This is a genomic window from Pseudomonas sp. SAS7 (assembly GCF_052112345.1).
Lineage (GTDB): Bacteria > Pseudomonadota > Gammaproteobacteria > Pseudomonadales > Pseudomonadaceae > Aquipseudomonas > Aquipseudomonas putida_Q.
The window spans coordinates 166,544-221,800 of the sequence record NZ_JBEGGO010000009.1 but is presented as its reverse complement, the minus strand read 5'-3'; the positions used below and the strand labels follow the sequence as shown (position 1 = coordinate 221,800).

58 protein-coding genes, 1 tRNA gene and 3 pseudogenes (2 of these 62 only partly in view) are annotated in these 55,257 nt (G+C 60.0%); 35 read left to right on the top strand and 27 right to left on the bottom strand.

All coding sequences use genetic code 11. From position 1 onward, the window contains the following. The 8 genes from ABI582_RS16650 to ABI582_RS16615 form a co-directional block, all read right to left on the bottom strand. Window positions 1-829 carry the 5' portion of a glutathione S-transferase family protein gene (locus tag ABI582_RS16650; protein ID WP_442119730.1) on the bottom strand. The gene continues 131 nt to the left of window position 1, outside the view, so 829 of the gene's 960 nt are visible here — the first part of the coding sequence; it begins with the start codon at window positions 827-829; its stop codon lies off the left edge, out of view. Between the two features lie 94 nt (window positions 830-923). Further along, window positions 924-1,925: a glycosyl transferase family protein gene (locus tag ABI582_RS16645; RefSeq protein WP_442119769.1), complete on the bottom strand. Its 1,002-nt coding sequence runs from the start codon at window positions 1,923-1,925 to the stop codon at window positions 924-926. Window positions 1,926-1,936: 11 nt separating this feature from the next. Further along, window positions 1,937-2,272 (bottom strand): TusE/DsrC/DsvC family sulfur relay protein, encoded by a 336-nt coding sequence (locus ABI582_RS16640; RefSeq protein WP_016488112.1) that lies wholly within the window; start codon window positions 2,270-2,272, stop codon window positions 1,937-1,939. After that, on the bottom strand, window positions 2,269-2,565 hold the full coding sequence (tusB, locus tag ABI582_RS16635) for a sulfurtransferase complex subunit TusB (RefSeq protein ID WP_258653270.1): 297 nt from the start codon (window positions 2,563-2,565) through the stop codon (window positions 2,269-2,271). Before tusB ends, ABI582_RS16640 begins: the two co-directional genes overlap by 4 nt. Next, complete coding sequence (gene tusC, locus ABI582_RS16630; RefSeq protein ID WP_442119729.1) at window positions 2,565-2,924, bottom strand: sulfurtransferase complex subunit TusC; 360 nt, start codon at window positions 2,922-2,924, stop codon at window positions 2,565-2,567. Before tusC ends, tusB begins: the two co-directional genes overlap by 1 nt. A gap of 1 nt (window position 2,925) precedes the next feature. After that, the gene (gene tusD, locus ABI582_RS16625) at window positions 2,926-3,318 is read right to left on the bottom strand and encodes a sulfurtransferase complex subunit TusD (RefSeq protein WP_368977754.1); all 393 of its coding nucleotides are present in this window, start codon (window positions 3,316-3,318) and stop codon (window positions 2,926-2,928) included. 175 nt (window positions 3,319-3,493) lie between these two features. After that, window positions 3,494-4,873, bottom strand: coding sequence for a nucleobase:cation symporter-2 family protein (locus ABI582_RS16620; RefSeq protein ID WP_023047266.1), 1,380 nt, complete (start codon window positions 4,871-4,873; stop codon window positions 3,494-3,496). 436 nt (window positions 4,874-5,309) lie between these two features. Then, window positions 5,310-5,981, bottom strand: a complete 672-nt coding sequence (locus ABI582_RS16615; RefSeq protein WP_003251184.1) for a Bax inhibitor-1/YccA family protein — start codon at window positions 5,979-5,981, stop codon at window positions 5,310-5,312. Between the two features lie 134 nt (window positions 5,982-6,115). Here ABI582_RS16615 and ABI582_RS16610 point away from each other — a divergent pair. Next, window positions 6,116-6,203, top strand: a tRNA-Ser gene (locus ABI582_RS16610). A gap of 90 nt (window positions 6,204-6,293) precedes the next feature. Next, window positions 6,294-6,542 (top strand): entry exclusion lipoprotein TrbK, encoded by a 249-nt coding sequence (gene trbK / locus ABI582_RS16605; protein WP_442119728.1) that lies wholly within the window; start codon window positions 6,294-6,296, stop codon window positions 6,540-6,542. A 365-nt stretch (window positions 6,543-6,907) separates the two neighbouring features. Here trbK and ABI582_RS16600 read toward each other — a convergent pair whose 3' ends face one another. From ABI582_RS16600 to ABI582_RS16590, 3 genes are read right to left on the bottom strand one after another with little or no spacing between them, the layout of a single operon-like run. Next, window positions 6,908-8,218 carry an MFS transporter gene (locus ABI582_RS16600; RefSeq protein WP_258653266.1) on the bottom strand — a complete coding sequence of 437 codons (1,311 nt, stop codon included), beginning with the start codon at window positions 8,216-8,218 and terminating at the stop codon, window positions 6,908-6,910. A 38-nt stretch (window positions 8,219-8,256) separates the two neighbouring features. Continuing rightward, a complete protein-coding gene (locus ABI582_RS16595; RefSeq protein ID WP_191086766.1) occupies window positions 8,257-9,036 on the bottom strand; it encodes an SDR family NAD(P)-dependent oxidoreductase in 780 nt (259 codons plus the stop codon). Then, window positions 9,033-9,926 carry a sugar phosphate isomerase/epimerase family protein gene (locus tag ABI582_RS16590; protein WP_442119727.1) on the bottom strand — a complete coding sequence of 298 codons (894 nt, stop codon included), beginning with the start codon at window positions 9,924-9,926 and terminating at the stop codon, window positions 9,033-9,035. The genes ABI582_RS16595 and ABI582_RS16590 overlap by 4 nt, the downstream gene beginning before the upstream one ends. 126 nt (window positions 9,927-10,052) lie before the next feature. Between ABI582_RS16590 and ABI582_RS16585 the strand changes: the two genes are divergently transcribed. After that, complete coding sequence (locus ABI582_RS16585) at window positions 10,053-10,973, top strand: LysR substrate-binding domain-containing protein (RefSeq protein ID WP_442119726.1); 921 nt, start codon at window positions 10,053-10,055, stop codon at window positions 10,971-10,973. Window positions 10,974-11,169: 196 nt separating this feature from the next. On the opposite strand, the gene ABI582_RS16580 is transcribed toward ABI582_RS16585, so the two are convergent. After that, complete coding sequence (locus ABI582_RS16580) at window positions 11,170-11,439, bottom strand: DUF3077 domain-containing protein (RefSeq protein ID WP_019471965.1); 270 nt, start codon at window positions 11,437-11,439, stop codon at window positions 11,170-11,172. A gap of 21 nt (window positions 11,440-11,460) precedes the next feature. Further along, on the bottom strand, window positions 11,461-11,703 hold the full coding sequence (locus ABI582_RS16575) for a hypothetical protein (RefSeq protein ID WP_016488005.1): 243 nt from the start codon (window positions 11,701-11,703) through the stop codon (window positions 11,461-11,463). A gap of 404 nt (window positions 11,704-12,107) precedes the next feature. Here ABI582_RS16575 and arfB point away from each other — a divergent pair, with 404 nt between their 5' ends. Continuing rightward, window positions 12,108-12,521 (top strand): alternative ribosome rescue aminoacyl-tRNA hydrolase ArfB, encoded by a 414-nt coding sequence (gene arfB / locus ABI582_RS16570; RefSeq protein ID WP_026034508.1) that lies wholly within the window; start codon window positions 12,108-12,110, stop codon window positions 12,519-12,521. Between the two features lie 68 nt (window positions 12,522-12,589). Here the strand turns inward: arfB and ABI582_RS16565 are convergent. Further along, window positions 12,590-12,664 (bottom strand): annotated as a pseudogene (locus tag ABI582_RS16565) (DUF3077 domain-containing protein); the annotation flags it as partial. A 200-nt stretch (window positions 12,665-12,864) separates the two neighbouring features. On the opposite strand from ABI582_RS16565, the gene ABI582_RS16560 reads away from it, so the two are divergent. The 4 genes and pseudogenes from ABI582_RS16560 to ABI582_RS16545 all read left to right on the top strand — a co-directional run bounded on the left by ABI582_RS16560 (window position 12,865) and on the right by ABI582_RS16545 (window position 14,198). Continuing rightward, complete coding sequence (locus tag ABI582_RS16560; protein WP_019471967.1) at window positions 12,865-13,023, top strand: hypothetical protein; 159 nt, start codon at window positions 12,865-12,867, stop codon at window positions 13,021-13,023. Between the two features lie 17 nt (window positions 13,024-13,040). Continuing rightward, window positions 13,041-13,265: a DUF2188 domain-containing protein gene (locus ABI582_RS16555; protein ID WP_019471968.1), complete on the top strand. Its 225-nt coding sequence runs from the start codon at window positions 13,041-13,043 to the stop codon at window positions 13,263-13,265. Continuing rightward, window positions 13,262-13,690, top strand: a complete 429-nt coding sequence (locus ABI582_RS16550; protein ID WP_442119725.1) for a DNA methylase — start codon at window positions 13,262-13,264, stop codon at window positions 13,688-13,690. The genes ABI582_RS16555 and ABI582_RS16550 overlap by 4 nt, the downstream gene beginning before the upstream one ends. 309 nt (window positions 13,691-13,999) lie before the next feature. Continuing rightward, window positions 14,000-14,198: pseudogene (locus ABI582_RS16545) on the top strand (hypothetical protein). 27 nt (window positions 14,199-14,225) lie between these two features. Here the strand turns inward: ABI582_RS16545 and ABI582_RS16540 are convergent. The 4 genes from ABI582_RS16540 to ABI582_RS16525 all read right to left on the bottom strand — a co-directional run bounded on the left by ABI582_RS16540 (window position 14,226) and on the right by ABI582_RS16525 (window position 16,208). Further along, window positions 14,226-14,462, bottom strand: a complete 237-nt coding sequence (locus tag ABI582_RS16540) for a hypothetical protein (RefSeq protein ID WP_019471971.1) — start codon at window positions 14,460-14,462, stop codon at window positions 14,226-14,228. Then, entirely contained in the window at window positions 14,437-14,778 is a 342-nt protein-coding gene (locus tag ABI582_RS16535; protein WP_442119724.1) for a hypothetical protein, read from the bottom strand. Before ABI582_RS16535 ends, ABI582_RS16540 begins: the two co-directional genes overlap by 26 nt. Before the next feature lie 198 nt (window positions 14,779-14,976). Further along, entirely contained in the window at window positions 14,977-15,357 is a 381-nt protein-coding gene (locus ABI582_RS16530; RefSeq protein ID WP_019471972.1) for a helix-turn-helix domain-containing protein, read from the bottom strand. Between the two features lie 164 nt (window positions 15,358-15,521). Beyond that, window positions 15,522-16,208: a hydrolase gene (locus ABI582_RS16525; RefSeq protein WP_132841735.1), complete on the bottom strand. Its 687-nt coding sequence runs from the start codon at window positions 16,206-16,208 to the stop codon at window positions 15,522-15,524. 207 nt (window positions 16,209-16,415) lie between these two features. On the opposite strand from ABI582_RS16525, the gene ABI582_RS16520 reads away from it, so the two are divergent. Further along, complete coding sequence (locus ABI582_RS16520; RefSeq protein WP_019471974.1) at window positions 16,416-16,877, top strand: RidA family protein; 462 nt, start codon at window positions 16,416-16,418, stop codon at window positions 16,875-16,877. A 19-nt stretch (window positions 16,878-16,896) separates the two neighbouring features. Here ABI582_RS16520 and ABI582_RS16515 read toward each other — a convergent pair whose 3' ends face one another. Beyond that, the gene (locus tag ABI582_RS16515) at window positions 16,897-17,883 is read right to left on the bottom strand and encodes a LysR family transcriptional regulator (protein WP_442119723.1); all 987 of its coding nucleotides are present in this window, start codon (window positions 17,881-17,883) and stop codon (window positions 16,897-16,899) included. A gap of 381 nt (window positions 17,884-18,264) precedes the next feature. On the opposite strand from ABI582_RS16515, the gene ABI582_RS16510 reads away from it, so the two are divergent. The 3 genes from ABI582_RS16510 to ABI582_RS16500 all read left to right on the top strand — a co-directional run bounded on the left by ABI582_RS16510 (window position 18,265) and on the right by ABI582_RS16500 (window position 20,046). Next, entirely contained in the window at window positions 18,265-18,843 is a 579-nt protein-coding gene (locus ABI582_RS16510; RefSeq protein ID WP_442119768.1) for a TetR/AcrR family transcriptional regulator, read from the top strand. A 53-nt stretch (window positions 18,844-18,896) separates the two neighbouring features. Continuing rightward, a complete protein-coding gene (locus ABI582_RS16505) occupies window positions 18,897-19,373 on the top strand; it encodes a nuclear transport factor 2 family protein (RefSeq protein WP_132841733.1) in 477 nt (158 codons plus the stop codon). Window positions 19,374-19,569: 196 nt separating this feature from the next. Continuing rightward, window positions 19,570-20,046, top strand: coding sequence for a nuclear transport factor 2 family protein (locus ABI582_RS16500; protein WP_019471978.1), 477 nt, complete (start codon window positions 19,570-19,572; stop codon window positions 20,044-20,046). A 146-nt stretch (window positions 20,047-20,192) separates the two neighbouring features. On the opposite strand, the gene cynR is transcribed toward ABI582_RS16500, so the two are convergent. Continuing rightward, entirely contained in the window at window positions 20,193-21,080 is an 888-nt protein-coding gene (gene cynR / locus ABI582_RS16495) for a transcriptional regulator CynR (RefSeq protein WP_019471979.1), read from the bottom strand. Between the two features lie 110 nt (window positions 21,081-21,190). Between cynR and ABI582_RS16490 the strand changes: the two genes are divergently transcribed. From ABI582_RS16490 to ABI582_RS16440, 11 genes and pseudogenes are all read left to right on the top strand, one after another. Further along, on the top strand, window positions 21,191-21,850 hold the full coding sequence (locus ABI582_RS16490; protein WP_442119722.1) for a carbonic anhydrase: 660 nt from the start codon (window positions 21,191-21,193) through the stop codon (window positions 21,848-21,850). Between the two features lie 39 nt (window positions 21,851-21,889). Continuing rightward, window positions 21,890-22,360 carry a cyanase gene (gene cynS / locus ABI582_RS16485; RefSeq protein WP_019471981.1) on the top strand — a complete coding sequence of 157 codons (471 nt, stop codon included), beginning with the start codon at window positions 21,890-21,892 and terminating at the stop codon, window positions 22,358-22,360. A 111-nt stretch (window positions 22,361-22,471) separates the two neighbouring features. Next, window positions 22,472-22,729, top strand: coding sequence for a DUF2790 domain-containing protein (locus ABI582_RS16480; protein WP_132841725.1), 258 nt, complete (start codon window positions 22,472-22,474; stop codon window positions 22,727-22,729). 45 nt (window positions 22,730-22,774) lie between these two features. Next, window positions 22,775-23,791 carry an alpha/beta hydrolase gene (locus ABI582_RS16475; RefSeq protein WP_442119721.1) on the top strand — a complete coding sequence of 339 codons (1,017 nt, stop codon included), beginning with the start codon at window positions 22,775-22,777 and terminating at the stop codon, window positions 23,789-23,791. Between the two features lie 286 nt (window positions 23,792-24,077). Further along, a pseudogene (locus tag ABI582_RS16470) lies at window positions 24,078-24,508 on the top strand (hypothetical protein). 44 nt (window positions 24,509-24,552) lie between these two features. After that, window positions 24,553-25,440 (top strand): LysR substrate-binding domain-containing protein, encoded by an 888-nt coding sequence (locus tag ABI582_RS16465; protein WP_403007510.1) that lies wholly within the window; start codon window positions 24,553-24,555, stop codon window positions 25,438-25,440. A 150-nt stretch (window positions 25,441-25,590) separates the two neighbouring features. Further along, the gene (acnA, locus tag ABI582_RS16460; RefSeq protein ID WP_442119720.1) at window positions 25,591-28,269 is read left to right on the top strand and encodes an aconitate hydratase AcnA; all 2,679 of its coding nucleotides are present in this window, start codon (window positions 25,591-25,593) and stop codon (window positions 28,267-28,269) included. 255 nt (window positions 28,270-28,524) lie between these two features. After that, the gene (locus ABI582_RS16455; protein ID WP_442119767.1) at window positions 28,525-29,577 is read left to right on the top strand and encodes a lactonase family protein; all 1,053 of its coding nucleotides are present in this window, start codon (window positions 28,525-28,527) and stop codon (window positions 29,575-29,577) included. Window positions 29,578-29,637: 60 nt separating this feature from the next. After that, the gene (locus ABI582_RS16450; RefSeq protein WP_019472011.1) at window positions 29,638-30,954 is read left to right on the top strand and encodes an MFS transporter; all 1,317 of its coding nucleotides are present in this window, start codon (window positions 29,638-29,640) and stop codon (window positions 30,952-30,954) included. Window positions 30,955-31,105: 151 nt separating this feature from the next. Continuing rightward, window positions 31,106-32,359, top strand: a complete 1,254-nt coding sequence (locus ABI582_RS16445; protein ID WP_442119719.1) for an OprD family porin — start codon at window positions 31,106-31,108, stop codon at window positions 32,357-32,359. A 20-nt stretch (window positions 32,360-32,379) separates the two neighbouring features. After that, the gene (locus tag ABI582_RS16440) at window positions 32,380-33,105 is read left to right on the top strand and encodes a transporter substrate-binding domain-containing protein (protein ID WP_019472013.1); all 726 of its coding nucleotides are present in this window, start codon (window positions 32,380-32,382) and stop codon (window positions 33,103-33,105) included. 308 nt (window positions 33,106-33,413) lie between these two features. On the opposite strand, the gene ABI582_RS16435 is transcribed toward ABI582_RS16440, so the two are convergent. Both ABI582_RS16435 and ABI582_RS16430 read right to left on the bottom strand, forming a co-directional pair. After that, a complete protein-coding gene (locus tag ABI582_RS16435; protein ID WP_003251131.1) occupies window positions 33,414-34,055 on the bottom strand; it encodes a 3-oxoacid CoA-transferase subunit B in 642 nt (213 codons plus the stop codon). 8 nt (window positions 34,056-34,063) lie between these two features. Further along, entirely contained in the window at window positions 34,064-34,759 is a 696-nt protein-coding gene (locus ABI582_RS16430) for a 3-oxoacid CoA-transferase subunit A (protein ID WP_010954768.1), read from the bottom strand. 368 nt (window positions 34,760-35,127) lie between these two features. Here ABI582_RS16430 and ABI582_RS16425 point away from each other — a divergent pair, with 368 nt between their 5' ends. After that, window positions 35,128-37,314, top strand: a complete 2,187-nt coding sequence (locus tag ABI582_RS16425) for a methyl-accepting chemotaxis protein (protein WP_442119718.1) — start codon at window positions 35,128-35,130, stop codon at window positions 37,312-37,314. Between the two features lie 129 nt (window positions 37,315-37,443). Further along, window positions 37,444-38,322, top strand: a complete 879-nt coding sequence (locus ABI582_RS16420; protein ID WP_016487999.1) for a LysR substrate-binding domain-containing protein — start codon at window positions 37,444-37,446, stop codon at window positions 38,320-38,322. Between the two features lie 188 nt (window positions 38,323-38,510). Here the strand turns inward: ABI582_RS16420 and ABI582_RS16415 are convergent, their stop codons facing one another. Continuing rightward, complete coding sequence (locus ABI582_RS16415) at window positions 38,511-39,728, bottom strand: amidohydrolase family protein (RefSeq protein ID WP_442119717.1); 1,218 nt, start codon at window positions 39,726-39,728, stop codon at window positions 38,511-38,513. Window positions 39,729-40,010: 282 nt separating this feature from the next. On the opposite strand from ABI582_RS16415, the gene ABI582_RS16410 reads away from it, so the two are divergent. Beyond that, complete coding sequence (locus tag ABI582_RS16410; protein WP_019472017.1) at window positions 40,011-41,165, top strand: MFS transporter; 1,155 nt, start codon at window positions 40,011-40,013, stop codon at window positions 41,163-41,165. A 36-nt stretch (window positions 41,166-41,201) separates the two neighbouring features. Here the strand turns inward: ABI582_RS16410 and ABI582_RS16405 are convergent, their stop codons facing one another. From ABI582_RS16405 to ABI582_RS16395, 3 genes are all read right to left on the bottom strand, one after another. After that, window positions 41,202-42,095, bottom strand: a complete 894-nt coding sequence (locus ABI582_RS16405; RefSeq protein WP_442119716.1) for an SMP-30/gluconolactonase/LRE family protein — start codon at window positions 42,093-42,095, stop codon at window positions 41,202-41,204. Window positions 42,096-42,121: 26 nt separating this feature from the next. Further along, on the bottom strand, window positions 42,122-42,940 hold the full coding sequence (locus ABI582_RS16400) for an NAD-dependent epimerase/dehydratase family protein (protein ID WP_442119715.1): 819 nt from the start codon (window positions 42,938-42,940) through the stop codon (window positions 42,122-42,124). A 74-nt stretch (window positions 42,941-43,014) separates the two neighbouring features. Continuing rightward, a complete protein-coding gene (locus ABI582_RS16395; protein WP_258908933.1) occupies window positions 43,015-43,740 on the bottom strand; it encodes an oligogalacturonate-specific porin KdgM family protein in 726 nt (241 codons plus the stop codon). 342 nt (window positions 43,741-44,082) lie between these two features. Here ABI582_RS16395 and ABI582_RS16390 point away from each other — a divergent pair, with 342 nt between their 5' ends. The 9 genes from ABI582_RS16390 to ABI582_RS16350 all read left to right on the top strand — a co-directional run bounded on the left by ABI582_RS16390 (window position 44,083) and on the right by ABI582_RS16350 (window position 54,621). Further along, window positions 44,083-45,237, top strand: a complete 1,155-nt coding sequence (locus tag ABI582_RS16390; RefSeq protein WP_442119714.1) for a mandelate racemase family protein — start codon at window positions 44,083-44,085, stop codon at window positions 45,235-45,237. Window positions 45,238-45,306: 69 nt separating this feature from the next. Beyond that, window positions 45,307-46,917: an ABC transporter substrate-binding protein gene (locus ABI582_RS16385; RefSeq protein WP_442119713.1), complete on the top strand. Its 1,611-nt coding sequence runs from the start codon at window positions 45,307-45,309 to the stop codon at window positions 46,915-46,917. A 66-nt stretch (window positions 46,918-46,983) separates the two neighbouring features. Beyond that, entirely contained in the window at window positions 46,984-48,021 is a 1,038-nt protein-coding gene (locus ABI582_RS16380) for an ABC transporter permease (protein WP_442119712.1), read from the top strand. Window positions 48,022-48,076: 55 nt separating this feature from the next. After that, complete coding sequence (locus ABI582_RS16375) at window positions 48,077-49,687, top strand: ABC transporter substrate-binding protein (RefSeq protein ID WP_016487990.1); 1,611 nt, start codon at window positions 48,077-48,079, stop codon at window positions 49,685-49,687. A gap of 62 nt (window positions 49,688-49,749) precedes the next feature. Beyond that, window positions 49,750-50,667 carry an ABC transporter permease gene (locus ABI582_RS16370; RefSeq protein ID WP_023047280.1) on the top strand — a complete coding sequence of 306 codons (918 nt, stop codon included), beginning with the start codon at window positions 49,750-49,752 and terminating at the stop codon, window positions 50,665-50,667. Between the two features lie 11 nt (window positions 50,668-50,678). Then, window positions 50,679-51,518: an ABC transporter ATP-binding protein gene (locus ABI582_RS16365; protein WP_024717435.1), complete on the top strand. Its 840-nt coding sequence runs from the start codon at window positions 50,679-50,681 to the stop codon at window positions 51,516-51,518. A 10-nt stretch (window positions 51,519-51,528) separates the two neighbouring features. Then, entirely contained in the window at window positions 51,529-52,305 is a 777-nt protein-coding gene (locus tag ABI582_RS16360; protein ID WP_063422694.1) for an ABC transporter ATP-binding protein, read from the top strand. Between the two features lie 69 nt (window positions 52,306-52,374). Next, window positions 52,375-52,743 (top strand): 5-carboxymethyl-2-hydroxymuconate Delta-isomerase, encoded by a 369-nt coding sequence (locus tag ABI582_RS16355; RefSeq protein ID WP_442119711.1) that lies wholly within the window; start codon window positions 52,375-52,377, stop codon window positions 52,741-52,743. Between the two features lie 63 nt (window positions 52,744-52,806). Then, window positions 52,807-54,621 (top strand): glycosyl hydrolase family 28 protein, encoded by a 1,815-nt coding sequence (locus ABI582_RS16350; protein ID WP_442119710.1) that lies wholly within the window; start codon window positions 52,807-52,809, stop codon window positions 54,619-54,621. Between the two features lie 2 nt (window positions 54,622-54,623). On the opposite strand, the gene ABI582_RS16345 is transcribed toward ABI582_RS16350, so the two are convergent. After that, on the bottom strand, window positions 54,624-55,257 hold the 3' portion of the coding sequence (locus ABI582_RS16345; protein ID WP_016487986.1) for a FadR/GntR family transcriptional regulator. The gene runs 113 nt beyond the window's last position; 634 of the gene's 747 nt are visible here — the last part of the coding sequence; its start codon lies off the right edge, out of view — the gene reads right to left on this strand; its stop codon occupies window positions 54,624-54,626.

The following is a 55,257-nucleotide window of genomic DNA, read 5'->3' as shown; positions in this document are numbered from 1 at the left end:
TATGCTCCATATCCACCGTGCCCGCCACCCCAGGCCACTGGTACAGCTCACGCAGCCAGTTCGACAGGTTGTGGTAGTCGCTGAGGCGGCGCAGGTTGCACTTGAAGTGCCCGTGGTACACCGCATCGAAGCGCACCAGCGTGGTAAACAGGCGTACATCGGCCTCGGTCAGGTACTCACCGGCCAGGTAGCGATTGCGGCTTAGCAAGTCTTCCAGGTAATCCAGCTCGTTGAACACATCGTCGAACGCTGCCTCGTAGGCGTCTTGCGTGGTGGCAAAGCCTGCGCGGTACACGCCATTGTTCACCGCCGGGTAAATGCGCTCGTTCAATGCCTCGATGGTCGGCCGCAGTGGCTCGGGGTAGAGGTCTAGCGTATTGCCGGTCAGCTCGTTGAACGCGCTGTTGAAGATGCGGATGATCTCCGACGACTCGTTGTTGACGATGCGTTTCTCTTGCTTGTCCCACAACACAGGCACGGTCACGCGGCCCGTGTAATGCGGGTCATCCTGGGTATAGCGCTGGTGCAGGTACTGCAGGCCGTCGAGGTGGTCACCGCTGGAGCCTTGCTGTTGGTCGAAGGTCCAGCCATTGTCTTGCATCAGCCAGCTGACCACCGACACATTGATCAATGGCTCAAGGCCTTTGAGGGCGCGCAAGATCAGGGTGCGGTGGGCCCATGGGCAGGCCAGCGAGACGTACAGGTGGTAACGGCCGGCCTCGGGGGCGGGCAGCTGATTGCGGCGCTGGGCGTTTTCGCGTTTGAACGTGCCGTCCTTGCCGTTTTCATACCACTGGTCGTGCCAGCGGCCGTCGATCAAAAGGCCCATGGTGAGCTCCTGAAACAAAGTTGTTTGTCGTTGGAGCCCAGTCTAGGCCAAATCGTTCGAACAAATAGCGCAAAGATCGGGGTGCTATTATCGGCTAAATCGATCTATTGCGCGTATCCCAATAGCCTTGCGCTGTCGCGAACGCCTGCTCGCGGTCTTGCCCCAGGCCACGCAGGGCCAGGGCCATGGTCGCGATCAGGGCTTTTTCGCCATAACTGTCTTCCACTTCACCGCGCCAAAACGCCAGCAAGTGCTCGGCCTGCAGGCTGGCCGGTTTGACATGGCGGCGCTCGCTCAGCGCTGGCCACTCTTCGTCCCACGCTTCGCCCGTCGTGGTGCCGTAGAGGTGGCTGATGACATCAGGGTTGACCTCGATCTCGCCGCCATCGCCCTTGATCACCACGGCATGGTCGCCCAGCAGGCGGCTGGCCTCACGGTGCACAGCCTGGTAACCGGGATGGAAGATGCTTTGCAGGCCACAGCGGGCGCCCAGCGGGTTGAGCACCCGGGCCAGCGAGTGGATGGGCGAGCGCAGGCCCAAGGTGTTGCGCAGGTCGATCATGCGCTGCAACTGCGGCGCCCAGTCGTGCAGCGGGAAGAACGCCAACTGGTGCTGGTCGAGGGCGTTGCCGACGGCGGCCCAGTCGCGGCACAGCGGGATCTGCAACAGGTCGAGCAACTGCTCGCTGTACATGCGCCCGGCGGTGTGTGCGCCGCCGCCGTGCATCAGGATGCGCACGCCATTGCCAGCCAGGCACTTGGCCGCCAGCAGGTACCAGGGCAGGTGGCGCTTCTTGCCGGCATAGGTGGGCCAGTCCAGGTCCACCGCAATGCTCGGTGCCTGCAGGTGGGCGCGCAGGGCCTCGGTGAAGCCGGCGAGCTCTTCGGCGCTTTCTTCCTTGTGGCGCAGCAGCATGAGGAAGGCACCCAGCTGGGTGTCTTCGACCTTGCCCTCCAGCAGCAGGGTCATGGCCGCGCGGGCCTCTTCACGGGTCAGGCCGCGCGCGCCGCGCTTGCCTTTGCCTAAAATACGCACGAATTCGGCGAACGGGTGTTCGGCCGGGGTTTCAAGCGTTAGCGGGCGAGCTTCTTTCAAGAGGGGCTGGGTCATATGCAGTTGGTCGGCTTCGGCAGGCCCGCCAGCTTGGCGGCAAGTTTGGCGGGGGTGCCATTGAACAGGCGGTTCAGGTGCGGGCTGTTGCCCTTTTCCGGGCCCAGTTTCAGGGCCGTGTACTTGATCAGCGGGCGCGTGGCCGGGGACAGCTGGTATTCCTGGTAGAACTGGCGTAGCAGTTCGAGGATTTCCCAATGGTCCGCCGTCAACGGGATACCCTCGCGCTCGGCCAAAGCCTCGGCGGCGGCGCGGGACCAGTCTTGCAGGTCGACCAGAAAGCCGTCCTTGTCCAGGGCGATCGCTTGATCGCCAACGTTGAGCGTACTCATAGCCAGCTGTTGACCTTGTCGTAATGCAGCGACAGTTCGACGAACCCGGCGTAGTCCACGGCCTTGGCCAGGCCGTTGTCGACCGCGCGGGCTTGCACATCCTCGTCCAGGGCGAACAGGCGCCGGGCCAGGCCGGCAGCTTGCAGCTGGCGGTGCGGCTCGCTGCCGCTGCGCAGGGCATACACCGCATCGCCGCACAGCAGCAATGCGTCGTCGGTGCCGAGCAGGCGCAGGCAGCTGGCCAGGCGCTCGTCGCCAAACGGGGAGTGGGCAATTACATGCAGGGTTGTCATCAGAGCGTTACCACCTGGTCGAAACGGGCGATCAGCGCGGTCAGTGCCGCGTCATCGAGCACTTGCACCGGCAGCGCCAGGGTATCGGCTGCCAGGCCGCGGCGGGTGAGGCTGTGGCTGCAGGCGAACAGCTCCTCGACACCGAACATTGGCAGCGCCTGCAGGTTGGCGGCCAGGTTCTTCTGTTGCACGGCGGTGGGTTGCTGGCCGGGAGCAAGCTGGAACACCCCGTCGTCCAGAAACAGCATGCCCAGCGGCAGGTCGAAGGCCCCGCCGGCCAGGGCAATGTCCAGTGCTTCGCGGGCCGATGGGCCGTTCCACGGGGCCTGGCGGCTGATGATCAATAACGATTTGGCCATTTCAGTCGCCTCCGAAGCAGACAAGGCGGTCGGCAACCTGCGCCGCTTCATGCAGCTGGCCAAGCCCCGACAGTTCCCAAGGCTTGGGCAGGTTCACGGCCGGGCGCTGGTAACGGTTGGCTTCGGCCTCGTCGAGCACGCCACGGCGCAGGGCGGCGGCGATGCACACCACCGCATCCAGCTTGTGGGTCTGGATAAAGGTACGCCATTGGCCTGCCACGTCCAGTTCGTCCTGGGGCGCGACCACGTTGGCCGAGGCACTGTGCACCCCGTCCTGATAAAAGAACAGCCGGGCAATCTCATGCCCGCCAGCCAGCACCGCCTCTGCGTAGCGCAAGGCGCGCCGCGAGGAGGGCGCATGGGCTGGGGAGAACACCGCGATAGCGAATTTCATGGCTAACTCATGCAAAGGAATGCCGCCATGATAAAGCAAAAAAGCCCGCGCCCGCTTGTGCAAGCGGCGCGGGCTTTCTATGTATCCGTGTGTCCTACGCGACCCCTGTAGGAGCGGCCTTGTGTCGCGATGGGCTGCAAAGCAGCCCCATGCCCCTGTCAGAAGGACACAAGACTCAACCCTGCTCCTTGCTCTCCGGCAAGAACCAGTTCAGCACCAGCGCACAGATCCCCCCAGTAGCCACACCCGATTCCAGCACATTGCGAATCGCCGCCGGCATATGCGCCAGGAACTCCGGCACCTGCGCCACGCCCAGGCCCAGCGCCAACGACACGGCAATGATCAGCAGCGCACGGCGGTCCAGCCGGGTGCTGGCCAGAATGTTGATACCCGAAGCCGCAACCGCCCCGAACATTACCATGGCCGCGCCACCCAGCACCGGCTCCGGCACAGCCTGGATCACCCCGGCAACGCTCGGGAACAGCCCCAGCAGCACCAGCATCACGGCAATCCACATACCAATGTGACGGCTGGCAATGCCGGTCAGCTGAATCACCCCGTTGTTCTGGGCAAAGATCGAGCTGGGGAAGGTGTTGAACACACCGGCCAGCAGCGAGTTGGCACCGTTGACCAGCACGCCACCCTTGATTCGTTGCATCCATACCGGCCCTTCGACCGGTTGGCGCGACACCTTGCTGGTGGCGGTAACGTCACCGATGGCTTCCAGCGAAGTCACCAGGTAGATCACCAACATTGGAATGAACAGCGCCCACGAGAAGCCCAGGCCGAAGTGCAGCGGCGTCGGCACCTGGAACAGCGCGGCTTCGTGCATGCCGGTAAAGTCCAAGCGGCCCATGTAGCCGGCCAGTGCATAGCCAACCGCCAGGGCAATTACGATGGCGCAGCTGCGCATCCACACCACCGGTACGCGGTTGAGGATCACGATGATCGCCAGCACCACGCCCGACAGCAGCAGGTTATCGCCATTGGCAAAGGTGCCATTGGCCATGGCGCCAAAGCCACCGCCCATGCTGATCAGGCCGACCTTGATCAAGGTCAGGCCGATCATCAGCACCACGATACCGGTCACCAGCGGGGTGATCAGGCGTTTGACGAACGGCAGGATGCGCGACACGCCCATCTCCACGAACGAGCCTGCAATCACCACGCCAAAGATGGCTGCCATCACACCCTCTACCGGCGTGCCTTGCTTGACCATCAGCGCGCCGCCCGCAATCAGCGGGCCGACAAAGTTGAAGCTGGTGCCCTGCACGATCAGCAGCCCGGCGCCGAATGGGCCAAAGCGCTTGCACTGGACGAAGGTGGCGATACCCGAGATCACCAGCGACATGGAAACGATCAGGTTGGTATCACGCGCAGAAACGCCCAGCGCCTGGCAGATCAGCAGGCCAGGGGTAACGATCGGCACGATGATCGCCAGCAGGTGCTGCAGGGCAGCCAGCAGGCCGATCAGCAGCCGTGGCTTGTCCTCCAGGCCAAGCACCAGTTCATTGGCAGGCGCCGCTGCGCCTGGGCTGTGTTCGTGTGAGCTCATCGCTGAAAGCTGCCCCGGAAGAAAAAGGAGCGCATTCTACGGGGTGAAGAGGGATTGCGGTAGAGAAAAGCACGATGGCGGCATGATCGGCGAGCATTCGCTTGTTTATCTGACTTTTTGGTCAGTTATTTGATGCTGACTTATCAGGGAAAACAAAGTCCCAGCCTACACCGTTGCCCTTTGTGGGAGCGGGTTCACCCGCGAAGAATGCGACGCGGTGCTTGGCACCGGCGTTGCCGGTGTTCGCGGCTAAAGCCGCTCCCACAGGTACAGCCATAGCCTGGAAGTTGCGCAATACCTGTGGGAGCGGGCAAGCCCGCGAAGAATCCACCGCGGCGCGTGGCAATGGCTAAACTGGCGTTCGCGACCAGGCGCCCCCAATTCCCCGCGCCCACAAAAAAGCCCGCCGAAGCGGGCTTTCTCACTCGGCAATCAATCAGTCATCGCGACCCATGATGCCAAACAGCTGCAGCAGGCTGACAAACAAGTTGTAGATCGACACATACAGGCTGATGGTCGCCATGATGTAGTTACGCTCGCCACCATGAATGATCGCGCTGGTCTGGAACAGGATGCAGACCGACGAGAACAGCACGAAGCCAGCGCTGATCGCCAGTTGCAGGCCGCTGATCTGGAAGAAGAAGCTGGCAACGACAGCACCCAGCAACACGAAGAAGCCAGCAGTGATGAAGCCACTGAGGAAGCTCATGTCCTTGCGGGTGATCAGCACATAAGCCGACAGGCCACCAAACACCAGCGCAGTCATGGCAAACGCCGAGCTGACCACTTCAGCGCCACCGGCCATGCCCAGGTAGCGGTTCAGGATTGGGCCGAGAATGAAGCCCATGAAGCCGGTGAGGGCGAAGGTGGACACCAGACCCCAAGCCGAATCACGCAGCTTGTTGGTCAGGAAGAACAACCCGTAGAAACCGATCAGCACCACGAACACGTTCGGGTAGCCGACGCGCATTTGCTGGGCAACGAATGCCATGACACCGCTGAAGGCGAGGGTAAGCGCCAGCAGGCTGTACGTGTTGCGCAGGACCTTGCTGATCTCCTGCTGCTCGACCTGCTGGCCGTGGTGGACGGCGTAATCCTGTTCGCGCATGGCGACACTCCTTGGTAAAACCTGTGGTTTCAGACGTTCAGATGCTAGGAGTCTATCAGAGCTCCTGCAACCCGCGACACAGAGAGTTTGACAGCGTGTTTCATTACGGTATTATGGCGGCCGCAAAACGAGCTGGAAGCGTGGCCGAGTGGTTTAAGGCAACGGTCTTGAAAACCGTCGATGGGCAACTATCCTAGAGTTCGAATCTCTACGCTTCCGCCATATTCAAAGCCCTGATTATTCAGGGCTTTTTGCGTTTTTGGGGCCTGTAAAACGGGCTTCTGGAGCGGGTCAATTCAAAGGAGTGAGTGAATGTCCATTGTGCCTTTTGCACGTCTGGTTGCAGCGCTTGGCGTTGCCGTGAGCCTTACAGCCATTGCCGAAGACAGGGTGCCTGAACCCAACGAAGCGAATTGCTCGGGTGAAACCTATGAGCAAATCCTGGTGAGCCTCTCCAAGGAGTGGGACCGCAATGAGTTCATCGCCAACTGCAAAAGCTTCCATGCTGCCAAAAAGATGACCAAGTGGAAGTTCGAAAAGAGCCCACCTGACAGCTTCTGAGCCCAGCCAAAGCCCCGGCAGAGATGCTGGGGTTTTTTGCATTAGATTGGGGCATTCGCGCTTCTTCGATGGCATACGAGGCCAGTGTCGATGACACCTCGATTTGCATAGGGGGCTGTGCGTTCCTCGGAGCGCACGGAAGATGGTTTCAACCGCATCTACTTCGAAAAAACCCTCACATAACCGAGCGCGGCTCGCCTCAGGCCGGCCTTGCAGGCAATTTTGCGTGATGTGGGTTGGTGAGGCGCACTGAACGGTATCTGCCGATAGTTGGAGGAGAGCTAGCGCCGCTCCCCCGTGTAGGCGCAGTCTTGAACAAAGACGCTGATCAGCGCTTTGCCGCAGATACCAATCACTCCTTCAGGTCAGTGCTGTGATTGCGGTTGCAGGCTGTAAGTTGGAGCTGATGTGGCAAGGCTGGCAGGCCTTGACGACAAGGCTGCGATCGCCGCTATCAAGGCGAGGCCGCCAATGAAGCATGCGACCGGAATCCAATCGCTGCCGTTGGACATCAACGCGTAGCACAGACTTGGCGAGAAGCCGGCAACGATGAAGCTCAGCTGAGTCGCCAGACCGACACCGGTGTAGCGCACGCGGATGCTGAACATCTCGGCGTAGAACGAGGGCCACAGCGCATTGGGGGCGCTGTAAAGCACAGATTTGAGTACAACAGTGCTGAAGATGATCAGGCCGATGCTCCCGGTGGTGATTGACCACAGGAAGAAGAACACCCCCGCACTACACGCGAATGCGCCAACCGTGAAAATTGTCTTGCGCCCGATTCGGTCTCCCAGCAAGCCGAACAAAGGCTGACAGACCAAAGCTACTGCCTGACTCGCTGCAATCGCAGTAAGCATGGATGGGCGATCGATCCCTTGGTTGTTGGTGGCCCAGGACAGCCCGAAAATCATCACAAGGGAGGAAACTGAACAGATCAATGCGCAGCAAAATACCGTAAAGAAAGCGCGACGTTCGTTGCGCATGAGTTCGACGACAGGCGGAAGGTCGTTTGCGGGTTGGCTTGCCTTGAACTCGGGGCTTTCTTCCACGCCCCGACGGATGATCCAAGTGATCACGACCATTACTGCACTGAGCAAGAACGGAATGCGCCACCCCCAGCCTAGAAGCTGCTCTTCACTCAACATCGAGAGAGGGATGAACACAGAGGTGGCGAGGATAGACCCCATCGAGGCGCCGTTGATCAACCAGCTGGTGTAGAACCCCTTACTCTTACCCGGAGCATGCTCCATCGTCAGCAAGCTTGCCCCCACCTGCTCGCCACCTGCAGAGAACCCTTGGAGCAATCGACAGAACACCAACAGAGCGGGTGCCCACGCGCCGACAGTTGCATAGGTGGGCAGAAGGCCAATGGTAAACGTCGCTAAACCCATCAATAGCAGCGTCATCATCAGCACTTGTTTGCGGCCCCATTTATCACCCAGGTGCCCGCAAACCAATGCGCCGATTGGGCGCGCTATGTAGCCAACGCCGAAGGTGGCAAGCGCAGCAAGCGTTCCCGCCATAGGGTCGTTGGAGGGGAAGAACAGGGTGCTGAAAACCAGGGCCGCGGCTGAGCCGTAAATGAAGAAGTCGTAATACTCGACAACGCTACCCAGGAAGCTGCCGAAGGCAGCCCTGCGGGCCATGCGCCGTTGGTTCGTGGCATCTGAATGCATGGTGAGACCTTTATTGTAATTGTCTTTTTCAGGAGAACTCAGCGACTGCCAAATGGCGCGAGCTGGCTGCCGCCGCAGACATGGATGACTTCGGCGGTTACGAATGCGGCGTCCTCAGATGCCAGATATGAAGTTGTTCCAGCGATGTCTTCTGGCTTGGCCAGGCGTTTCAGCGGTGTATTGCTGATTGACCCCTGCGCCATACGCTCGAAGCTCTCTGCATCACGCCCATCCAGTGTGAATGCGGAGGGTAAAAGGCCTGGCGCGATGGCATTCACCGTGACGTTGTGTGCGGCTAATTCTCTGGCCATCGATCGTGTCAGGCCAACCAAACCAGCCTTGCATGCCACATAAGCTGGAGGGCCGCCCGCGACCCAGCACCGCGAAACCATGTTGATCACTCGACCACTGGCCTGGCGCTGCCAGTAAGGTGCGACGTGCTGGCAGATCAGGGCTGGAGCGCGCAGGTTCACGGCCATCATGTGATCCCATTTCGCCACGTCGAAATCGTAGATAGAGCCTCGGTGATTGACCGCAGCGTTGTTGACCACGACGTCGATGCGACCGAACCGCTGCCCCACCTGCTCGACCATTTCACTGATCGATGAGGGGAGGCCGAGATCAGCCTGGACTGCCACCGCACTTTGGCCGGGCGCCAGTTGAAGCTGCTGGAGAAAGGCCTGAGTTGTGTCCAGGTCGATATCAACTGCGGCAATGTGCAACCCGTCTCTGGCCAAGCGAACGCAGATTGCGCGCCCCAGTTCTCCAGCGGCGCCGGTGACGAGTGCAACGCGGCGGGTTTCATGTGTTGTATTCATTGGCACGGTACCTCAAGGCTTGTATCGGAAGCGACGGTGGTCATTTTCATGTAGCGACGCACGAGATCCCGGTTCCGGGACAGCTTCGTTACGTCCGGATGGCTCGAGTCAAAATCCTCAATCGAGATCCAATCGTCGAAACCGTTTTTTTGGAGCGTTTTCAGCATGGATTGAAGTGGCAGCACCCCCTCATCTGGCGGACACCATTCCCAGCTCCAGCCCTCGCCCGGGGCCTGCGGGACATACGCGACATTTTTAACCTGTACGTGAGCGAGGTGATCGCCCATCAGGTCGAGGGATAACTGCACGTCCTCTCGGCCCTCGATTGCGAGGTTGCCGAGGTCGTAAATGATGCCTAGCTGCTGCGTGGAATAGTGCTCAGCGACGCGCATCGCAAGCGAAGGGCTCGAGCAGATGGTTCGCTGGTGGACTTCAAGGGCGAGCTGAATGCCCGATTTTTCGGCCAGCGGGACGATGTCATCCAGGAAGCGGCGCATTCTGGAGTAGCCCACGGCGTAACGCTGATGCTGGTAGCCAGGCGCCCAGAGTCGAAGCCGTGCTTGACCCGCTTGAGCTGCAAGGTCGATCAGGAGGCGAGCATTTTCAATGTCGCCGACCTCCAAGTAAGGACTAAGCCCGAAGATTTCGAGACCATGCGACTGGCAGTGCCGGTAGATACGATCGACTGCCTGGGGGGTAGGCGCCACGGTGCAGCGATTATTGCTTCGCGCGTTCCATGGGCATCTGCTATCCAGGCCATCGATACTCGCCACACGCCATTCCACGCCTTGGTAGCCTTCTCGCGCCAAGTGCTCCACGAGATGCTCTGGGGAAAGGGAGGGTAGGGAAGCGCTAGAGACGCCTAGGCGCGGCGTTTTTTGTTGTGTCATTGATCGGCACCTTAATCACACCCCGAGTTGGTGGGGTGGCTCGATGCTAAATCAAACTGTTGGTTCATTAAATTGATATAAAAGCCACCGTTGATTAACCTGTAGGTTGATCAAAGGAGTCGTTGCATGAAGCCATCCCCCATCAGCCTTCGTCACTTCAAGGTGTTCCTCGCTGTCGTCAGCTCTGGCAGCCTTGTGACGGCTTCCAAACTTCTTCACATCACGTTGTCGGCAGTGTCCAAGAGCGTCAAGGAGCTCGAGCAGGAACTGGATGCCCAGTTGCTGGTGCGTGGGCGAAAAGGCATACAACTGACGCAAGCGGGGGAGGCGTTCAGCAAGCACGCTTCTCAGACCATGGCCAGCTTCAGGCTGGCCATGGAGGACGTAAAAGACGCGCCCCAAGCGCCTCAAGTTCTGAAAGTTGGTGCATTACCGACTGCGGCTGGTTACATGCTTGCACCTGTCGTGGAGCAGATGCGTCAGCGATACCCGCACATCCAGGTGCAGGTCGCTTCCGGTATTTATGATTACCTGGTAGGCAAGCTGCGCACGCTTGAGCTCGATTTGATCGTTGGGCGCCTGATCGGACGGGACATGGTGGGTGTGGTGTTCGAGGCACTCTACGAAGAAGATCTGGTGCTTGTGGTGCGCAGCGGCCATCCGCTTGCCCAGCATCGGCATCTCGAGCTGGATGATCTGCGCCCCTACACGCTCGTCGTATCGCCGCATGGAACCTTGGTGCGGATCAGCGTAGACAACTTTCTACTCTCCAAGGGCGGGCTAGAGGGTTTTCAGATACAGGAATCGCTGAGTGAGACGTTCTCGCGGGTATACGTGCAGGATTACGATGGGGTCTGGTTTGTTCAGCGGGGGGTGGTGGACCTTGATATGCGCATGGGGCTGGTTAAACAACTGCCCTTCAGCAGCACGTTGCTTCGAGCTCCGATCGGATTAACATCTCCGACTGACCGGCCCCTATCAGAGGCGGCCACCGTTTTTGCCGAGCTGTTGAGGCAATGGTGCGCACAAACACAATCGCAGAATTGAGCGAGTAGGCGGGCTTCTCGAAAATGGCGCCACTGGGCTGCATTAGTCACCGTCGTTGATGAGCACCGGTTCAGTGGATAGCAATAGACCTGACAGATTCTGAGCCCCGCCAAAGCCCCGGCAGAGATGCTGGGGCTTTTTTGCAATGGGTTGGGGAAGTAGGCGCTTTTCGAGCCAATGTCGGATGCCAGGCAAATCAGCGCATCATGCCCAGCTCGGCATCATCCATCAGCGCCTTGGCCAGTGCACTCAGGTAATGCGCCGCCCAGATCATCATCGGTTTCTCTTCCATCAATCCGATAATGGTCAGCTCCCGCACGTACCCCATCAACTCCGAAGATTGCTCCCGGGCGCTTTTGCAGGGAATTCCGGCTTCGATGCGAAACAGTGGATGGGTCTGGTTTTCACCCTGGTAGAACGTGGTCTTGCCTACAGTGGTTTGTTCGTTGGATTCGTCAGTAGTCATGGGTCCATCTCCCTGATCGGCTCAGTGCTGCATTCGCGGCTCGTTCGGCGTCTGTGCCTGAATCAATGCGGACTCAAGTAACGAGCGCAGGGACTCAAGTTCATGGGTCGTCGCCATCATCAGCACCGCTGCAGGTGACTTGGGCTGCATCAGCATCGCTTGTTGCGAAATCGCTAGCGCGCAGACGGCATATTCCGCGGCTTGGATGAGAGTGTCTTCGAGGGAGTGGAGGGTGTGGGGTGGGTCGGGGACCATCTTTAACATTCCTATATCTCCAAATAGGCTGCACCGATCCCGCTGTCAAACAGGTTAGGTGGCAGCTGTGCGTGGGTTGACAGACCGGCGGATATAGGAAGTTCCGGCGCACGCAAGCGTGCCCCACGCGCAGCCGCCATGAGGGCGCCGCAGAACCTATATACCGTTACGGCCTGTCAAAGCCGTGTCGCTGATGAGCGGCGACCGACCCAGACTAGAGCCCCTACAGGGCACCCGCAACGGAAAATAGGCGGCAACAGTATCTTTGGGAAATGCCCTACAAGAAAGCGAAAAATTCTGATTTTTCGACACAGATAGACATCATCTTGGGTGGGGATAGCAAGAAATCGTGCATTGTTCTATGGGCGCGCGGCCAAGGCTGTGATAATGGCGGCAATGACAAGGGCCATACCATGCTGACCATCTCCAATAACGTGCATCTGCCGGATGCCGAAATCGAACTGACCTATATCCGCGCGCAAGGCGCAGGTGGGCAGAATGTCAACAAGGTGTCCAGCGCCGTACACCTGCGCTTCAACATCCCGGCCTCGTCGTTGCCCGAGTTCTACAAGGAGCGGCTGCTGGCGCTGCGTGACAGTCGCATCACCGGCGACGGTGTGTTGATCATCAAGGCCCAACAATACCGCACCCAAGAGCAGAACCGTGCTGACGCACTGGCGCGTCTTGGCGAGTTGATCATCGCTGCCGGCAAGACCGAGAAGAAACGCCGCCCCACCAAGCCGACCCTTGGCTCGAAAACCCGCCGCCTCGAAGGCAAAGCCAGGCGGAGCACTGTCAAGGCCGGTCGGGGCAAGGTGGATTTCTAGTACTGGTGTCGGACCGTCGCTGGCAAGTCTGAGCATCTGATGATGCCAGCGCGGCTAGTCCACCCCAATCAGCGCATCATGCCCAACTCGGCATCCTCCATCAGTGCCTTGGCCAACGCACTCAGGTGATGCGCCGCCCAGATCTCTCTTCCATGGCCCCGATAATCGTAAGCGTTTTGGGAAGTCACATTGCGACGGGCTAGCTGCAAACCTTGTAGGGGTGAGACCCCCGACCATCCCGACGGGCCTGCCTTCCTGGAGCGCCCGCCAGAACTCCGGCGCACTACGGACTGAACGCTTACTCACAGCCGGACTCCAAATTTGACCGGTTGGAGGAAATATCATGCAGCGAAAAACCGAAGGACTTGAAGAGCAGGGGCCGAGCGGTGTGCCCTTTATCAACGACCCTGAAAAGCCCAGCTCACCGCCGCTCAATGATGCCGACGCCACAGATGCCGCTGAAGCCGAGGAAGACATCCAGGACGACGCAGAGTCAATATAGACCGGAGGAGCAGCGCTATGGACAACTACCACCTGAGCCCAGCCGCTGATGGCTGGGAACTCAAAAAAGCCGGCGCTGAACGTGCGTCTAAGCGAGCGGCCACGAAGCAGGAGCTGGTCGGCTCGCTGGCGGATTTTTTTGACGGCAAAACGGCATCGGTGAAGATTCACAAGGCTGATGGTACCTTCGAAGAAGAGCGCACCTATCCACGTTCCGCCGATCCGAGACGTTCAAAAGGGTGACGCCTATCACTGCAGCCGAGCTTGGTATCGCTATCAGCCAGCCGGCCGGCCACGGGCTTTACAAGTGGCTGCTCGCGAGCTTTCTGATCGGGAAGAGGATTCGTTCCTCTGTCGCGTTTGAAGCGTACCGAAATCTGGTTGATCGCCATGGGTTGGATACGCCTGAAAAATTGGCTGCCTGTTCGCATGGGGATCTCGTCAGGCTCCTGGGCCAGGCAGGTTATGCGCGGTACGACGAATCCACTGCGACCCGATTGCACGAGGTAGGTGTTGGCCTGGCTGCCGAGCTGGAATCTCGAACGAATGCGGTAGAGAGCAGGTCAATGAAGTCAGCTGAGTTTGACGCGTGGCTGCTCAGCTTCAAGGGCATAGGGCCGAAGACATTGGAAATCTTCAAGCGTGAAGCTGTTCTGGGAGAAAAGTAATGCGTGTAGTCGGATGGCTTCTTACCGCGCTTGGCAGCGTTGGACTTTTGGTGGCTATGGGGCTGCTGGCCTTGTCCATGATGGGTAGCCTTACAAGCCCTGAGCAACAGTTAATGGTGCCCCTGTGCACTGGTGCTTTCTCCGGCATATTAATCTTGGCGGGAAGACATCTCCGGTCTCGAAGTAAGCCACTGCTGCCAATTCTTCTTGCATCCTGACAGTTATCGCTTCAACGTTGCCAGGGCGATATGCCCCTTGGGTTAGCTCAATAACAGGTCTGACGACGAGACACTGGACGACGGTGCGACCATGGACATTCAAGTGCGACTGTCGCGCACGGGCAACACCCAATTGTTCATCGGGGTGTATGCCGGAGCCGGTATGGCACTTCATGAAGAAGCTTTCCTCTCGCACAGGTGAATCGATGACTCGGGCCCTGGCGTGGGGTGTGGGACGCGCCCGATGCCTTGCAACCATTCAGCAGCCTGTTGAACGGCAGGTGGCCTAAGCTTCCGGTTGAAGAAGTGGTGGCGACCTAATGGCCGCCACCCAGGTGATTCCACTCGCTATATGCCGACTTCAGCACTTGGGGAAGGCGAGGAAGCTCACGTCTGATTTCGCTCAACGCTTCAGGGCTTCGAATCCACTCCGTCAACCACGCGATCAGCATCGGTCGAGTAGTGGGGCAGGGCGCTACCTGCTGTTCAAGCTCGTCGGCGATCTGGGCAAGGAGCTCCAAGTAGGCATCAAGCTCTGCAATCTGATTTGCCATGGGCAACCACCTGTTTCACTTTCTGATGGGAAATTGCACCACTTCCGTCTATACCAATTTCAGCCAGGGCACGTCCTCTGCCTGTCCCCCACACCATCGCCCGCGTAACCGTCTCGCCAGGCCGCTTGGCGTAGGCTTCTTCAATCCGGGCAAGGCCAGAGCGCTCATAAATCCCAATGAACAACTGTGTGTCGCCAGTACGTGAAAGCCTGACTTGGACATCTAGGCGTGCTCCGTCCGCGAGCACTTCTTCATGAGAATGGTGTTGCAGGCTCGGATCGGCCCAAGCCCAAAATACTGCTCCACGATGTCGCATCCTTGCCTCCTATTTCCATCTCCATCTAGACAGCCTAGCCCGTTTCGTTTGTTCCAGGGCTTTCAATCATCTCGGGACATTTCACGGCCAGTCCACCACCAGTTCGGGCGGAGGCGGAGTACGACTGTGCAAGTCGCAATAGCCAGGAAGGTGCTAGCGGTGCTTGCCTAGTAGGACCGGGATAGCAGACCGATCTTGCTAAATGGCCTGTTGCTTCCATGCTTGAGGCGTAATCCCTTCGGATCTCATAAACGTCCGACAGAAATGCGGCTGGTCGTAGAAGCCGCACTCCAGGGCAATCTCGGCGAGCATCATCGACGATGCTTCCAGCAGTTCCTTACTCTTCCTGAGCCGTTGCTCACGCAACCATTGCTGCGCAGAGACCTGTGTGGATTCTTTGAACATTCGTGAGAAATGACTACGTGACAGACCGCATGCTTCGGCAAGTGCGGTGACAGATATACCGGTATCCAGATGATCCAGCATCATCTGCTTGGCCGTTGTGACTTGCCAGGGTTTGAGCCGCCCCGTCGACTGAATCGCGACGGTGGCTATAACGATGCCGTTAGCACTGTTCATGGGGATCAATTCATCCTGAAAAATCTGAAGATGGTTGATCCGGGCAGCACGGATCGCTGAAACCTCTCCCGACGCTTCAGTACACTCCGTCTCGATTCGCTAGCCCGGATCAGTTCGTGCCAGCCCCGCTTTTGATCCGAAACCAAGGCTGGGCTGATGAGGCCTTAGATCGATGCAGCCACGGGCGCCAAGGTGGGGCCGTGCTGAACGCGCTCAGGTGCTTTGTGCACCATGGTGTACGCGTAGTCGACGCCCATGCCGTAGGCGCCAGAGTGCTCCTTGACCAGTGCCATCACGGCATCATAGGTGTCGCGATTTTTCCAGTCGCGCTGCCACTCCAGGAGCACCTGCTGCCAAGTCACGGGCACAACGCCTGCCTGAATCATGCGCTGCATCGCGTAGTCGTGGGCCTCTTTGGTCGTACCGCCGGAGGCATCGGCAACCATGTAGATCTCATAGCCTGCATCGTGCATGGCGGATAGTGCGAAGGTGGTGTTGCAGACCTCTGTCCACAAGCCCGAGACAATGATCTTGTTTCGACCATTCTTTTTCAGCGCGTCACGAACCTTCTGGTCGTCCCAAGAGTTCATGGACGTGCGCTCGAGCAACGGAGCATCCGGGAAAACCGCGAGCAGTTCGGGGTAGGTATGCCCGGAGAAACTCTCGGTTTCGACCGTGGTGAAGACGGTCGGCACATTGAAGATCTTGGCTGCTTTGGCCAAACCTACGGTGTTGTTCTTCAGCGTCTGCCGGTCAATGCTCTGTACGCCAAAAGCCATTTGCGGTTGCTGATCAATGAAGATCAGTTGGCTGTTGAGCGGGGTCAGGACTTCAGTGTGTGGATTGCTCATTGTTCTTCCCTTTTGCTGAACGGTAGCGAGAGGTTTTCGGCGGGTCGTCGCCGAGTGCCATCACAAGATAGCGAAACACTCACCGAAGTGGTGGCGCACTTTTGCGCCCTTGGAATCGCATTAATGCACCACAGAAGGCGTCCAATCCGGTGCTAGGATCTCGGCCAGTCGGATCACGTCGATCCATTTTTCGCCGAGGAAAAACCAATGGCCGCTTCACGACCTTTCAACGACGACACCGCCTACTGGGGCGTTTCATGGGAAGAGGCCTATGGCTATCCGCAAGCGCGGCGAGTTGGGAACGAGATCTTCATCTCGGGACAGTTCAACCATGACGAAGAGGGCAATCTGGTAGCACCGGCGCCACTGGATGCTGACGGTCGTCCGAGCGATTTCTCGTCGATGGGCGAACAGATGCGGGTGTCCTACGACAACATTGCCAAGTTGTTGGCCTTGTATGGCGCCACGATGCAGGACGTCGTTGAAGAGACGCTGTATGTATTGGACATGGATGCAGCCTTTGCCGTTGTCGGCAAGGTGCGCAAGGCGGCGTATGGCACCGAGCGCCCGCAGGCGGCCAGCAATATCATCGGCGTATCGCGGCTCGCTCAGCGTCCACAACTGATCGAGATTGTGTGCCGTGCGGTGATCGGTGCTCAGGCCAAGTGACCTGCGCTCGGGGTTTCAGCTATGAAGCCGGGATGGCCTGCTGACCTTCGACCAGCGGTTTGAGGTCGGCCACGGCAGCCGCACAAAATGTCATGAATGCCTTCACCCGCCAGGACTTCCTGATGTCCTGGTGGGTAAGCAGCCAAAGCTCGTCCTGAAGCTCCGGCACCACTGGGCCTGCCCGAACCAACCCAGGGGTCATATCGCCCAGCATGCAGGGGAGGAAACCAAAACCGAGGCCTGCCGCAATTGCAGCGCTAGCTGCTGCGACCGAATCGGTGCGATAAGAGATTTGCTCCGGGGGCACCCGACATTCGACGTAGCTTGTTGCCTTCAAACCGCACAGGCCTCCCGAGTAGGACACCCACGACTGCCCCTCAGCGAAGGGATCGGCAATTGCCGCCTGCTTGACGCTGCCATATGGCGCCCAGGCGATGTTGGCGAGCTTGCGACCCACAAGGGCATCTGCCGGTTTCTTGGTCGCGCGCACCGCGATGTCCGACTCGTCTCTCGCCAGGCTCAACGTCTGGTTGCCGACCAGCACTTCAATCGTGATCCCCTCATTGGCGGCTTTGAAGTCCGCGATGATCGGCGTAAGAAAGTACAGCAGCAGCGAGTCGCTGGTAGTAATTCGCAGTTTTCCCAGGGGGCCCTGACCGGCACGAGAAACTCTACGCGTGACACTGACGATGTCCAGTTCAACACGCTCGGCCAGTGCACGCAGCTCTGCACCTTCGGCTGTCAGCAGATACCCCGCCTTGCGATGATCGAACAGCGCAACCCCGAGGGTTTTCTCAACCTGCGCGACCCGGCGCGAGACGGTGGAGACATTGATGCCGAGCTTCTTGGCGGTGGCGGCGCGATTGCTACAGTCGCTCAGCGTTTTGATGATCCGCAAGTCGTCCCAAGACAGCTGGCTGACAGCTTCACCGACATCCCACTTAGGGCCATTGGCATTTGCAGGGACGGGCTGGGCGCTTCGAGGTGACGGCTTCACGAAAATCATTCCGGGTAGGGAGGGCTGATGATACGAGAAGGGGCTTAGCCAACCAAGGTGTAACTTGGGGCACATCAGGGGGGAAAAAGAAAGCCCGCCGCTAGGCCTGTGCGAGCAGCGGATTTTCAACCTTGCCCATACCCTCGCGGTGAGATACCCCCCGCTTCATTAGCCTCCCTGCACAAATCATTAGCAGGTTGACTGAGGCACCGCCTAAGACCGGAGCCAGGTTGGGTGCTTCGGCAGCCTCGGTAATCGAGGCTTTCGATACGTCGAATGGCCGGGCGCAGATTGGAGCGCAGGCTCGATTGAAAACCCTTCTCACACGTACAATCAAAAAAATCAGAAGAGATGCTTGACCAGGGAGAACGACCGTTCTACTCTGGCTACATGGATAAGCCAATGACCGATACACGTGAAAAAATTTTGGCTACTGCCGAAAAGCTGATTTACGAAAATGGGATCCACGCCACTGGTATGGATCTCCTGGTAAAGACCTCTGGCGTAGCTCGTAAAAGTATTTATCGCTACTTCGCGAATAAAGACGATGTCGCAGCAGCGGCACTGAATGCGCGTGATGTACGCTGGATGCAGTGGTTCAGGAGTGAATGCGAAAAGGCGAAAACTCCACAAGAACGCATCCTTAGCATTTTTGATGTCTTAAAGTCCTGGTTTGAGTCTGAAGGTTTTCGCGGCTGTGCTTTTATTAACACTGCCGGAGAAGTGGGCGATGCAGATGACCCTATTCGGAAAATCGCAAAGCTGCATAAACAAAAGCTACTTGACTACACGCTAGAGCTTACTGAAGATTTAGGCGTCAAAGATCCGATTGTTTTGGCTAGGCAGTTTTTCGTGCTTATAGAGGGCACTATAACCGTGGCCCGGGTAATGGGTGATTTCACCGCCCTGGATAGTGCTAAAGAAATCGCTAACATTTTGCTCAAAGAAGTAACGCGCACAAGCGCTTAACATTCCAGAACCGCTAATCCCACTGAACGATCCAAATGATTGGAGGCACCCTCATGTCCAACGAAACTGCTCGTCCGCCACTTCCTCCGTTCACTCGCGAATCGGCCATTGAAAAAGTCCGACTCGCTGAGGATGGTTGGAATACCCGCGAGCCCGAAAAAATCGCGCTCGCCTACACGCTGGACACCCAATGGCGAAACCGCGCCGAGTTTGCGACCAATCGCGAAGAAGCCCAGGGTTTCCTCACTCGTAAGTGGAAGAAGGAGCTGGACTACCGTCTGATCAAAGAGCTTTGGGCCTTCACCGACAACCGCATCGCCGTCCGTTATGCCTACGAGTGGCACGACGATTCGGGCAACTGGTTCCGCTCCTACGGCAACGAAAACTGGGAGTTTGAGGCAGATGGCTTGATGCATCGCCGCTTCGCCTGCATCAACGACATGCCCATCAAGGAAAGCGAGCGCAAGTTCCACTGGCCACTTGGGCGCCGTCCGGATGATCACCCAGGTCTGACTGAACTGGGTCTGTAATCGCTACACCTGCTCCAATATTGTAATAAGCCATTAGTGCAAGAATGTTATTTCTGATGCTAAGGGTGGTTTTCAGTCGCTCTCTTTTAATTCGTTTCACGTCTTTGAATATCGCTTCAGGCGGGCCTGGCTTCATTGGTCTGATTTAACGTCCTGCAATAAAATTTGTTTATCCACTTAATTTGGAGGCATCACCATGTCCAACGCACAAGTTCGCCCGCCACTTCCTCCTTTTACTCGCGAATCGGCGATTGAAAAAGTCCGGCTCGCTGAAGATGGCTGGAATACCCGCGAGCCTGAAAAAATTGCGCTCGCCTATACCCTGGACACCCAATGGCGTAACCGCGCCGAGTTTGCAAACAATCGCGAAGAAGCCCAAGGTTTCCTAACTCGTAAATGGAAGAAGGAGCTGGACTACCGTCTAATCAAAGAACTCTGGGCATTCACCGACAACCGCATCGCCGTCCGTTACGCCTACGAGTGGCACGACGATTCAGGCAACTGGTTCCGCTCCTATGGCAACGAAAACTGGGAGTTTGAAGCAGATGGTCTGATGCACCGCCGCTTTGCCTGCATCAACGATATGCCTATCAAGGAAAGCGAGCGCAAGTTTCACTGGCCACTGGGTCGCCGGCCAGATGATCACCCGGGTTTGACTGAACTGGGTCTCTGAGCCGTGCAGAACCTGATCCTTCACAGCGGAAGGATCAGGTTTTTTGCTTCCCCACGGTGTCGACATGGTAGTCGCGCCGAAACCCACCGCAAGTGCCGTCTCCCTTCCCTGAGCGCCGAGCCGCGCCATCAGCCCGCGTGGCTATCTCACCCATCAAGACCGCTGGACACTTCTTTAGCCAGCTCGATGAAAACCCCCACCGCTGCACTTAGATAGGCTTCCTTTCGCCGTAAAAGAACGGCAGTTCGCTGCAAACGTTCTGGCTCCAGGGTGATGGCCACTAGGTCGTCATGAGCCAACGCAATTCTGGCAGGCAGCAACGTCGAAAGATGCGTTCGTCGAACGATCTCAATCACTGCCCCAAGAGCATTGACCTCCATCTGCACCTGAGGGCGAATCGCGTGTTTGCGGCAGTAGCGGTCGATTTGGTCACGAGTGGCAAACTCTGTACTGAGCAGAACCAGAGACTCAACACTCAGGCCTTTCGATGTAATTGCCCGCTCCTCGGCCAAACGGTGTTTTCGGTTCACCACTAGAGCGAGCGTTTCGTTCAGCAAGGGGATTGCTTCAATGTCCGGTGTATTTATTTCATCGAACGCGATCCCTACGTCCAGTTCTCCTGCCAAAAGCAATTCCTCGATGCGCTCTTGGGAGATCTCTTTCAGATTGACGGTGATTTTGGGATGCCTGGAGTGAAATGCCTCGATCAGCGGCCCCACCAGATAGGTCGTGAATGTTGGCGTTACGGCAATGCGTAATGAGCCACGGCTGAGGTCGCTCACGTCATGGATAGCGTTCTTAGCTTCCCGCAACTCCTGATACGCACGGCGTGCATAGAGAAGGTAGACATCGCCTGCGTCTGTCAGCCGCGTTGTGCGCCCTGAGCGGTCGAACAATTGGGCTCCAAGACTTTCTTCCAACTGCCTTACTTGCTGCGAAAGGGCCGGCTGAGAGACATGCAGAGCCGCTGCAGCTTTCGTGAAACTGAGATGTTCAGCAACCGCCAGGAAATACTGGATGTGTCGAGCGAGCATAAGTTGATCCATAAGATTATCTGATCTACTGCATAATAAATGAGACTTTTACCTTATGTCATGTGTTGCTTAATCTTTGTCTCACACCCAGCGACATTGAGACAGCAACCATGAAAGCGATCATCGACGGTTTTCTGAAATTCCAGCAAAACGCCTTTCCTGAGCGGGTCAAACTGTTCAAGGACTTGGCCAACCAGCAAAGCCCGAAGGCGCTGTTCATCTCCTGCTCAGACAGCCGACTGGTGCCTGAACTGGTCACTCAGCGCGAGCCAGGCGATCTGTTTGTAATTCGTAACGCCGGCAACATCGTGCCGTCGTATGGCCCGGAGCCTGGCGGCGTTTCGGCCTCGGTCGAATACGCGGTGGCCGGACTCAACGTCGCAGACATCGTGATCTGCGGTCACTCGGACTGCGGAGCAATGACCGCTATCGCAACCTGCAAGTGCCTGGATCACATGCCTGCTGTAGCCGGTTGGTTGCGTTACGCCGACTCGGCCAAGGTGGTTAACGAAGCCCGTCAGCACCTCGATAAGCCCAGCAAAGTCGCTTCCATGGTGCGCGAAAACGTCATCGCGCAACTGGCCAACATCCAGACCCACCCATCCGTTCGCCTGGCGCTCGAAGAAGGTCGCGTCACGCTGCATGGCTGGATCTATGACATCGAAACCGGGTGTATCGATGCCTTTGATGGCAGCACCGGCACCTTCGTGTCTCTCGCCGAAAACCCTGAAGTTCACGCCGTATCCCAACAAGCCAGGCACGTTGCCTGAAACCTATACCTGCACCTTTACCTACCCAGGAGATTCACCATGATCCAGACTCAAGCTACTCGCACCGCTCGCCAGGAACTGACCGAAATCATCATCCTGGCCAAGGCCCGCAAGGATCTTTCCTTCGCCGAAATCGTTGATGGCACCGGCCTGTCCGAAGCCTTCGTCACTGCCGCCCTGCTTGGCCAGCACCCACTGCCTGAAAGCGCCGCCAAGGTCGTAGGTGAAAAGCTCGACCTCGATGCTGATCAAGTCACTCTGCTGCAATCGATGCCAATTCGTGGCAGCTTCTTCGACGGCGTACCGAGCGATCCGACCATCTACCGCTTCTACGAGATGATGTCGGTGTACGGCACCACCCTCAAAGCGCTGGTTCACGAGAAGTTCGGTGACGGCATTATCAGCGCCATCAACTTCAAGCTGGATATCAAGAAAGTCGAAGACCCGGACGGTGGTCACCGCGCTGTGATCACCCTGGACGGCAAGTACCTGCCTACCAAGCCTTTCTGATGCAACTCAGCCCGGCGTCAGAACTGCGCCGGGCTACCCCCAACCCTTTACTCCGACCGAGCGCCGTATGAGTGCGCTGGCCTCCTTACGCCCCCAATACAGGTGATTGCTATGAAGCTGTTACTCGTTTTGTTCCTCGGCTGCCTTGGTTCTGTCGCTATGGCCGACGACCAGGTTACTCAGACTGCGCAGCTTACGGTGGAGCCCTATCGCTACGCTCAGCACCTCGATATCGCGCACGTTGTGGCTGTTACCCCGGTACCTAATGTCTGCGATGTGGTGCCAATGCAGCTGACTTACGACGATTCCAAAGGCGACCGTCACATCATGGAGTACCGCGTTATAGGGAATGGTTGTTCCAACAACTAACCCACGACCCAACGACTACCGGCCCATCGCCAAGGAACTTGAACCATGAAGTTGTCACGCACACTCACCGCCGGCCTTCTTGCCATTGCCGTTAATAGTGCATTCGCTGCGGGTGGCCCTGGTGTCGAAACCACTACCCAGGCGTTTCTTCAAGCCCTGGAAGCAGGCGGTGGTAAACCGCTGGAAACCCTCTCGCCGAAAAACGCCCGCGCCGTGCTGAGCGGTGCCCAGGCCAGCGTGAAGGTAGATCTCGCGGGTATCCAGATCGAGCGTCGGAGCATCGAGGTAGAGGGCAGAAGCCTGGATATTCGGGTTATACGTCCAGAAGGGGCAGAGGGCGACTTGCCTGTGTTCATGTTCTTCCATGGCGGGGGTTGGGTGCTTGGTGATTATCCCACCCATGAACGCCTGATCCACGACCTGGTAGTAGGGTCTGGTGCGGCAGCGGTTTACGTCGACTACACGCCGTCGCCGGAAGCGAAGTTCCCCACAGCGATCAATCAAGCTTACGGCGCCACACGCTGGGTTGCCGAACACGGTAAGCAGATTGGTGTCGATGGAAGCCGTCTCGCGGTTGTGGGAAATAGTGTCGGTGGGAACATGGCCGCTGTGGTTGCGATCAAGGCCAAAGAGGCCGGCACCCCCAAACTGCGTTTCCAGGCGCTCTTGTGGCCGGTGACGGATGCAGACTTCAGCAGCGGCTCTTACAACCGCTTCGCCGAAGGTCACTTCCTTACTCGTGGCATGATGAAATGGTTCTGGGACAACTACACCACCGATCCGCAACAGCGAAGCGACATCCACGCCTCACCACTGCGCGCTACCTTGGAGCAGCTGCAAGGCCTACCACCAGCTTTGGTACAGACTGCCGAAATGGATGTACTGCGGGACGAGGGTGAAGCTTACGCCCGTAAGCTCAATGCGGCAGGCGTGCCGGTTACTGCCGTTCGATACAACGGCATGATTCACGACTACGGCTTACTCAATGTACTCGCCCAGGTTCCCAGCGTCCGTGATGCGATGAGTCAAGCCGCTCAGGCGATCAAGCAGCACCTGGAGTAATCGCAAAAATAAGTCGAAGACAGCCAGTCAGATAGCGAATGCTACTGCTCCGCTTGGCCTCCATGTGTGAACTAGGCAGCAAGCGGAGCGCACCGGCCCCGGAGGGGCCAGAGGCGTGCGGAGGGAAGCCCGGAGGGCCGCAACCTTGCGGTTCGAAGGCTTCGCGCTTCGAGAACACACTGTTGACCGCTCGATAATTCTCAGAAGAGTGGCAGCCCTTTACGATGGCTCACGCATCCTAGATGCAACCCAAATGGACAAACGTTATGAATAATGGAGCGCCCCAATGCTCAACTTCAGCGCGCACCTAGGTTTTCAGTTCACTGAGCTACCTTTTCTCCAGCGCTTCGCTGCAGCCTCCCTAGCAGGCTTCAAAGCGGTAGAGTTTCCTTCCCCTTATGCCTACGACGCTTCGGTGCTAGGCGATCTGCTTCAAGAGCACAAGTTGAAGCTTGTTCAGTTCGCAGCCCCCGTTGGTGAGACGAAGGGCCTTGCAGCCGTTCCGGGGAAAGAAGACGAGTTTCGTCATGGCCTGAAGGTTATCTGCACAGAAACTGCGCTAGGTTACTTCTTTTCGGATTTCCACAAGGCGCAGGACGCTCTTGAGCGTTTTTGCAACAGCTTGACTATAGCGGCTGGGTGGGCTGCGAGTACCATCCTTCTGGTGTGACTACGGACACGCTTGGATGGATGAGCCGATTCAAGAGCGATCTGTGACCGCCTTCGCGGAGCTTGAAAAGCTACCTACCAGGAATTGAACATTGCGCTACGACCTTACCAGCCTTGACCTTTTCATCACTGTTGCCCAGGAGCGGAACCTCACGCGTGCCGGTCGAATCAAGCATGTCGCAGTTTCGGCCATCAGCAAAAGGATCACTGAGCTCGAGGCGCAGATCGGCTCCCCGCTACTGCTGCGTAATGCTAGGGGGGTAGAGCTGACCCCAGCAGGTCAATCCCTGTTGTTTTACGCCAGGCAACTCAAGCAAACCATGGCCCAGCTCGACACCGAATTGAGTGGGTATGCAAGCGGAGTCAAAGGACACATTCGAATCCACGCGATCACTTCCGCGTTGTCCCAATTTTTGCCTCAGGACGTTGATGGTTTTGCCCAGCTCTACCCACAGATCAAGTTTGATATCGAGGAGCGAGTTGGCTCTGCTGTGATTCGAGCGGTAGCTGATGGCCGAGCTGACCTTGGGATCATCGCAGCACAAACTGCCTCTGAGGGCCTTGAGACCCTGACGTACAGGCATGACGAGTTGACCCTGGTGGTTCCAGGTGGCCATGAGCTGGCCACGCGTAAGGTCATCAAATTCAAGGAGGTGCTGGAGCATGAATTCGTTGGCCCTCACCTTGAAAGCTCGATGCACACCTTGCTGACAGCGGAGGCCGCCAAGCTGGGTATGAGCCTCAAGTTACGTATTCGGATTAGCAGCTTCGACTGCATGTGCAGGATGGTGTCTGCCGGGCTGGGTATCGCTGTGCTGCCTCGTAGTGTCATCAACCAGTATCTGCGCAGCCACAAGCTCAAGGCTGTGACCCTGGATGAGCCATGGGCACACCGCACGCTGTTACTGGTGGTCAGAAAGTACGAAGCCGCATCCCCCACGCTCAAAACGTTCATCGATCACCTGAAGCTACCAGAGTAGAGCAGTCCGTCAGCGTTCTCGTTTGGAGAACGCTGTTGTGGTAATTGACCAATTTTCATCCCCGCAGACTGCTCTTAGTATCGGCTCAACCGCCTAAGGCATGGCTCCGCGCATGCCTGCTAGCACTATAAGAAGCCGAGCGAAATGAGCATGACCGAGACTGCCTGCGACCTCTTTACTCCCCTGACAATCAACGATGATTCGTTCACGATTGTCGATCTGGGCAAGATGCTCGATCTCAGCCAGCTGGCAAAGCTGCCGTATTCCATTCGTATCCTGCTGGAGAACGTTGCACGCTGCTCTCCAGAAGCCTTGCCGTCAGTGTTGGCGAGAGCTACCGGGCAGGGCCCGGACTGCGAAGTACCTTTCCAGCCCAACCGCCTGATGTTCCATGACACCACCTGCCTGCCTGCTTTGGCCGACTTCGCCGGCATGCGGGATGTTGTCGCCGAGCTGGGTGGCGATCCACAGGCGATGAACCCGCTGATCCCCGCTGTACTGACTATCGACCACTCGGTAATCGTCGAGCGCTACGCCGAGGCGAACGCGGTCGAGCAGAACCTGGACATCGACTTCCGCCGCAACAGCGAGCGCTACCGTTTCATCAAATGGGCTCAGAAGAGCCTGGACAACTTCGGTGTGATCCCACCGGGTACCGGCATCATTCACCAGATGAACATGGAGGCGTTGGCCCAGGTCGTTTGGGAAAGTCGCGCAGCGAACGGGGAGCGCCTGCTCCACCCTGACGACATGGTCGCCACCGACAGCCACACGCCGATGATCAATGCCATTGGTGTGCTGGGCTGGGGCGTTGGTGGGCTGGAAGGGCAAGCTGCCATGGTGGGTGAACCGGTACCGATCAGCTTCCCGAAAGTGATCGGTATCCGCGTGACCAATGCCATGCGCCCAGGTGTAACAGCCACCGATTTGTCCCTGCATGTGGCAGAAATTCTGCGCAAGCGCTCGGTCGTGGGCAAGTTCGTGGAGTTCACTGGGCCAGGCCTCTCCACGCTTAGCTGGGCAGCACGTGGCACAGTCTCCAACATGGCGCCCGAGTACGGGGCGACAGTTGTGTTCTTCCCGTTCGACAACGAGACGTTGGCCTACCTGGAGCTCAGCGGTCGTTCGGCCAAGTTGCGCGAGCAAGTCATCGCCTACATGAGCGCCCAGCCGCTGTGGCGTCGTGACGAATTGGCCGAGCCGGAATTCGACGAGCTCATCGAGCTTGATCTGGCGAGCATCGAGCCGAGTGTTGCAGGCCCGCACCAACCGCACCAACGTCAGCCACTTTCCAAGGCCGCAGCGTCGTTCCAGGATGAAGTGCTGGGCGGCGGCAAGCTGATCACAGCCCCGCAAGAGCAGAGCTTCTTCGAGCCTTCTTTTGGTGAGTCGATCACTCACGGCGCTGTGGTGATGTCGGCTATTACCAGCTGTACCAACACCGCAAACCCGGCGCAGATGATCCAGGCGGGTTTGCTGGCCCGTAAAGCCCGGAGCCTTGGCCTTCAGCGTAAGCCGTGGGTCAAGACATCGCTCTCGCCTGGCTCGCAGGTGGTCGCAGACTACTTGGCTGAAGCCAACCTGCTGGAAGACTTTTCTGCATTGGGCTTCGATCTGGCGGGCTTCGGTTGCATGACCTGCATCGGCAACTCGGGGAAGCTCCAAGAGCACGTTGAGCATTTCGCCGATCAGGGCCTCAAAGGCGTGGTCGTGTTGTCCGGCAACCGAAATTTCGAAGGCCGGGTGAACCCGAAAGTACCAGCAGGCTATCTGGCATCCCCGGCGCTGTGCGTTGCCTACGCCATCGCCGGTACCATCGATATCGACCTGACTTCGCAGCCGCTTGCCACGGATGCTGAGGGCCAGCCGGTATTCTTGCAGGATCTCATGCCAAGCGATGCTGACATTGCCGATGAGGTCGCCAAGGTGGTGAAGCCGGAGTTCTTCCAGCATCGCCTGGCGACTGTCTGGGACGGTACGCACCATTGGCAGGCGCTTTCTGCCGAGGGTAGTGTCCAGTTTCCCTGGAGGCCCGAGTCTACCTACCTGCGACGTCCGCAATACCTGGCGGATATCCAGGCGGAGCCTAAAGCGTCCCTGGCTATCAATGGTGCCCGGGCGCTGATGGTGCTTGGCGACAACGTCACCACTGACCACATCTCGCCAGCAGGCGCGATCCCTGCCAATAGCTTGGCGGGCCAGTGGTTGCTCGAACGTGGTGAGGATCCACAGGACCTCAACCAGTATTCCACGCGTCGCAGTAACCATGAAGTGATGCTGCGTGGTGCCTTCACCAACAAATCAGTGAAGAACCGTCTCCTTGGCGATCAGCAGCCAGGGCTGGGCGCCTGGGCGTGGAATGCTGACCACAGCGAATGCTTACCGCTGTACGAGGCTGCCAAAAGCTATGCCCTGCACAAGACACCGATGGTGGTTTTTGCAGGTATCAACTACGGCGCTGGCTCCAGCCGTGACTGGGCCGCGAAGGCACAGGCCCTGCTTGGGGTGAAGGCGGTGGTTGCGCAAAGCATCGAGCGTATTCACCGCAGCAATCTGATCGGCATGGGCGTACTGCCTCTGGTCTTCAAACCTGGCCAAAGCGTTGACGACCTTCGTTTGGATGGCAGCGAGCAGTTCGATTTCCTGGGCCTTGATGAGCTGGCTGTAGGGGAGAACCTGATCAAGCTGATCGTTCATCGCGCCGATGGCCGTCGTGATGAAGCCGAGGTTATTGCGCGTGTGGATTCGCAGCAGGAAGTGCGCTACCTGGCCAACGGTGGTGTGCTCCCGTTCGTGATCCGCAAGGTTGTTGCCCGCACTCGGGCTTGATGTTTAAAGGCCCCATGCGGGGCCCTACTTGGCCAAAACAATAAGAAGGACTCGTCCATGGATCGCGAACAATCCAACGTTGTTGCGCCTGACCTCGCGTGCGTCACGCACGCAGGATTATGCCGTCGCACGCTGATCAAGCACTTAGGTACAGCCACAGGCCTCGGTATCCTGGGCTCGTTGCTACCTGCAGGGTTGGTCAGCGCCGCGAGTGCCATGTCTTCAAACAATTCTGCAAGCGGGAGTAATACCCCAATGTTCGCTTATGTCGGATCGCGCACAACCCGGGAGCGCAATGCCCGTGGTGATGGCATCACGGTCTATCGGTTGAATCAAGACGCCGGCACGCTGGAGCAGGTGCAGGTGGTCGACGACTTGGTGAATCCCTCGTTTCTTGCCCTCAATCGCGCCGGTGATCGCCTCTACACTGTTCATGGCGACCGCAGTGAGGTCAGTGCCTTCAGCGTCGACAAGGCAAGTGGGAAGCTGACATTCCTCAACCGCCAAAGCTGTGAAGGAAAGAATCCGGTGCATTTGGCGCTGGACCCGAGTGAGCGGTTCCTGGTGGTTTCCAACCATATTACCGGCACCTTGGCAGTGCTCAATGTGGAAGAAAATGGCGCCTTGGGCGGTATCAATCAATTGCTCAAGCTTGAAGGCCCCACTGGCCCTCATCGGGTTGAGCAGCCATTCGCCAAGCCGCATTTCAACCCGTTTGATGCAACAGGGAACTACGTTCTGGTACCGGATAAAGGCCTGGATCGAGTGTTCAGCTTCCGCTTTGACAACGGCAAGCTGCACCCTGCCGACCAGCCATTCGCTGTTGCCCGGGAGGGTTCTGGCCCGCGTCATATCGCAATGCACCCCAAAGCCGGTTTCGCCTATGTGATCAACGAGCTGGACTCAACCGTTACCAGCTACCGTTTCGACTCCCGCAGTGGTGCCCTGCAACCGTTCCAGGTGTTGCCGTCGCTGCCCGCGAGCTATACCGGCAACAGCCGCGCGTCCGAGATCGAAGTGGACCGCAGCGGGCGTTTCCTCTATGCCTCCAATCGCGGTTACGACAGCATCGCTGTGTTCAAGATTGATCAGGGAAGTGGCCTGCTGAGTGCTGTCGACTTCGTGCCTAGCGAAGGGAAAACGCCGCGTTTCTTCAGCCTGACGCCAAATCAGCGTTTCCTGTTTGCACTCAATGAGGACAGCGACAGCATCGTGTCATTTGCCGTCCATCCGCAGACCGGTGGTTTGAGCAAGACAGATTTTTCGATTTCGACCGGCAGCCCGGTCTGCATGATCTTTTCCGCCTGATACCTGCTGCAACGATAACAATTAAAGGGCGAGCTACGGTTCGCCCTAGATGAGGTCTCTATGAACAACAACAAAACTGTCGATGAGCAGGCTGTCGTTCGCAAGGTTACCTTGCGGATCATCCCGTTCATGTTCTTGCTGTACATCGTCTCCTACCTGGACCGCGCCAATATCGGTTATGCCGCGCTGGAGATGAACAAGGAACTCGCCCTGACCAGCGAGGCGTTCGGTTTCATTTCCGGGATCTTCTTCATCGGCTATTTCCTGTTCGAAGTCCCGAGCAACGTGATGCTCAACAAATACGGTGCGCGGGTCTGGATAGCCCGAATCCTGGTGACCTGGGGCCTGATTGCTGCCGCTACCGCCTTCGCCCAGACCGCCAACCAGCTCTACGTGCTGCGCTTTTTCTTGGGCGTGGCCGAGGCGGGCTTCTTTCCGGGCGTGATCGTCTACCTGACCTACTGGTTCCGCTCGAAGGAGCTGGCCACGACCGTCGCGCTGTTCACGGCGGCAATCCCGGTCAGCTACATCATAGGCGCGCCGCTTTCGACCTGGATCATGGACAACATCAAGTGGCTGGACTGGAGCGGCTGGCGTTGGATGCTGTTCCTCGAAGGCGTCCCGGCCGTGTTCCTTGGCATAGCCTGCTTCTTGTTCCTGACTGACAAACCGGAGCAGGCCAAATGGCTTACCCAGCAGGAGAAAGACTGGCTGCTCGCCGAGCTCGAGCGTGATCGCCAGAGCCGCAAGAACGTCAAGCGACTGGGTGTGTTCAAGACAATGGTCAACAAGAAGGTGCTGTACCTGGCCTTCATCTATTTCGTGTACCAGTGCGGCAGCCTGGGTGTGGGTTACTGGATGCCGCAGATCATCAAAGGCTTCTCCAGCGAGCTCACGCACACGCAAATCGGTTTGATCGCAATGCTGCCCTATATCGTTGCGACGGTAGCGATGGTTATTTGGTCGCGAAGCTCTGATCGACGAAACGAGCGCAAGATGCATTCTGCGATCCCCCTTGCAGTGGCGGCCCTGGGCCTGGTGGGGGCGGGCATGTTGTCCAGTCCTGTGGCCTCGATGGCGATGATCTGTGTGGCATTGTCGGGTCTCTACAGCTTCAAATCCCCGTTCTGGGCACTGCCCACCCTGTTCCTTGATCGTGCTACCGCAGCGGTATCCATCGCAGTAATCAACTCCATCGGCAACCTGGGTGGCTTCGTTGGCCCATCAATGATTGGCGTGGTTAAAGGCAACAGCCAGAGCGCCGCTACCGGCCTGCTGTTCCTCAGCGCACTGCTGCTCATCGCGTTCCTGATGACTGCACTGATGCGTGTGACCAACAAAGAGCCCGATCAGCCAGTAGCCGCTTCAGCCCACTGACCTGCTGACACCTGCTAACAGAGTCGCTCTTACAGGGCATTCCAATCTTTGTAAGGGCGGTTCCAGAGCGCGTAGCAATCCCCGTAACGAATAATTTCTTCCTGGCCTGTTCCGGGTCGGGCAGCGTCATGCCAAAAAATGGAATCGCCAGATGCACAACAACAAAAACATCCTGCGCACCCTGATCACTCTGTCCCCGTGCCTGGTCGTCGGTACCGCCGGTGCAGAAGGTTTTGCCGAGGACAGCAAGGCAAGCCTGCAACTGCAAAACTACTACTTCAATCGCGATTTTCGCGAGGGTGCCGGCCAGTCCAAGCGGGAAGAATGGGCCCAGGGATTCCTCTTCGATTTCCGCTCTGGTTACACCCCAGGCACTGTGGGCTTTGGCCTTGATGCGTTGGGAATGCTGGGTATCAAGCTGGATTCAAGCCCTGACCGATCCGGTTCCGGCCTGCTGCCGGTGCATGACGATGGGCGCGCTGCCGATGAGTTCAGTCGTCTCGGCCTGACCGCCAAGGTGAAGGTTTCCGAAAGCGAGCTCAGGTACGGAACACTCATCCCTAAGCTACCGACCGTGCAGGCCAATACCGGGCGGATACTGCCGCAGACCTTCGAAGGTGGCTTGCTGACCAGTAACGAAATCGAGGGCTTCACGCTGACGGGTGCACGCTTCAATCGCGTGACTGATCGTGACTCGACCGACGCTCAGAAAATCACCCTGAACAACAAGAACCGCAGGTTTACCGGTGCTGTGGAAGGTGATGATTACTGGGTGGGCGGATTTGATTACGCGGTTAACAAAGGGCTGACACTTAGCTACCAGTACGCCGAACTGCAGGACGTGTACCGGCAAAACTTTTTGGGTATCAATCACACGTGGAGCATTGGCCCCGGTAAGCTCAAAAGCGATTTGCGCTACATGCTGAGCGACGATGCTGGCAACGCGAATGCTGGCGCCATCGACAGTGGTGCGCTCAGTGGGTTGTTCACTTATAGCCTGGGCGGCCATGCATTTGGCCTCGGGCTACAGAAAATGAACGGTGACACTTCGATGCCATTTCTCAATGGCACGGATCCGTACCTCACCAACTATATCCAGATCAACGATTTCGCCGAGCCTGGCGAACGCTCCTGGCAGCTGCGTTACGACTACAACTTTGCCGCCATCGGCATCCCTGGGCTGACGTTCATGAGTCGCTATGTCAAAGGCGATCACGCTGATGCAGCTACCCATGCCGGTGAAGGCCGTGAGTGGGAGCGCAATACTGATATTGCATACGTGTTCCAGTCCGGGGCATTGAAAAATGTTGGTATCCGTTGGCGCAATGCGGCCTACCGCGCGAACCTTGCGCGTGGCGCGGATGAGAATCGCTTGATCGTTTCGTATACCTTGCCAATCTGGTAAATCCCTTTCAGGAGATCCCTATGACAACCATCACCCCCGCGGTACTCGATGACCTGGCTCCAGGTGGCGTCATGCACGCTGCCATCAATTTTGGTAACCCCGTGCTCGCTCAGCGTGGCCCGAATGGCGAGCCACAAGGCGTATCCGTTGCACTTGCCAAAGCCCTTGCGCAAGAACTGGGTGTGAAGCTGGAAATGCGCACTTTCGATGCCGCAGGCAAAGTCTTTGCCGCGTTGGACGAGGGGGTATGGAGCCTGGCGTTTCTGGCTATCGAGCCGGTGCGTGAGGCGCAGATCTCGTTCAGCGAACCCTACGTCATTATTGAAGGCACGTACCTCGTTGAGCGCGATTCTCCATTCCAGTCGGTGGCTGATCTGGACCAAGCCGGGCTGAAGCTGGCCGTGGGCAAGGGGGCTGCCTACGATCTGTTTCTGACCCGTACCCTGAAGAACGCCGAGCTTGAACGCGCGGACACGTCCGCAGGGGCGGTTGATCTGTTCCTTGAACAAAAACTCGATGCGGCTGCGGGCGTGCGCCAACCCTTGCAGAAGGTAGCTGATCTCGACCCGCGCTATCGCGTGCTGGATGATGCCTTCACCTCAATCCGCCAGGCAATGGCGGTGCCACGTGGACGGGATGCGGGCGCGGCATACGTAAGGGCATTCGTTGAGCGAAAAAAAGCTGAAGGTTTCATTCATGCGGCTCTGGCTCAGAGCGGCCAGGCGGACGTGACCGTCGCACCTTGAATCGTGCCAAGAAAGCGATAGTCTCGGGCTGAAATGGGGTGATGCTTGGGATAGTGGCTGTTGGTCGGGGCCATGGGGGCTGCTGTGCAGCCCATCGCAGGCAAGCCAGCTCCTACAGGTACTGCGCAGCTTTCGATGCTGGCGCATCAACTTGTAGGAGCGGCCTTGTGCCGCGAAAGGGCCGCAAAGCGGCCCCCGGATTTTGGCGTTACATCCACTGTTGCTGGGGCTGCTTCACAGCCCTTTCGCGGCACAAGGCCGCTCCTACAAAGGTCCGCGTAAGGCAACAGACTGTGTAAGCCGGAAGATCACTTGATCAGTGGCACACCGCTGAGCTTCTGCAACTCGTCAAAGTCGATATCTGCACAAATCTCGACCACTTTCAGCCCTTCAGGCGTCACTTCCAGTACGGCCAGGTCGGTGTAGATGCGGCTGACGCACGCAATGCCGGTCAGCGGGTAGGTGCACTCGGGCACCAGCTTGCTTTCGCCGGTCTTGGTCAGGTGGTCCATCATCACGAACACCTGGCGGGCGCCGGTGGCCAGGTCCATCGCGCCGCCTACGGCCGGGATCGAACCTTCGGCGCCGGTGTGCCAGTTGGCCAGGTCACCCTTGACCGAGACCTGGAAGGCGCCCAGTACGGCGATGTCCAGGTGGCCGCCACGCATCATCGAGAACGAGTCGGCATGGTGGAAGAAGGCACCACCGGTCAGCAGGGTGACGTGCTGTTTGCCGGCGTTGATCAGGTCATCGTCTTCCTCGCCCGGCGCAGGGCTTGGGCCCATGCCCAGCAGGCCGTTCTCGCTGTGCAGGAAGACTTCCTTGTCGCCCAGGTAGTTGGCCACCAGGGTCGGTGCGCCAATGCCCAGGTTTACGTACGCGCCTTCCTGGATGTCTGCGGCCACGCGCTGGGCCATCTCGGTGCGGGAGAGCTTTTTGGTGATGGTCATGGCAGGCCTCAGACAGCTTTGGCGATCGAAGAAGCGGCAGCACCGGTAACGGCAACCACACGCTGGACGAAGATACCCGGGGTGATGATGTGCTCCGGGTCCAGTTCACCCAGTTCGACAACCTGGTCGACCTGGGCAATGGCGGTCTTGGCAGCCATGGCCATGATCGGGCCGAAGTTGCGCGCGGCCTTGCGGTAGGTCAGGTTGCCCCAACGGTCACCCTTGTGCGCCTTGATTAGCGCAAAGTCGGCGTGCAGCGGCATTTCCAGCACGTACATGCGGCCGTCGATTTCACGGGTCTCCTTGCCTTCGGCCAGCAGGGTGCCGTAGCCGGTCGGCGAGAAGAACGCACCAATGCCCGAACCTGCTGCGCGGATGCGCTCGGCCAGGTTGCCTTGCGGGACCACTTCCAGCTCGATCTTGCCGGCCCGGTACAGTTCGTCGAACACGTAGGAGTCGGACTGGCGCGGGAACGAGCAGACCACCTTGCGCACGCTGCCCGCCATGAGCAGGGCGGCCAGGCCGATCTCGCCGTTTCCGGCGTTGTTGCTGATAATGGTCAGGTCGCGGGCACCGGTTGCGATCAGGCCATCGATCAGCTCGGACGGCATGCCGGCCGTGCCAAAGCCACCGACCATGATGGTCGAACCGTCGGTGATCCCTTCCACCGCGCTGGCGATGGACTCGTACGTTTTATTGATCAAGGCGAGCTCCTGGTTGTTCCTGGAGTATGGTTGTCGGGCTGGCCGGCGCTTTTAAGCGATGAGGCCTGTCAGCGCTTGAAATTGTTTGCTGACTTTCGCTATAGCGTGCCGCAAGATAGGGCAACAGTAGAGGGGGTTTAGCGGAATTTGTGCGATTATCGAACTGTTGTGCGATGTGCGAGCAGTTCTGGCGGCTATTTGTCACATTCCGGATAAGGGCCTGATTTCATCTGGTTTGCGCCTCGGTGGTGCATTCAGGGCCTGCCCATAACCTTTCATGCACAAGTGCTGTGCATTCAATGACTTGAATTCCCCATTAATCACCGCTCCCGCCGTTGGCGTGCGACTTGCTATCAGATTGCCATCCGATGTCGCGTATGGTGAAGATAATGTCGCTTTCCAGTGGTTCCATGGAGTTGTCATCGAGCGAGAAGGGCTGGCTGCCCTGGCTGGGTAAAACCGGAAAGCTCAGGATGGGCTGGGCATGTCACCTTAACCGGGCGAATTACCCGCAAATCGAGCAAACTTTCGAAGCCATTGCCCAGACCCGCGTGCGGTTGTTGCATGATTGGGCGTGCGAGCACTGGGAGCACTTGGCGGAACTAGCGGAACAACTCGCGCAAGGGTTCGCTCAACCCGACAGCACGCTGCTGCGGGACAAGCTGGCGCAGGCCGAAGACTTTTCCGAGTTGTTTGTCGTCGATGCTGCCGGCAGCATCATCGCCTCCACCTGGCCACAACGTGGTACGCCACGTATCGAGCACACTGCAGCGCTGGCCCAAGGCCTGAAGGCGCCGTTTCTGCATGGCCCCTACAGCGACCCGCTAACCCTGCGCATTGGTCCGTCATCCTCACGCTTCCACGATGAGGTGACGCTGATGTTCTACCAGCCGGTGAAGGCCGGTGGCAAAGTGCTCGGCTGCCTGTGCGGCCGGGTGCCCAACGATGTGCTGGGCGACCTGATACAGCGCGAGGCCGGGCATATTTTCGCCGAGTCGGGCGACAACTACCTGTTCATGGCGCAGTCGCGCTTCGACCCGGCGATCCAGCCCGGCACGGCGCTGTCGCGCTCGCGCTTCGAGGACGGCACCTTTACCCACGGCGAAAACCTCAAAAGTGGTGTGCACACGCCCTGGACCACCGTGCAGGTCCAGCGCCATACCGAGCTGGAACTGCGCTTCACCGACCCCTCCACGCGCGAACTGCACCCGGGGGTAAGGGAAACCATCAGGCGTGGTGCCAACCTGTTCGTGACCTACCCGGGTTACTCGGACTACCGCCACGTGCCGGTGGTCGGCAAGGGCGTAACGTTCCAGTTGCCGGGCTCGCCCGACCGCTGGGGCATGATGTGCGAGGCGGACCTGGAAGAGGTCTACCGACGCCGCTCGCTGAGCTATGGGTTGATGAAACCCTACGTGGCGACCATAGCCGGGTTGTTCGGTTGCAACTACCTGGTGCAGCACTATGCCGGCCTGCCGCAAGGGCTGAACGACGTGATTATGGCCGTGAGCATGCTCGGCGCCACGCTGGTGTTCGGCGTGTTCGGGCCCAAGCGCCTGGCAGCCAGGTTGAATGGCATGAGCGGCGTACTGCGCACCATCGCCGAGGGTGAAGGCAACCTGCGTCAGCGCCTGGACACCAGCACCCTGGGCAACGATGAGAGCGCCGACATGGCGCGCTGGATCAACAGCTTCATCGACCGCCTGGACGCGGTAGTGGGGCAAGTGGTGAAGGCCAGCCGTACGGTCGGCAGCACCAACCAGATGATGCTCGGGCGCAGCCAGGAGGCGAGTGTGAGCTCTGCCGATGTGGCGGACGCCGTGCACCACATGATGATCATCATGGAGGAACAGCTCGGCGAACTGCAGCAGGCATCGGTCAGCGCCGAGCAGATGAAGCAGGCGATGGACGAGGTGGTCAGCCGTGCCCGCGAGCAGTTTCTGGCGGTGCAGGCAGGTACCCAGTCGATTCGCGATGTGGTGGCGCGCTCGTCCTCCAGCGTGCAGCGGCTCGACAGCCGCATGGTCGAAATCGACAACATCACCGGGTTGATCAGCGACATCACCAACCAGACCAACCTGCTGGCGCTCAATGCTGCCATCGAGGCGGCGCGTGCCGGCGAGCATGGCCGTGGCTTTGCGGTGGTGGCCGACGAGGTGCGCAGCCTGGCCGCGCGAACCGCGCGGGCCGCCGAAGACATCCGCCACATGGTCGAGAGCCTTCAGGGCGAAACCCGCCAGGCCGTCAGCTTCATGGAGCAGGGCGTACAGGACGTCGACAACAGCCTGCGCCTTGCCGAAGACGCCTCCTCCGAGAACGTGCAACTGCACCAAGCCGTGGAGGGCATGTTCGCGATCATCCAGCAGCTCAACCGGCGTAGCGTGGAATATGGCAAGACCATCGACCAGGTCAACCAGTCCTCCAGCGAGATGCGCCAGACGGCGGTGGTGCTGCAGAGCAGCGCCCAGAAGGTGCGGGTGGATGCCGGCAAGTTGCAGAAGCTGGTGGGGCAGTTCGAGGTCAGTGGCGAGGGGAAGGGGGCCGCTGCAGCTTGAGCAAAAGACTGCATCCGCGAAAGGGTTCGTGCATGCATACAAGGCATGCCTTGCCCTCTGGCATTGCATCATCCACTCCAGCTTCAGGCATCATGTACCCAGCCCCATCCACAAAAGCTGAACCCGCAGATGCCTGACTCCATCAAACCCAACCGTGCCATCTATGACCTGGACATGCTCCGCACCGTGGTCATGGTGGCCGACTGCGGCAGTTTCACCACCGCTGCCGCGCGCCTGCACTCCACCCAGTCCACGGTCAGCCAGAAGGTGCGCCGGCTGGAGGAAATGGTCGGCCAGCAGTTGCTCGACCGCAGCAACCGCGAGGTGCACCCGACCGATGCGGGGGAAACCCTGCTGGGGTATGCGCGGCACCTGCTGGCGGTGAGCAGCCAGCTGACCGAGGCCATGTCGGGCGGGGTGACGGTGACCGTACGCATCGGCCTGCCGGACGATTTTGTCGCGGGCAAGACGATGCAGGCGCTGGCGGCTTTCAACCGGCGTAATCCGACGGTGAAGCTGGAGATTACCGGTGGGCTTAGCCGGGACTTGATGAGCACCTACGACCGTGGCGAGCTGGACCTGGTGTTGATCAAGCAACGGCGCCACAGCCGCGAGGCGAATGCGTGCCAGCCGGAGCGCATCGAGTGGATCGACAGTGCGCAGTACCCGTGTTTTGCCCAAGACCCTATTCCGCTGGTGACCTTTCCGCCGCGGGGGTTGTACCGGGATGACATGATCGGTGCGGTCGAGGCAATGGGGCGCAGTTGGCGGATCGCTTTTACCAGTTCGAGCCTGGCGGGGATTCAGGAAGCGGTGGCGAACGGGTTGGGGGTTAGCCTGTTGCCGTCGCGGGTGGTGACGGGTGGGCATCGAGTGCTCGGGGCGGAGCAGGGGTTCAAGCCCATCAAGGTGTTTGAGGCGGCGATTTTTCATCGGCCTACGGCGGACCCTATGGTCATGGCGCTGGCTGAAATTCTGATCGGGATCTTGCGGGCTGAGGCGGAATGAGCCTGCGCAGCCCATCGGCTGCGCCTTCGCTCAGCGTACAAAGCTCGAAACCGTGCCGCGTACCCTGTGGGAGCGGGTTTACCCGCGAAGAAGACAACGCGGTGTATGGCACCGGCGGTGCCGGTGTTCGCGGGTGAACCCGCTCCCACAGGGACCGAGCAGGGCTGAGATCTGAACTTCGCCTGCGGTTAACGGCGCAGTTCGGTAGCAAACTGCGCAGCCTTCAACTGCAACTGCGCAGGCCTGCCCCAGAACGCGCCGTGGCGCACAATCACCCGTTCATGAATGGCAGCCGCCACCGCAGCAGCAGCATTGGGTGCCTTGAACAGCACGAAGCTGGCCTCGTTACCAACCTTCAAACCATAGTCCTGTTTGCCCATCACCCCGGCACTGGCTTCGGTCGCCATTTCCAGCGCAACCCGCAGCTCTTCATCGGTATTGAAGCCCGAGCGGTAGCTGACCAGCATCGCCCGCTGCAGCATGTCGCCATTGCCGTAGGGCCACCAGGCGTCCTGGATGTTGTCGTTGCCGGTAAATACCCGCACGCCGCCGTTACGCAGGCGCAGCACGGGCGGGAAGGCGTGTTCGCCGGGGGCGTTGGTCATGATGGAGATGCCTGCGCCGGCCAGCACTTCGGCCGTGCGGTCTACTACGGCATCGGATACGTCGCCCAGGCCATAGGCGTGGCTGACCGCCACCAGGCCTTGCATGCCCAGTGCCTGGGTGCGTGCCGCAATGCGCTCGAGCTGGGCGATGCAGATATCGCCCGGCTCGTGCAGGTGAATGTCGACCTTCACGCCATGTCGTTCGGCGATGCCGAAGACAATGTCCAGCTGGGCGTCGGCGTCGCCGTCCAGGGTGGTCGGGTCGATGCCGCCGACTACCTGCACGCCTTCGCGGATGGCCGCTTCCATCACTTCAGCCGTACCGGGGCAGGTCACCACACCGGCCTGGGGGAAGGCCACCAGCTCGATGTCGAGCAGGTCTTTCCACTTGTCCCGGGCTTCGAGCATGGCGTGCAGGTTGGTCAGGCCGGTGGTGGCGTCCACGTCCACGTGGCAGCGCATCGCCAGGGTGCCGAACGAGGCGGCTTGGCGCATCAGCGCATCGGCGCGCTCGACGATGGGTGGGGCACTGGCCAGTTCGCGTTTTTCCACGGCCAGGCGCTCGCGCAGGCTGGCCACGGGTTGGTGCGGTCGCCAGCGGTCGCCGACAAAGCTCTTGTCCAGGTGGATGTGGCCATCGACAAAGCCTGGCAGCACCAGCAGGCCTTCAAGGTCGATGGTTTCACGGGCGGGGGTGTTGGCGCGTTGCGGGGCGATGTGGGTGATGCGCCCGTTGGTTACGGCAATGTGCAGGGGCAGGCCATCGGCGTCGATGGCGTTGATGAACTCACGGTCGTTCATGATCGGGCCTTTTCTACTGAGGCTTGGGTGACGTACCACGGTAGGGGGGATGCGGGTATGTCTCCAATTAATTATCAGGATCGGGTGCAGTGCATTTCTGGATGCAGGCAAAGGGCGGCGGCCTGCATTAAAAAGCCCACTGATATGGATGCCGATAATTAACTTTCAAAGCCTTCCATCTCGGCCCACGATTGCTCACCAGACCCGCCCAGCCGCCAGCTACGGCGCCTTCCAGGGCAGGTCGCCACACACAATAAAAACAAATGCCGTGTCGGGGTCCCCATGACGCAAGATTCCAAGCTGCTGCGTGCCGCGCTGATTTTCATTGCCTGTACTTCCTTCATCGTCTGTGGCGTACAACCCATCTTCATGGGGCTGGTCACGGAGCAACTGAGCCTGTCACTCGATCAGCAGGGCTGGGTGGTGTCGGTCGAGATGATCGGCATGACCCTGGGCACCTTGCTTTGCCCGGTGCTGATGAAGCGCCATGGCGGGCGCAGCCTGTGCCTGATCGTTGGCGCCCTGTGCGTGGCCTTGAGCATCGCGACCGCCTTTGCCACCACCAACACCCTGCTGCTGATCGTGCGCCTGGCGGCCGGCACCTGTGCGGGGTTGGTGTATGCCTATGCGGTGTCCACGCTGGGCCGCTTGCCCAACCAGGACCGCTCGTTCGGGTTGATGCTGTTGCTGCAAACGCCAGAGTACTCGCTGTTTTCGGCAGCGTTGCCGCTGCTGGCCGCGCAAAGTGGCACGGTGACCGCCTTGTGCGCGTTTGGCCTGTGGTACTTGCTGATCTGCGGCGCCAGCCTGGTGCTGCCGCGTCGCCCGGCGGCGTTGCTGGCCAGTGGCGAAGCCTCGCCTGCCCAGGGTGGTTCGGCGCGCACGGGGCGCACTGCGTTGGTGGGCATGTTGTTCATGCAGATCGCCATCTACTGCGTGTGGGGCTTCATCGACCAGTTGGCGCGAGACCAGGGTATCAGCGGGGTGGATATCGGCTGGGCGTTCGGCCTGTCGGCCCTTGGTGGTTTGCCGGGTGCGGGGCTGCCTAGCCTGTTGGGTGCGCGGGTCAATCGCCAGTTGATGATCGCCGTGGGGCTGGTGGCGGTGTTCATTTCCATCGCCATGCTCACTGGCCATACCCGCACGCCGATGCAGTTGTTTGTGGCGTTGTTGCTGATCAACTTTGGCTGGGTGCTGTCTTTGTCTTACTACATGGCGCTGATCACCACCAACGACCCGACCGGCAAGCTCACACCGCTGGTCAGCATCACGTTGATGGGGGCGGCAGCGGTGACGCCGGCGCTGATCGCCATGCTGGTGGAGGGCTCCAACCAGCAGCTGATTTTCCTGTTGGGTACCGGGGCGTTGGTGATTGCCTTTGCGGTTACTTGCCTTGGGGCAGGTCGCAGGGGGATGTCCAGCAAGGCTGCTTACTGAGCATACCCCTGGTAGCAGCCAATACCGGCCCAGGCTTCAGCCCCCGGCAATCGGTTCCGGCAAGCCCTTTACGCCGGGGTTTAGCGCGAACACGCCGCCGGCCAGTGGCTGGTCGCTCAGGTCGATGCCGTGTGGGCGAATCGACGTCACGAACAGCGTATCCAGCTGCGGGCCGCCGAATGCGCACATGGTCGGTTTCTTTACCGGTAGCGGCAGGGTGCGGTCCAGTTTCCCTTCGGGGGTAAAGCGCAGTACCTGGCCGGCATCGATCGCGCAAATCCAGTAGCAACCTTCGGCATCTACCGCAGCCCCGTCCGGTCGGCCGGGGTGCTGGTTCATGTCGACGAATATTCGGCGGTTGTGCGGTGTGCCGCTGTCGATGTCGTAGTCGAAGGCCCAGATCAGCTGAACGCTGGGGTGCGAGTCGGAGACATACAGTGTTTTGCCGTCCGGGCTGAACGCCATGCCGTTGGGCACGATCAGCTTGTCCAGTCGTGCTTGCATTGGCTTTACCGTTGCGTCCGCCGTCGCGTCATATCGGTAAAGCGCACCCACCGGTTCGGCGCCCATGTTTGTTTGCATCGTACCGGCCCAGAAGCGCCCCTGGCGGTCGCAACGCCCGTCATTGAAACGCATGCCGGGCCTCGCGTGTTCGACGCTGGCGCGCTTGTCGGCAACCAGGCAACCGTCAGCCTGGGGGGTGAGGTGGAAGACCCCGCTCTCCAGGGCCCCAAGCCAGTGGCCTTGCTGGCTACGGACGATGCAGCCGAGCATTTCGTCTGCGGCCCAGTGACGGGTCTGGCCATCTGGTTGCCAGCGGTGCAGGCGGCCTGCCGGTATATCCACCCAGTACAAGGCATTTTCCTGTGGGTGCCAGACCGGGCTTTCGCCTGTGGCATTGCGTGCATCGGTAATCAGTTCGGCTGTCATGGAAGAGTTGCGTGCTCCATCAGGGTTTAGTCGCCAAAAGGGCCGGCAGCGGTGAAGGCGCCACCTTGCAGGTGGGCTGTCGGGTCGTCTGTAGCAGGCTTTGGCTGCTGCTCCAGGGCCGTGCGGAAGCGCTCGGCACTGTCCTTCGGATTGAAGTCCAGGTGTGCGGCGTGGCGGTTGCTCCACCAGAGGTCGCGGTTGGCTGATACACCGTACACCACGGTATGGCCGACGTTTTCGGCAAGCAATGCGCGCTCTACCAGATGCGCCAGGTCGCCGTAGCTCAGCCAGGTGGACAGCATGCGCACATTGCGTGGTTCGGGGAACGAAGAGCCGATGCGCAGGCTGACGGTTTCGATGCCGTAGCGGTGGAAGTAGAACGTGGCCAGGTCTTCGCCGTAGGCCTTCGACAGCCCGTAGTAGCAGTCTGGTCGGCGCGGCGAATGCGCATCTACCTGTTCGCCTTGAGGGTAAAAGCCGGTGACATGGTTCGAGCTGGCGAACACCACGCGCTTGATGCCGTGCTTTCGGGCGGCCTCATAGATGTGGAAGGTACCGACGATGTTGGCTTGCAGAATCTCTTCGAAGGCACGCTCGGTGGAGATGCCGCCCAGGTGCACGATGGCGTCCACATCCTGGGCCAGGGCCAATACGCCGGCCTTGTCGGCCAGGTCGCAGTTGATGACTTGCTCATGCTCGCCTGCAGCCGCTGCCATGGGGCTGATGTCTGATACGCGCACGATGTTGGCGTGTGCTTGCAGTGCTTCGCGAAGCACTTGCCCGAGCCCGCCGGCGGCGCCGGTGAGCAGCAGGCGGTTAAAGGGTTTGCGGGTGGTCGTGGTCATTGTCGGATGCCTTTTGCTGAAACTGCATGAGGGTGCCGTGGTGCAACGACACCGGCATGGTCGGGCAGTTGCCCTTACAGGAAGTTGTACTGGATGCCCAGGCGCCAACGAGCCTGGCGATCGTCCGTGTAGCTGTTGACCTTGATGTCACCCACTTCCATGAATGGCGCCCACTGTTTGTTGAGCTTGTACTTGATGATCAGGTTCTGCTCGTAGTCGCGCTTCTTGTTGTCGTAGCGGATGTAGTCGGTGGTGAAGTGGATGTACTGGTACTCGAATGCCCACGGGCCGCTGGGGGTATAGCCGAGCCAGCCTTCAAGGCGGGTGGTGTTCTGGTTGTCCTTGGCGCGGTCTGCCTTGCTGTGGTCGACCTGATCCCGGTCGAGGTTGCGTGCGTCGTGGCGCACGCGGGTAGCGACGTACCAGGTGTCGCTGAGCTTGTAGTTGTACTTCAAGCCGAACTTGTAGGTGGTTGCGTCCTTGGAGCTGTCCATCTGGAAGGCGGGGGTCCAGGTCGACTTGGGGCTCATCTTGTAGTTGTAGTCCACGGTGAACTCATGGCCGTTGTTGACCATGTTGTCGTAGGCGACGTCTTCGCGGTCGCCGGCAGTCTTGTATTTGATTTCTGCGGCAAACCCCAGGCCGCTGTCCTTGCGGTAACTCAGCTTTATCCGGTCGGAGTGAATGCTGTCGTCTTCGGTGTACCCATGCCGGTAGTTGATGCTGGCGGAGTCCGCGCAGGCGTAGAACGACAAGCCGAGGGTGCTGGCGGCGATAAGGCGGCGAAGTGTGTTGTTCATGCGATCTCTTTTTTTGTTTTTGTTGAGGACGTGATGAGGCGTGTGAGCAAGGTGGGTGAGGTGGTGAGCGCTCCGTGATTTTTAAAATAAGTTATCGTACGACTGTGGGGCTGTCTACGAATTATTGAAATGTTGTCTGATCACATTGGCTGAAGGCTCTAATACGGTAGTTGTGGCTTGGCGCTTGCTTTGTGATGGGGATCACAGAGCGGGGTTTAGCAGGCTATTCACGACTATTTCGTCGGTTTTAAGAGGTGCTTTCCAAATGTTGTATGATGACGTAGGATTGCCTCCAGAGCGTGACTCACCCGCCACAAATCCAATAAGAAGGCTCAGACGTCCATGATCATTACTGCTGTAAACGTCCAGGTGTTTTCCTACCCCACGCGCCGCGCTGTAGACAGCGCCGGCCATGCCCATCCGGGCGACGTGACCCAGGCCAAGATGGCCTTGCTACGCATCAAGACTGAGTGCGGCAACGAAGGCTTCGCCTTCGGCGCTCCCGAGCTGATCCGCCCGTATGTGCTGGATAACTTCGTGCGCAAGGTGCTGGTCGGCGCCAATGCCTTCGACCGTGAAAAGATCTGGCACGACCTCGCCCACTGGCAGCGCGGCAGCGCAAGCCAGCTCACCGACCGCGCCCTGGCACTGGTCGAACAGGCCCTGTGGGACTGGGCCGGGCGCAAGCTCAAGGTGCCGGTGCACAAACTCATCGGTGGCTACCGCGACAAGGTTCCGGCGTACGGTTCGACCATGTGCGGTGACGAGCTGCCAGGCGGCCTGTCGACCCCTGAAGAGTACGGCCGCTTCGCCGAGGCCCTGGTCAAGCGCGGCTACAAGGCGATCAAGCTGCACACCTGGATGCCGCCGGTGTCGTTCGCCCCGAGCGTGAGCATGGACATCAAGGCCTGCGCCGCCGTACGTGAAGCGGTCGGCCCCGACATCGCGCTGATGATCGACGGCTATCACTGGTACAGCCGCACCGAAGCGCTGACCGTCGGCCGTGCCCTGGAGAAGCTGAATTTCGCCTGGTTCGAAGAGCCGATGATGGAAGACTCGGCCGAGTCCTACGCGTGGCTGGCCGCCCAGTTGGACATCCCCGTGCTGGGCCCTGAAAGCCTCGGTGGCAAACACCTGAGCCGCGCCAGTTGGGTCAAGAACGATGTCTGTGACATCCTGCGTGCCGGCGTTGCCGGGGTCGGCGGTATCGCCCCGTGCCTGAAGGTCGCGCACATGGCCGAAGCGTTTGGCATGGATTGCGAGATCCACGGCAACGGCGCGGCCAACCTGGCGGTGGTCGGCGCGATCAAGAACTGCACCTGGTACGAGCGCGGCCTGCTGCACCCGTTCCTCAACTATGACGAAGTACCGGCCTACCTCAAGCGCCTGGTCGACCCGATGGATGAAGACGGCTTCGTGCACCTCTCCGACCTGCCTGGCCTGGGGGAGGAGATCGACTTCGACTACGTCGAGACCAACACGCTGCAGAGTTTCTGATTCGTGCATGGCGGCACGCCTTGGTGCGTGCCGCCCGAGAGTCCAATAACTATAAAAAGGCTATCTCACATGAGCGTTCTCCCCAAATTCTGGGCGGGGGTCCTGGCCGCATCGCTGGCGATGACGTCGGTATCTGCCGCTTTCGCCAAGACCCCCGCCGACCAGTTGATCGTCGGCATGAGCATGATCAACCTGCTGTCGCTCGACCCGGCCGCCGCCACCGGCCTGGATGTCTCCGAGGTCAATGCCAACCTCTACGACATGCTGCTGGTGCAGGACGTCAAGCAGCCGGACCAACTGGTACCGGCCCTGGCGCAAAGCTGGCAGGTCAGCGACGACCGCAAGACCCTGACCTTCACGCTGCGCCCCGGCGTGACCTTCCAGTCGGGCAACCCGCTGACTGCCGAAGACGTCGCCTGGTCGTTGCAGCGCGTGCTCAAGCTCAATCTGGCCCTGGCCTCGACATGGAAGGCTTACGGCTTCACCGCCGGCAACGCCGCCCAGTACCTGCGGGCCGCCGACGAGCTCACCTTTGTCCTCGAGCTGCCGCGGCCAACCGACCCGATGTTGGTGCTCAACACCCTGGCGACCTCGCCCAGTGCCTTTATCCTCGACCGCAAAGTGGTTCAGCAACACCAGAAGGGCGACGACATGGGCGGCGCCTGGCTGACTACCCACGCCGCCGGCAGCGGCCCATTCATCCTCAATGACTGGCGCGCCAACGATGTGATCCTGATGAGCCGCTACGACGGTTACTGGGGTGGCCCGGCCAAGCTCAAGCGCATCGTCATGCGCAACATGACCGAGTCGCAGTCGCTGCGCCTGATGGTCGAGCGCGGTGACCTGGACCTGGCCAAGGGCATGTCCGCACCCGACATCGAAGCCCTGGAGAAGTCCGACAAGGTGCGCACCCAGACCGTGCAGCGCGGGACCCTCTACTACGTTGCCCTGAGCGTCAAGAACAAGCCCTACGATGACGCCCGCGTGCGCCGCGCGGTGCGTTCGCTGATCGACTATCAAGGCATCAACCAGACCGTCATGCCGCACTACGGCCAGCTCAACCAGCGCCCATTGCCGCTCGGCCTGCCAGCACGGCTGGACGATCCGGGCTACACCCTGAACGTCGCCGAGGCGAAAAAACTGCTGACCGAAGCCGGTTACCCGAATGGCTTCAAAACCACCATCCGCGTGCTCACCGAGCCGCCATTCATCAACATCGCCTCCAGCCTGCAGGCGACCCTGGCCCAGGCCGGCATCCAGGCGACCATCGTCACCGGCACCGGCAACCAGATCTACGGCGCCATGCGCGAACGCAGCTTCGACATCCTGGTCGGCCGCGGCGGTGGCGGGGCCGAGCGTCATCCGCATTCGAGCCTCCGGACCCTGGTGTACAACCCGGACAACCGCGACGAAGCCAAGCTGAGCAACTTCCAGGGCTGGCGCACGTCGTTCTACAGCCCCGAGTTGAACGCGCTCATCGAGCAGGCCGAAGTCGAGCCTGACAAGACCAGGCAACTGGCCCAGTACCAGCAGATCCAGAAGACCCTGGACGCGCAGGTCGGGGCGATCCTGCCGGTGTCGCAGATGACGGACACCGTGGTGGTCTACCACGATGTTCAGGATTACCAGACCCACAGTGCGGCCACCACCCGTTACAAAGACGTCTACAAGTCGCGATGAGCGGGAGCGGGGCGTGCGCGCCCCGAACGCCTCGGTGTTGGCTGAACGCATTTTCAGGAGCCTGTTATGTTAGTTTCGACTGCCTCTGTGCTGGGCACGCGCGTGTCTGGCACTGCCCGACGGGCCAGCACGGTCCTGGTGACCCTGCTCGGTCTGTTGGCGCTGACCTTCTTCATTGGTCGGGTGATGCCGCTGGACCCGGTGCTGGCCGTGGTCGGGCCGGACGCCGACAGCTCCACCTACGATCAGGTGTACCGGGCGATGGGCCTGGACCAGCCGATCTGGGTGCAGTTCGGGCTGTACCTCAACGACCTGCTCCACGGTGATTTCGGCAACGCCCTGCTGACCGGCCACCCGGTGCTGGAAGACATCAAGCGGGTGTTCCCGGCGACCATCGAGTTGGCCACCCTGGCCATCCTCTTCGGCATCGTCATCGGCTTGCCACTGGGCGTGGTCGCGGCCAGTAACCAGGGCCGCCTTGGCGACCATCTGGCACGGGTGATCACCCTGTTCGGTTACTCCACGCCGATCTTCTGGGTCGGCATGATGGGCCTGCTGGTGTTCTACGCCTGGCTCGGCTGGGCCGGCGGGGCAGGGCGCATCGACCTCGCCTACGACGGCATGGTGCCGGACATCACCGGCCTGTTGCTGATCGACACGGCCCTGGCCGGCGATTGGGAAGCCTTCACCAGCGCGCTGCGGCACATCGTCCTGCCGGGGCTGATCCTGGGCCTCAACTCGGTCGCCTACATCAGCCGCATGACCCGCAGCTTCATGCTTGAACAGCTGTCCCAGGAATACATCATCACCGCCCGGGTCAAGGGCCTTTCGCGCCGCCAGGTGGTCTGGGGCCATGCGTTTCGCAACATCCTCGTGCAACTGCTGACGGTGGTGGCTTTGGCCTACGGCTCGCTGCTCGAAGGCGCGGTACTGATCGAAACGGTGTTTGCCTGGCCCGGTTTCGGTCAGTACCTAACCAGCAGCCTGATGCTCGGTGACATGAACGCGGTGATGGGCTGTGTGCTGGTGATCGGGCTGATCTTCGTCGCCCTGAACCTGATCAGCGACGCCCTGTACAAGGTGTTCGACCCAAGGACCCGTTAAGCCCCGCGCGGCCAGCGCGAACACAGTGCATGACTATAAAAACAAGGACAGCCACATGAAAACTGTACTTCCGATCCTGCGCCTGAGCCTGCTGGGTGCGATGCTGGCACTGGGGCCGATGGCCGCCGTGCAGGCCAAGACCCCCGCCGACCAGTTGATCGTCGGCATGAGCATGGTCAACCTGTTTTCCATCGACCCGGCCAACGCCCCGGGCCTGGATGCCTCCGGGGTCAATGCCAACCTGTATGACACGCTGGTCAAGCGCGACCAGGGCAACCCGGAAAAACACCTGCCACAGTTGGCCGAACGCTGGGAGATCAGCGAAGACGGCAAGCAGGTCACCTTCCACCTGCGCAGCGACGTCAAGTTCCATTCCGGCAACCCGCTCACCGCCGAAGACGTGGCCTGGTCGCTGTACCGCGTGATGAAACTCAACTTCGGCCTGGCCACCACCTGGAAGGCCTACGGCTACAGCGTCGACAACATTCAGGGGCTGATCCGCGCCACTGACCCGCACACCCTGGTGGTCGAGCTGCCGCAGCCCGCCGACCCGCTGCTGCTGATCGACTCGCTGGCGATCTCGCCCAGCGCGGTCATCGTCGACCGCCAGGAAGCCTTGAAGCACGAGAAGGACGGCGACCTGGGCGCCGCCTGGCTGGTCACCAACGAGGCCGGCAGCGGTCCGTTCACCCTGACCAAGTGGAGCGCCAACGACGCCTTGGTGATGACCCGCTTCGACGGCTACTGGGCGGGCCCTGCAAAAATGAAGCGGGTGCTGGTGCGGCACATGACCGAGTCGCAATCACTAAGGCTGATGCTCGAGCGCGGTGACCTCGACCTGGTCTACGGCATGGCCGCGCCAGACATCAAGGCCATCGAGCGCTCGCCCAAGCTGCAGGTGCAACCGCTGCAGCGCGGCACCATGTACTACGTGGCGATGAGCATGAAGCAGCCCGAATTCGCCAATCAGAAAGTCCGCGAAGCGGTGCGCAACCTGATCGACTACAAAGGCATCGACGAGCAGGTCATGCCGCACTACGGCATGCTCAACCAGCAGCCGATGCAGCTTGGCCTCGACGCCCGCCTGCCGGACCCAGGCTACAAGATGGATGTCGCCAAGGCCAAGGCGTTGCTCGCCGAAGCCGGCTACCCGCAAGGCTTCACCACCACCATCCGGACCTTGTCCGAGCCGCCGTTCATCGACATCGCTGCGCGCATGCAGTCGACGCTCGCCGAAGGCGGGATCAAGGCCAGCATCGTCACCGGCACCGGCAACCAGGTGTATGGCGCGATGCGCGCGCGCAACTTCGAAATGATCGTGGCGCGCGGTGCCGAGCGCTACCCGCACCCGTACTTCAGCCTGCGCACCTTTGTCTACAACCCGGACAACAGCGACAGCGCGGGCCTGCCCAACTTCCAGGGCTGGCGCGCGTCGTTCTTCGATCAACAGCTCAATGCGCTGATCGACCAGGCGGGCGTCGAGCGTGACGCCGCCAAGCGCGTGAGCCTGTACCACCAGGCCCAGCAGCGCTACGACCAGCAGGTCGGGCCGATCATGATGCTCTCGCAGATGACCGACACCGCGGTGAGCGCGGTGGACGTCAAGGGCTTTACCGGCGATGACGCCGAGGCGACCCGTTACCTGGGCGTCTACAAGCAACGCTGAACCTGTCCGGGGGCGCCTGCGGGCGCTCCGGGCGGCCATGATTTCACACCGAGAACATGCCGATGATTGCCAACATGTCTTCTACCCAAGCAAGCGCCAAGCCGCAGGCCGACACCACGCCGGCTTCCAGCCTCGACGCCTTTTACAAAAGCAGCCTGCGGGTGCTGCGCCACCTGTTGCGCAACCCGATGACCCTGGCCGGGCTGCTGGTGGCCGTGCTGCTGATCGTGGTCGCCACCTTTGCCCCGTGGATCGCCACCCATGACCCGGTGGTGCAGAACCTCGCCAACGCCCTGCAGGCTCCCGGTGCCGCGCACTGGTTCGGCACCGACGAATATGGCCGCGACATCTTCAGCCGGTTGGTCTACGGCTCACGCATCACCCTCTACATCATTACCCTGGTGACCGTTATCGTCGGACCGATCGGGCTGTTCATCGGCACCGTGTCGGGTTACTACGGTGGCATCGTCGACACGGTGTTCATGCGCATCACCGACATCTTCATCTCGTTCCCCAGCCTGGTCCTGGCACTGGCGTTCATCGCTGCCCTTGGCCCTGGCCTGGAGCATGCGGTGGTCGCCATCGCGCTGACCTCGTGGCCACCGATCGCACGCCTGGCAAGGGCTGAAACCCTGTCGCTGCGCAAGGCCGACTTCGTTGTCGCGGTCGAGCTGCAGGGCGCCTCGTCGACGCGCATCATCCTGCGTCACATTGTGCCGATGTGCCTGTCGTCGGTGATCATCCGCCTGACCATGAACATGGCCGGGATCATCCTCACCGCCGCGGCGCTGGGCTTCCTCGGCCTTGGCGCACAGGCGCCGCTGCCGGAGTGGGGCGCGATGATCTCCACCGGTCGACGCTACATGCTCGAATGCTGGTGGCTGGTGGCCGTACCGGGTGCGGCGATCATGCTGGTGAGCCTGGCGTTCAACCTGCTGGGCGATGGCCTGCGGGACATTCTCGACCCGCGTAGCGAGTAACTGGAGGCTTTATGTCGTCGCTCAAACTCAACGTCGAAGCGCTCAACGTACGCTTCGTCAACGGCAAGAAAGAAATGCACGCGGTGCGCGATGTGTCGTTCACCCTTGGCCGGGAAAAACTGGCCATCGTCGGCGAGTCCGGCTCGGGCAAGTCGACGGTGGGGCGCAGCTTGCTCAAGCTGCACCCCGGCAGCACGCAGATCACCGCCAAGGCCCTGCAGTTCGGCGATGTCGACCTGCTCAGCGCCAGCGAAAAGGCCATGCAGAAGATTCGTGGCCAGCGCATCTCGATGATCATGCAAGACCCCAAGTACTCGCTCAACCCGGTGGTCAAGGTTGGCGACCAGATCGCCGAGGCGTACCTGGCGCACCACAAGGCCAGCCGCAGCGAGGCACGCGAGCGGGTCATGCTGATGCTGGAAAAGGTCCATATCCGCGACCCGAAACGCGTCTACAACCTGTACCCGCATGAAGTCAGCGGCGGCATGGGCCAGCGCATCATGATCGCCATGATGGTCATCACCAACCCGGAGGTGATCATCGCCGACGAGCCGACCTCGGCACTCGACGTGTCGGTGCGCCAGCAGGTGCTCAACGTGCTCGAAGAGCTGGTGGTCGAGCAGCAGATGGGGCTGATCTTCGTCAGCCACGACCTCAACCTGGTGCGCAACTACTGTGACCGGGTGTTGGTGATGTACGCCGGGCGGGTGGTCGAGTCGCTCGCCGCGTGCGACCTGCAATATGCCGAACACCCGTATACCCGTGGCCTGCTGGCGGCCTTGCCGAGCATGGACAACCGCCGCCCGCGCTTGCCGGTGCTGCAACGCGACCCGCTCTGGCTCACCTGCTGAGGTAACTGACATGTCCATGATCCAAGCACAATCGCTGAACCTGAGCTTCGGCGTTGGCGCCACACTCAACCAGGTGCTGCACGACGTCGACCTGACCGTCGAGGACGGTGAGTCGTTCGGCCTGGTCGGCGAGTCGGGCTCCGGCAAGACCACCGTGCTGCGCTGCCTGGCCGGCCAGTACCGGCACTGGAGCGGGGCGTTGAGCATTGCCGGCGGTGCGTTGCAGCACAAGCTGCCCAAGGAGCACTTTCGCAAGGTGCAGATGGTCTTCCAGGACCCCTACGGCTCGTTGCACCCGCGGCACACCATCGACACCGCCTTGCGCGAGCCGCTGACCATTCACGGCATGGCTGATCGCGACGACCGGATCAACGACATCCTGGTCAAGGTCGGCCTCAATGACAGCTTCCGCTACCGCTATCCGCACCAGTTGTCGGGCGGGCAGCGCCAGCGTGTGGCGATTGCCCGCGCGCTGATCCTCGAGCCGCGTGTGTTGCTGCTGGATGAGCCGACCTCGGCGCTGGATGTCTCGGTGCAGGCGGAGATCCTCAACCTGCTGGCAGACCTGCGCCAGCGCGAGAAGCTCACCTACCTGATGGTGACCCACGACCTGGGGGTGGTCAGCCACCTGTGCGACAAGGTCGCGGTGATGCAGCAAGGGCGCATCGTCGAGCGCCTCGACAGCCAAGCGTTGAGCCAGGACCTCGCCCGTCATGACTACACCCGCATGCTGGTCCAGGCCAGCCGCGACTTCAGCGCCGAATCGCCGCGTGCCGTCTCTGCCTGAACCCCTCCCAAGCCTTGCGCCTTAGCCTGCGGGGCAGGGCGCACAGGGCTGCAGATCAAGGAATCCACCATGCCTCATTGCATTATCGATTGCCCGGCCAGCTTGGCTGAGCGGGTTGGCGAGCAGACGCTGCTGGCCGCTGTGCACGACGCCATCGATGCCAGCGGGCTGTTCAAGCCCGGCGACATCAAGGCGCGGCTGAACACCTTCAGCCATTACCGCTGCGGCGCCGGGCAGGATGATTTCGTGCATGTTGCACTGTACCTGTTCGCCGGGCGCAGCGCCGAGCAGCGGCGCAGCCTCGCCTCGGCGGGGGTGGCGGCGCTGGTCGGCCTGCTGCCCGAGGTCGACGCGCTATCAATGGATGTGAGGGAAATGGCCCGGGAGACCTTCGTCAACCGCAGCCAGTACCTCGAGCAAGCCGCGTTGACGGCCTGAGCCACGCGGCTCGGCCGCTCAAGCGTGGCGTTATCAATGGCAAAAACAAGGAAGATAAAAACCATGCCGTATGCACACCCTGCTGTCGCTGCACGCAAACACCCACTGGCGCGTGCACTGCTGAGTGCCCTGGCCATGGGCTGCAGCCTGCCACTCTGGGCGCTGGACGCGCCCGCCAAACTCCAGGTGCCGACGCTGGCCTACGATGAGCAACAGATCATCCTGGTCTGGGAGAAGCCGGCCGACCACGCCGAGATCGTCGATTACCATGTCTATGCCAATGGCAAGCTGCTCGGTGGCAGCAACGCCAACAACGACCAGGTCTCACCGGCCAAGCCTTACATCAACCACTTCTACCAGCAGGACACGCAGAACTTCCATCACCGCATCGCCATTCACAGCTTCACCGCCCAGGGGCTTGCGCCCGATACCGAGTACCGCTTCACCGTGCGTTCGGTCGATCGCAACGGCAAGGAGTCGGCCGACAGCCCTGTGGTGGTGCAGCGAACCACGGCCGTCCCGGCACTGTTTGACGTGCAGCAGTACGGTGCCAAGGGTGATGGCAAGGCGCTCGACACGGCCGCCATCCAGCGTGCCATCGACGCTTGCAGCAAGGGCTGCAAGGTGCTGCTGCCTGCCGGCACGTACAAAAGCGGGGCGCTCTACCTCAAGAGCAACATGACCCTGGAAATCGCCGAGGGCGCTACCCTGCTGGGCTCCGAGCGTGCCGAGGACTACCCGCGCGAAGGCTATATCCAGTACCCGTATTCCACCACCGTGCGCCCGGCCTCGCTGATCAACGCGTTGCCGCGCGACCCGCAGGCGCATCAGGCCTTCGAGAACATCCGCATCGTTGGCAAGGGCACCATCGACGGCAATGGCTGGAAGCGTAACCCGGATGTGCTCGACGAGCGCGGGCGAGCCTTGCCCTTCTACCTGCCCAGCGACAACACCCGCTACATGCTCGACGGCGTGCTGGCCAAGGCGCAAGTAGAGCGGGCGGTTGCCGAGGGCATGAATGTCAAGGACGCCTACGGCCAGATGCGCTCGTCGCTGATCACCCTGCGCAATGTGACTAACGTGTTCTATGGCGGCTTTACGGTGGTCAACCCGGCCTATCACGGCATCATGAACCTGGAAACGCAGAATGTGGTGCTGGCTAACACCACGCACCGTACCTACGACGCCAACAACGGCGACGGTATCGAATTCGCCAACAGCCGCGGCGCCCTGGTGTTCAACAACTTCTTCGACACTGGCGACGACTGCGTCAACTTCGCCGCCGGCACCGGTGCGGGTGCAGTCGACCAAAAGCCGCAGGAAGATGCCTGGATCTTCAACAACTACTTCCGCAAGGGCCATGGGATGATCGTGGCGGGCAGCCACACCGGCGCCTGGATCCAGAACATCCTAGCCGAAGACAACGTTTCGGACGGCACAGATACCGGCTTGCGCATGAAAAGCACCAACTTCATGGGCGGTGGCGCACGCCACGTTACCTTCCGTGATTCGGCCATCCGCAATACGGCGAAACAGGCCTTCATCTTCACCCTGGATTACAACGACCCGAATGCCAAGCTCGATTACAAACGCTCGACGGTGGCAGGGCAGTTTCGGGATATCACGGTCAGCGACGTAAGCGTAGAAAACGCCAGCACCGCTGCCATCGAGGTGAAGGGCGATAGCAGCCATGGCGCCTGGCATCAGGGGCTGGTGTTCGAGCGTGTACGTTTCAGCGGGCCGGCCCCGGTCAAGATCGATGGCCTGAAAGATTCGCGGTTCGTCAGGCTTCGCTTCACCCACACCGGGGGCGCCAACCCTTGGCAGGTACAGGGCAGCCAAGGGCTGGCCTTCACGGATGTGGAGCCTGCGCCTTAGCTTCAGGCCTCGCTGTAAAAAGCCTGTAGCCGTTGCGCCTCACGCAGGCGCGTACGGCTGTTGCTCAGGTGCAGGTACATGGCAGCGCGCGCCGCATCAACCTGGCGGCTGGCGATGGCATCGTAGATCTGCTGATGTTCGGCATTGATACCGGCCAGGTAGGTGCTGCGGTTGCTTTGGCCGGTGTAGGCAGAGTTCATGCGCGTGCGGGGGATCATCTTGGTGCCCAGATGCTTCATGATATCGATCAGGTACTGGTTGCCTGCGGCCTTGGCAATTTTCAGGTGGAACTGGAAATCGGCGTTTGTCGTGCTGCCGGATTTTTCCGGGCCCTGCATCAAGGCTTCAAGTGCCTGATGCAGTTCTTCCAGCGCTTGCGGCGTAGCCCGTTCGGCGGCCATGCCGGCGGCTTGCACTTCAAGGCTCAGGCGGTATTCCAGCAGGTCGAGCACATCGGACAGCAGGCTGATGGTTGCGGGCCCCACGTTGAAGCTCTCTGGCGCCGGCATGTCCAGCACGAAGGTGCCGACACCATGGCGAGTCTCGACCAGGCCCGCGGCCTGCATGCGTGATAAAGCCTCGCGTATCACCGAGCGGCTGACACCTTCGGTTGCGATTAGCGTGGCTTCGGTGGGC

Coding starts and splice junctions, on each gene's coding strand:
- ABI582_RS16530 (WP_019471972.1), bottom strand. CDS start 15,357: ATGAACAGTGCTAACGGCATCGTTATAGCCACCGTCGCGATTCAGTCG.
- ABI582_RS16520 (WP_019471974.1), top strand. CDS start 16,416: ATGGCCGCTTCACGACCTTTCAACGACGACACCGCCTACTGGGGCGTT.
- ABI582_RS16410 (WP_019472017.1), top strand. CDS start 40,011: ATGACGCAAGATTCCAAGCTGCTGCGTGCCGCGCTGATTTTCATTGCC.
- ABI582_RS16350 (WP_442119710.1), top strand. CDS start 52,807: ATGCCGTATGCACACCCTGCTGTCGCTGCACGCAAACACCCACTGGCG.
- ABI582_RS16505 (WP_132841733.1), top strand. CDS start 18,897: ATGTCCAACGAAACTGCTCGTCCGCCACTTCCTCCGTTCACTCGCGAA.
- tusD (WP_368977754.1), bottom strand. CDS start 3,318: ATGAAATTCGCTATCGCGGTGTTCTCCCCAGCCCATGCGCCCTCCTCG.
- ABI582_RS16415 (WP_442119717.1), bottom strand. CDS start 39,728: ATGAACGACCGTGAGTTCATCAACGCCATCGACGCCGATGGCCTGCCC.
- cynR (WP_019471979.1), bottom strand. CDS start 21,080: ATGCTCGCTCGACACATCCAGTATTTCCTGGCGGTTGCTGAACATCTC.
- ABI582_RS16455 (WP_442119767.1), top strand. CDS start 28,525: ATGTTCGCTTATGTCGGATCGCGCACAACCCGGGAGCGCAATGCCCGT.
- ABI582_RS16450 (WP_019472011.1), top strand. CDS start 29,638: ATGAACAACAACAAAACTGTCGATGAGCAGGCTGTCGTTCGCAAGGTT.
- ABI582_RS16515 (WP_442119723.1), bottom strand. CDS start 17,883: ATGATTTTCGTGAAGCCGTCACCTCGAAGCGCCCAGCCCGTCCCTGCA.
- ABI582_RS16585 (WP_442119726.1), top strand. CDS start 10,053: ATGAAGCCATCCCCCATCAGCCTTCGTCACTTCAAGGTGTTCCTCGCT.
- ABI582_RS16580 (WP_019471965.1), bottom strand. CDS start 11,439: ATGACTACTGACGAATCCAACGAACAAACCACTGTAGGCAAGACCACG.
- ABI582_RS16385 (WP_442119713.1), top strand. CDS start 45,307: ATGAGCGTTCTCCCCAAATTCTGGGCGGGGGTCCTGGCCGCATCGCTG.
- ABI582_RS16425 (WP_442119718.1), top strand. CDS start 35,128: ATGTCGCGTATGGTGAAGATAATGTCGCTTTCCAGTGGTTCCATGGAG.
- ABI582_RS16600 (WP_258653266.1), bottom strand. CDS start 8,218: ATGCATTCAGATGCCACGAACCAACGGCGCATGGCCCGCAGGGCTGCC.
- ABI582_RS16500 (WP_019471978.1), top strand. CDS start 19,570: ATGTCCAACGCACAAGTTCGCCCGCCACTTCCTCCTTTTACTCGCGAA.
- ABI582_RS16375 (WP_016487990.1), top strand. CDS start 48,077: ATGAAAACTGTACTTCCGATCCTGCGCCTGAGCCTGCTGGGTGCGATG.
- ABI582_RS16615 (WP_003251184.1), bottom strand. CDS start 5,981: ATGCGCGAACAGGATTACGCCGTCCACCACGGCCAGCAGGTCGAGCAG.
- ABI582_RS16480 (WP_132841725.1), top strand. CDS start 22,472: ATGAAGCTGTTACTCGTTTTGTTCCTCGGCTGCCTTGGTTCTGTCGCT.
- ABI582_RS16395 (WP_258908933.1), bottom strand. CDS start 43,740: ATGAACAACACACTTCGCCGCCTTATCGCCGCCAGCACCCTCGGCTTG.
- ABI582_RS16420 (WP_016487999.1), top strand. CDS start 37,444: ATGCCTGACTCCATCAAACCCAACCGTGCCATCTATGACCTGGACATG.
- ABI582_RS16560 (WP_019471967.1), top strand. CDS start 12,865: ATGCAGCGAAAAACCGAAGGACTTGAAGAGCAGGGGCCGAGCGGTGTG.
- ABI582_RS16595 (WP_191086766.1), bottom strand. CDS start 9,036: ATGAATACAACACATGAAACCCGCCGCGTTGCACTCGTCACCGGCGCC.
- ABI582_RS16445 (WP_442119719.1), top strand. CDS start 31,106: ATGCACAACAACAAAAACATCCTGCGCACCCTGATCACTCTGTCCCCG.
- ABI582_RS16555 (WP_019471968.1), top strand. CDS start 13,041: ATGGACAACTACCACCTGAGCCCAGCCGCTGATGGCTGGGAACTCAAA.
- ABI582_RS16620 (WP_023047266.1), bottom strand. CDS start 4,873: ATGAGCTCACACGAACACAGCCCAGGCGCAGCGGCGCCTGCCAATGAA.
- ABI582_RS16440 (WP_019472013.1), top strand. CDS start 32,380: ATGACAACCATCACCCCCGCGGTACTCGATGACCTGGCTCCAGGTGGC.
- ABI582_RS16525 (WP_132841735.1), bottom strand. CDS start 16,208: ATGAGCAATCCACACACTGAAGTCCTGACCCCGCTCAACAGCCAACTG.
- ABI582_RS16640 (WP_016488112.1), bottom strand. CDS start 2,272: ATGAGTACGCTCAACGTTGGCGATCAAGCGATCGCCCTGGACAAGGAC.
- trbK (WP_442119728.1), top strand. CDS start 6,294: ATGTCCATTGTGCCTTTTGCACGTCTGGTTGCAGCGCTTGGCGTTGCC.
- ABI582_RS16400 (WP_442119715.1), bottom strand. CDS start 42,940: ATGACCACGACCACCCGCAAACCCTTTAACCGCCTGCTGCTCACCGGC.
- ABI582_RS16390 (WP_442119714.1), top strand. CDS start 44,083: ATGATCATTACTGCTGTAAACGTCCAGGTGTTTTCCTACCCCACGCGC.
- tusC (WP_442119729.1), bottom strand. CDS start 2,924: ATGGCCAAATCGTTATTGATCATCAGCCGCCAGGCCCCGTGGAACGGC.
- ABI582_RS16540 (WP_019471971.1), bottom strand. CDS start 14,462: ATGGCAAATCAGATTGCAGAGCTTGATGCCTACTTGGAGCTCCTTGCC.
- ABI582_RS16490 (WP_442119722.1), top strand. CDS start 21,191: ATGAAAGCGATCATCGACGGTTTTCTGAAATTCCAGCAAAACGCCTTT.
- ABI582_RS16360 (WP_063422694.1), top strand. CDS start 51,529: ATGTCCATGATCCAAGCACAATCGCTGAACCTGAGCTTCGGCGTTGGC.
- ABI582_RS16405 (WP_442119716.1), bottom strand. CDS start 42,095: ATGACAGCCGAACTGATTACCGATGCACGCAATGCCACAGGCGAAAGC.
- ABI582_RS16370 (WP_023047280.1), top strand. CDS start 49,750: ATGATTGCCAACATGTCTTCTACCCAAGCAAGCGCCAAGCCGCAGGCC.
- ABI582_RS16475 (WP_442119721.1), top strand. CDS start 22,775: ATGAAGTTGTCACGCACACTCACCGCCGGCCTTCTTGCCATTGCCGTT.
- ABI582_RS16535 (WP_442119724.1), bottom strand. CDS start 14,778: ATGCGACATCGTGGAGCAGTATTTTGGGCTTGGGCCGATCCGAGCCTG.
- ABI582_RS16355 (WP_442119711.1), top strand. CDS start 52,375: ATGCCTCATTGCATTATCGATTGCCCGGCCAGCTTGGCTGAGCGGGTT.
- ABI582_RS16510 (WP_442119768.1), top strand. CDS start 18,265: ATGGATAAGCCAATGACCGATACACGTGAAAAAATTTTGGCTACTGCC.
- arfB (WP_026034508.1), top strand. CDS start 12,108: ATGCTGACCATCTCCAATAACGTGCATCTGCCGGATGCCGAAATCGAA.
- ABI582_RS16575 (WP_016488005.1), bottom strand. CDS start 11,703: ATGTTAAAGATGGTCCCCGACCCACCCCACACCCTCCACTCCCTCGAA.
- cynS (WP_019471981.1), top strand. CDS start 21,890: ATGATCCAGACTCAAGCTACTCGCACCGCTCGCCAGGAACTGACCGAA.
- ABI582_RS16435 (WP_003251131.1), bottom strand. CDS start 34,055: ATGACCATCACCAAAAAGCTCTCCCGCACCGAGATGGCCCAGCGCGTG.
- acnA (WP_442119720.1), top strand. CDS start 25,591: ATGACCGAGACTGCCTGCGACCTCTTTACTCCCCTGACAATCAACGAT.
- tusB (WP_258653270.1), bottom strand. CDS start 2,565: ATGACAACCCTGCATGTAATTGCCCACTCCCCGTTTGGCGACGAGCGC.
- ABI582_RS16590 (WP_442119727.1), bottom strand. CDS start 9,926: ATGACACAACAAAAAACGCCGCGCCTAGGCGTCTCTAGCGCTTCCCTA.
- ABI582_RS16380 (WP_442119712.1), top strand. CDS start 46,984: ATGTTAGTTTCGACTGCCTCTGTGCTGGGCACGCGCGTGTCTGGCACT.
- ABI582_RS16365 (WP_024717435.1), top strand. CDS start 50,679: ATGTCGTCGCTCAAACTCAACGTCGAAGCGCTCAACGTACGCTTCGTC.